Below are 57,671 nucleotides of genomic sequence, written 5' to 3'. Positions count from 1 at the left end.
CGTCGGTGACGGCCAGCATCCGGCCCGCGCCGGCGTCGCCGCCCTCCAGCAGGGTGACCAGGACGTTGCCGCGCTGGGAGGTGAGGTTCACGTTGTCCCGGTAGGCGGCCAGGATGTCCTCGTGACGGGAGAGCACCCAGAAGCCGGGCCGGCCGTCGGCGGGCGGGTTGTGGTGCAGCGGGGCGGTGTCCCGCAGGGTGCGCCAGAACCCGCCGAGGTCGTGGTCCGCGAAGGTGGCCGGGTCGCCCAGGTCCACCGTGTCCAGTGCCGGGGTGCCCATGGTCACCAGTCCGTGCGCCAGAAGCGGCGGGGCCGGAACGGATAGGCGGGCAGCGGTACGCGGTGGCTGGCCTCCCCGCGGTGCAGGGCCTCGAAGTCCACCTGCTGACCGGTCACCCAGGCGGCGGCCAGCCCGGCCAGCGCCGGTGCGTCCGGGCCCGCGGGCACGATGCCCCGCTCGGTGCGGGTGAAGGCGCCGGGGTCGGTGGCCGGGGCGGCGGCGGTCGTGGTGACGGGGCCGCCGGCCTCGTCGGCCAGCGCCGCGATCAGCTCCGCGCGGGTGCGGACCACGGCCGCCCAGCGGCGGGGCATCACCTTGCGGCCGAGGTTGAGGCTGAAGCAGACGTCGTCCAGCCGCAGCGAGGGGTCGGCCTCCAGCCGCTCCTTCAGCCGCGCGCGCTGCCGTGCCAGCGCCTCGTCGTCCAGTGCGGACAGGGTGGCCAGCCTCGGCCGGCCGGTGTCCTCGGGCGCGCGCCCGGCGGCCGCCGGTGCCTCCTCCAGCAGCAGGTGCGCGTTGTAGCCGCCGCCGCCGATCGAGGTGATGCCGGCGCGGCGGATCCCGGCCTCCGGCTCCCAGTCCGCCCCTTCGAGCTGCGGGACGAAGGGGGTGGCGGGGAAGTCGAGGTCGGGGTTGACCTCGGTCAGGTTGATGGTCGCCGGGAGCGTGCGGTGGTACAGCGACAGCGCGGCCTTGACGGCGCCGAAGCCGCCCGACACCACGCCGCCGTGGCCGACGTTGCCCTTGACCCCGCCGATCGAGGTGGTCGCGGTCTGCTTGCCGAACGCCATGCTCGCCGCGTGCACCTCCAGTTCGTCGGTCATCGGCATGCCGAGGCCGTTGGCCTCGTACATGGAGACGGTGTCCGGGGTGACGCCGCCGACCTCCATCGCGTTGGCGATGCAGGCGCTCAGCCGCTCGGGCTGGGCCAGGCCGTACGCCATCGCGCTGACCCCGTTGTTGTTGACGGCCGAGCCCTTGACCACGGCGTAGACGTGGTCGCGGTCGGCGACGGCCCGGCCGAGCGGCTTCAGCAGGACGGTGACCACCCCGCTGGACAGCGCGGTGCCGGTGCCGTGCGCGTCGAACGGGCGGCAGTGGCCGTCCTTGGACAGGATGCGGTTCTCCTCCCACAGGTGGCCGCGGGGGTGCGGCAGCCGCACCATCGCGCCGCCGGCGATCGCCAGGTCGGTCTGGCCCAGCAGGAGCGACTGGCAGGCCAGGTGCACCGCGTAGTGGAAGCCCGCGCAGACCGCGGCGACGGTGACCGCCTCGCCGGTGAGGCCCATGTAGTAGAGGGCGTTGGAGGTCATGGTGTCCGGCGACCAGGCCAGGCTGGCCTCGATCGCCTCGGGACCGACCGACACCCGGTCCGGCGGGGAGCTGTAGAGCGCGGCGGTCTGCGGGTTGTTGGCGCCGTACATGCCGATCTCGGCCTTCAGCCGGTCCGGGTCGTAGCCGCCGTCCTCCAGCGTCTCCCAGGCGCTCTCCAGGAAGAGCCGGTTCTCCGGGGTCATCGCGGCGGCCATCCGGTCGCTGATGCCGAACACCGAGGGGTCGAACTGGTCGTAGGTGTCGAGCACGCCGCAGGCGCGCACGTAGAACGGGCTGTGGATCAGGGTCTCGTCGACGTGGATGTCGTCCTTGGCCAGGAAGGTGATGGACTCCCGGCCGTGCACGAGGTTGTCCCAGAACTGCTCCTTGGTGCGGGCGCCGGGGGCCCGCAGCGACATGCCGATCACGGCCACGTCGCCCGGGTCGTACTCCTGCTCGGGACTGTCGGTCATGGGAAGACTCCTGGGGGTGTGGAGGGAGGGTGGGCGGCTCGGCGGCTCGGCGGCTCGGCGGCTCGGGCGGCTCAGCGGCCGGTGGCGCCGCCGCCCCGGCCGCGCAGCGCGGCCCGGCGGGCGTTGGCGCGCACGCGGGCCGACTGGACCACCTCGGGGGCCGCGTCGCTCTCGTCGTCGAGCCAGCGGGCGAGGGAGGCGATGTCGCGGAAGCTGAACAGGTCGGGCACCCGGACCCGCCGCCCGAAGCGCCGGGTCATCAGCCGGGCGAGACGGACCAGCAGCAGCGAGTCGCCGCCGAGGTCGTAGAAGGCGGACTGCACGTCGATGGCGGTCGGTTCGAGGTCGAGCAGCTGGCCCCAGATCTCCGACAGGGCCACCTCGGTCGGCGTGGCGGCGAGCGTCACGGGCCCGCCGGTGCCGGCGGCCGGCGGCTCGGGGAGCGCGTTGCGGTCGAGCTTCCCGCCCGGCCCCAGCGGCAGCGCGGCCAGGAAGACCACGGTCGCCGGGACCATGTACTCCGGCAGCCCGACGGCGAGCCGGCCGGTGATGGCGCTCTGCAGCGCGGCGTCCAGCCGGGGGCCGTCCTGCGGCGCGTCCTCGCCCGCCGGCACGACGTAGCCGACGAGCCGGTTGCCGCGGACGACGGCGGCGGCCTCCCGCACCTCGGGGCAGCCGGTCAGCCGGGCCTCGACCTCCTCCAGTTCGATCCGGTAGCCGCGCAGCTTGACCTGGTGGTCGGTGCGGCCGAGGAAGCGCAGCTCGCCGTCCTCGGTGAACCGGACGAGGTCGCCGGTGCGGTACATCCGCTCGCCGCTGCGGAACGGGTCCGGCACGAAGCGCTCGGCCGTGGTGCGCGGCCGGTTGACGTAGCCGTGCGCCAGGCCGGCGCCGCCCAGGTAGAGCTCGCCGGGCTCGCCGGCGGGCAGCGGCCGCAGGTTCCCGTCGAGCACGTAGATCCGGTCGGTGGTGGTCGGCGGCCCGATCGTCGGATCGTCGGTGCCGTCCTCGGGCACCGGCCCGAAGGAGCAGAGGACGGTTCCCTCGGTGGGGCCGTAGGCGTTGAACACCCGGAGGGCGGCGGTCTCCCGGTAGGCCCGGTCGACCAGCTTGCGGCGCAGCGCCTCGCCGCCGAAGACGATCGAGCGCACGTTCGGGGGCAGGGCCCCGGCGTCGAGCAGGCTGTTCATGACCGACGGGACGACGTTCAGATGGGTGATCCGGTCGGCGTACCGGCTCTCCGCCAGGTGCACCGCGCTCTCGACCAGCACGACGGCGCCGCCGTGGCAGAGCGTGTTGAAGACCTCCATCACGGACATGTCGAAGCAGACCGAGCTCGCCGCCGAGACCCCGCTCAGGTCGCAGCCCTCCAGGACCCGGTCCATCTCGGCGAGCAGCGCCACGCAACTGCCGTGCCGCACGGCCACGCCCTTGGGGCGGCCGGTGGATCCCGAGGTGTAGATGATGTACGCGGTGTCCTCGGGCACGACCGCCACCGGCCGCGCGCCGGGCTCGGTGGTCACGGTGTCCCCCAGCACGACCACGGTCGGGCCGGGCGGGCAACTGGCCCGGGACGCGGGCGTGCTGAGCAGCAGGCGGGTCCCGCTGTCCTGGACCATGAAGCCCAGCCGGTCGGCCGGGTAGTTCGGGTCCAGCGGCAGGTAGCAGGCGCCGGTGCGCAGGGCCGCCAGGATGCCGACCAGCAGGTCGGGGGTGCGCTCGACGCAGATGCCGACCGGGACGCCGGGGCCCGCGCCGTCGGCGGCCAGCCGCTCGGCCAGCACCCGGGACCGCTCGTCCAGTTCGCCGTACGTCAGGACGCCGGCGTCGGAGTAGACCGCGATCGCGTCGGGGTTCTTGACCGCTTGCGCGACGAACTCGGAGTGCAGGGTTTCGGTCACTGGTCCGTCTCCTCGGGGAGGCCGGCCGGCGCGACGGCGCCGAGGGCCAGGTCGGGGTGGGCGATCGAGTCGAAGAGCACCGTGCGGTAGAGCGCGAGCAGCGCCGTCACGGTGTGCCGCTCCAGGTAGCTCGGTTTGAACTGGACGTGGCCGGCCACCTTGCCGTCGATGTCGGCCATCGAGATCTCCAGGTCGAACTTGGCGAGGTGCCGGCGCACCTGGAGCGGTTCGAGCGGCAGCGCGCCGTCGGGGGTGAGCGTCTCGCCGACGCCGTGGAAGAGCTTGACGGAACGCGGGAAGGCGTCCGAGGACAGCCAGTTCACCACCACGTCGAACCACGGGGAGCGGCCCTCGGCACGCGGCGGCTTCAGCTGGGAGGCCAGCAGGTCGAGCGGGTAGTTCATGTGCTCCAGAAGACCGAGCGAGAAGGCGTGGACCTCGCGCAGCAGGTCGCGGAAACTCCGGTCGGCGGCCGGGTTCGCCCGGACCAGCACGGTGTTGAGGTAGTAGCCGACCGCCGACTCCCAGCCGGGTTCGGAGCGCTGGGCGATGGCGGTGGCCAGCACCGCGTCCTCGGTGCCGACCGCGCGGTTGAGGGTGGCGAAGAACCCGGCCAGCACGACGGTGCTGACCGACACGCCCTCGCGCACCGCGAACTCCCGCAGCCGCCGGGTCTCCTCGGCGCTCCAGCGGAACGCGAGGTCGCGGCCCTCGTAGGTGACGCCCGGCGGCCGCTCCTTGCCGGACAGGTCGAGGCGGGCGGGCGGGTCGGCCAGCCGCCGCGACCACCAGTCCAGCGCCGCGCCGGCCGCCGGTCCGGCCAGCCACTGCCGCTCCCAGGCGACGAACTCGGTGTACGGGGCGGCCGGTGCGCGTCCGGCGGGGTCGGCTCCCTGGTAGAACTCCTGGAGCTCACGGATCATCACGTCCGCCGAGGCCGCGTCCGAGGCGATGTGGTGGACGAGCACCAGCAGGTAGTGGTCGGCCGGTCCGCGCCGCATCAGGACGATCCGCACGAGAGGGCCGTTGTCCAGGTCGAGCGGCCGGTGGCCGTGGCGGGCCAGCTCCTCGCGGGCCTGTTCGTCGTCCAGGCCGGAGCTGTCGACGACGAGGAACTCGTACTCCGGCTCGTCCAGGACGACCTGGTAGGGGTGGCCGCCCGCCTCCACGAAGAGGGTGCGCAGCGCGGGGTGCCGGTGCAGCACGGCCCGTACGGCGCGCTCCAGGGCCTTCTCGTCGACCGTGGTGCGGATCCGGGCGGTGACCATGAAGTTGTAGGGCACGGCGTCCGGCGCGACCATCTGCATGAACCAGAGCGAGGCCTGGCCGTGCGAGGCCGGGGCGAGCCGCAGGCCGAGGCCCCCGGCGCGCAGCTGCTCCAGGGCCGGGGCGTCGGTGGCCTCCAGCAGGCCGCGGGCGTCCAGTTCGTCCAGCAGTTCCTCGGCGTCGAGCTCGGACAGCTCGGAGAGTTCGGACAGCTCGTCGGGGGAGGTGCGCGCGGGCACGGACACGGGTGCGGGCACGGGCTCAGGGGCCGGGGCCGGTGCGGCCGGGCCGCCGGTGAGCTCGGCGAAGTGGCCGACGACCTCGGCGATGCTCCGGCCGTCCAGGAACACCACCGGCGAGACCCGGTGCCCGAACAGCGCCTGCATCCGGTTGACCAGACGGATCGCCAGCATCGAGTCCAGCCCGAAGTCCCGCAGCGCGGCGCCGGCGTCGAACCGGCTCACCGGCACGCCCAGCGCGTCGGCGAGTTCGGCGAGCACGACCTCCTCCAGCGGCCGGCTCCGCACCGCCGCCACGGGAGCGGCCTGGGGGACGGGCGCCACCGCCGCCTCGACGGCCGGAGCGGGCACGGGCGAGGGCGCGGGCGCGCGGTGCGGCTCGGTGTCGATCCAGTAGCGCTCCTTCTGCCACTGGACGAGCGGGGTCTCCACGAGCTCGACGTCGTCGGCGAACAGCGCGTCGAAGGCCAGCGGCAGTCCCCGGACGTACAGCGAGGCGACGGCACCCAGCAGGCAGCGGACGTCGCTCTCGCCCCGCCGCAGCGAGTTGACCGCGTGCACCCGGGCGCCGCGGCTCAGCGCGATCTCCTCGACCGCGCCGCGCAGCGTCTCGTGCGGGCCGATCTCGACGAAGGTGCCGATGCCCCGGTCGGCCAGCGCGGCGATCGCCTCGGCGAACCGGACCTGGTTGCGAAGGTTGTGCACCCAGTAGTCGACGTCGGTGACGGGGTCCACGGTGTCGGCCAGCGCCGTGGAGTGGAAGGGGATGGCCGGGGTGAGCGGGGTGATGCCCTCGATGCTCTCGCGCAGCGGCTGGAGCAGCGGGTCCATGCCGGGGCTGTGCACCGGCCGTTCGACCCGGATCCGGCGCACCGAGATCCCGTCCCGCAGGAGGTCGGCCTCCAGCGCGTCGACGGCCTCGGGCGAGCCGGAGACCGCCGCGCTGGTGGGGCTGTTGACCACGGCGATCGCCGCGTGCGCCGCGTACGGGGCGAGCCGCGGCCGCAACTGAGCCTCCGGCAGGTCCACCGCGATCATGGCGCCCGCGGCGGCCTTGCGTTCGAGCAGGTGCGAGCGGGCGACCACGACGCGCGCGGCGTCCTCCAGCGACAGCGCGCCGGCCACGCAGGCGGCCGCGACCTCGCCCAGGCTGTGCCCGACCACGGCGGCCGGCTCGATGCCGAGGCCGAGCCAGACCTTCGCCAGCGAGACCTGGAGGGCGAACAGCACGGGCTGCTGGAAGTCCATCTCCTCGTACCGGGCCTCCTCGGCCGGGGCGGCGAGGTGGTCGAGCACCGAGCAGCCGCCGGCCGCGCGCACGGCGGCGTCGCAGGCGTTCATCCAGGTGCGGAAACCGGCGTGGCTGCGCAGGAGTTCGCGGCCCATGCCGACCCACTGGGTGCCGCCGCCGGAGAACACCAGGGCCACCCGCCGGTCGGCGGCGCCGGAGGCGGTGCCCGTGAGGACGTCCGGGTGGGACTGGCCGGCGGCGACCCGGGCGAGGCCGTCCAGGACGTCCTGCCGGCCGCGGGCCAGCAGGGCGATCCGGTGGTTGTGGTGGCTGCGCCGGGCGGTGAGCGTGTAGGCGAGGTCGGCGACCCGCAGGCCGGGGTCGCGTTCCACGTGGTTGGACAGCTCGCGGCAGGTGTCGGTCAGCGCCTCCGGCGTGCGGGCCGAGACGGTGACCAGGTGCGCCTGGCCGCCGTCGGCGGGCTCGGCGTGGCCCGGCGCGGTGTGCCGGCCCCGGTCGCCCGCGAGGAACGGGTGGGCGGCGACGGGCAGCCCGGCCGTGTACAGCGCGCCGAGCGAGCCGAGCAGGACGGCGGCCTCGTCGGCGCCGCGCCGCAGCGAGGGCAGGGTGGTCGCCGGCAGGATCTCCGACACCGACTTGAGCAGTACGGGGTGCGGGCTGATCTCGACCACCGCGTCGACGGCGTGGTCGCGCAGCGCCGTCAGGGCGTCGACCATCCGGATCTCCCGGCGCAGGTTGTCGGCCCAGTAGTCGGGCCCGAGCTCCGCGCCGTCGACGGCCTCGCCGGTGACCGTCGAGATCATCGGGATGCGGGTGGTCCGGGGCCGGATGCCGTCGAGTTCGAGCTTCAGCGGCGCGAGGACGTGGTCGACCAGCGGGGAGTGCGGGGCGTGGCCCATCCGCACCCGGTGGGTGGTGACGCCCTCGTCGGTCAGCCGCCGGACGAGGGCGTCGATCTCCTCGGGGGTGCCGGTGACCAGGGTGGAGGTGAGGCCGTTGCGGCCGGAGACGGTGAGCCGGCCGGTCAGGTACGGCCGGACGTCGTCCGCCGGCGTCATGACCACGATGCCCTCGCCGCGTCCGACGGCGAGCTGCTGGAGGAGCCGGCCGTGGTGCGCGGCGAGCAGGGAGGCGTCGTCGAAGTCGAGCGCGCCGGCGACGTGCGAGGCGGCGAACTCGCCGACGCTCTGGCCGAGGACGACGTCCGGCTCGACGCCCAGCGAGCGCCAGGCCTCGGTCAGCGCGACCTGCATCGAGAACAGCAGCGGCTGGAAGACGTCCATGTCGTCGAGGCGGCCGTCGGGGGAGAGCAGGTGCTCGACGAGCGAGAAGCCCAGCAGTTCGCGCATCCGCCGGTCGGACTTCATCATCGAGCGGCGGAACACCGGCAGGCCGGCCAGCAGTTGCCGGCCCATGCCCACCCACTGCGAGCCGTTGCCGGAGAACAGGAACGCCACCCTCGGCCGGCGTCCGGTGTTCTCCCCGGAGCTCAGTCCGGGGGCCGGCGCCCCGGCGGCGAAGGCATCGAGTCGGGTCCGCAGTTCGGCCATGTCCTGGGCGGCGGCCGCGAGCCGGAAGGCGCCGTCGCCGGGCGTGCGGCGGCAGAGCGCCCGCAGGTCGGTCTCGTCCCGCACGGCCAGCGCCCGTTCGGCCAGCGCCTGCGGGGAGTCCGCGGCCAGCAGCAGCAGCGCGCTCTCGGGGCGCGGCAGTTCCTCGACGGCGACGTGGCAGATCGCGCCGCCGAACCCGAACGAGCTGACGCCGCCCCGGCGGGCGTCGGAGCGCCGCGGCCAGGGCGCCAGCCGGTCCTGGACGGTGAGGTTGTAGGCGTCGAACATGATCTGCGGGTTCGGCGCGCTGTAGTGCAGGCTCGGCGGCAGCACGCCGTTGCGCATCGACAGCGCGAGCTTGACCAGGCCGACGATGCCGGCGGCCGCCTCCAGGTGTCCGACGTTGGACTTGACCGAGCCGAGCCGCAGCGGTTCGGTGCGCTCGCCGCCGCCGAGGACCGCGCCGATCGCGTTGGCCTCGATCGGGTCGCCGAGCGGCGTCGCGGAGCCGTGGCACTCGATGTAGTCCACCAGGTGCGGGGCGATGCCGGCGCGCTGGTAGGCGCTGCGGAGCATCTTCTCCTGCGCCTGGGGGTTCGGCGCCGTCATGCCGTTGCTCAGGCCGTCGTTGTTGGAGGAACTGCCCTTGATCAGGCAGTACACCGGCAGGTCGCGCTCCAGCGCCACGCTCAGCGGGGCGAGCGCCACCACGCCGGCGCCCTCGCCGCGCACGTAGCCGTTGGCGCGGGCGTCGAAGGACTTGCAGCGGCCGTCCGGGGCGAGCGCGCCCATCGCGTCCATGGCGGTGTAGTAGTCGGAGACGAAGCTCAGGTTGACGCCGCCGGCCAGCACCAGGTCGCTCTCGCCGAGCCAGATCGACTGGCAGCCGACGTGCACCGAGACCAGCGAGCCGGCGCAGGCGGCGTCGATGGCCATGCTCGGGCCCTGCAGGCCGAGGACGTAGGAGACGCGGTTGGCGATGATGCCGTCGTGCATGCCGGTCGCGGTGTGCGGGGTGATCTGGGCGTCCGGGCCCCGGTAGTGCGCCAGCGCGGCGTAGTCGCCCCAACAGGAGGCCATGAACACGCCGGTGTCGCTCCCGACGAGGCTGTGCGGCGCGATGCCCGCGTCCTCCAGCGCCTCCCAGCACAGCTCCAGGACCAGCCGCTGCTGCGGGTCCATCTGGACGGCCTCGCGGGGCGAGATGCCGAAGAACAGCGGGTCGAAGCGGTCGATGCCGTCGATGAACCCGCCCCAGCGCACCCGGTCGTTGAGCAGTTCGCGGCGGGCGGCCGGCACCGGTCCGACGGCGTCGCCGCCCTCGACCAGCAGCCGCCAGAAGGCGGACGGGTCCGGCCCGCCGGGGAAGCGGCAGCCGATGCCCACGATCGCGACGGGCTCCTGCGAGGGCGTGCGGCGGGTGGCGGCCGGGGCGGGCTCGGCGGCGCCCGGACCGTCGGTCAGCGCCCGGGCCAGGCCGTCGACGGTCGGATACTGCCACATCCAAGTGGCAGGTACCTGCCAACCAAGAAATTCGGACAGGGAGGCCGCCAGCGACACCGACCTCAGCGAGTCCAGTCCGTACCGGTGCATCGGCGCCCGGCGGTCCACCGAGGAGGGGGAGAGGTCCAGCAGCTCGGCGAAGCGGGAAAGCAGGAAGTCCGCCACGGCGGACAGGTCTCGCACTGCGCGTTCTTGGGGCATGGCGACTCCCTCAGCAGGGCGGATGGCAAAAGGGTGGGCGGAGTTCGACGGCGTTCAACGTGCGCATGACATGGGCAGGGATCGCGGTCAGGAGGGAAACGGGAGCTTCGGGGATTGCGGGGTCGCGCACATGGTGCGACAGCCGGGCAAGCTGGAGGAGCCGCACACGACGTGAAGACAGCCCGGCCGCACGCAGCCGGAGTCGGAGCTCAAGGCAGTTCGGGAGGGTGGCCCGGTCCAGCGGCGTCGCGCGTCCTGCCGTCGCTGCTCGGCGGACGGCAGGCGCACGCCCCCTGAAGGGCGGGCTCCGGCATCATAGGCAGGAGGGCGGGCTGGACACCAGATGATCGGCACATGCAAGCTGACCTTCATGGCAGTTGACAAATCTGATGTGACGTCAGTCGGCGTCGAAGGCGCCTTACCCGAGCGGTCCCCGGTGCGCAGGCCGGGGCTGGCACTCGGTGTCCTGGCCGGGGCGCTCGCCCTGGACGTGAGCGGTCTCGGCGTGCTCAACGCGGCCCTGCCGTCGGTCGGAGCGCGCTTCGACCTGGGCGACAGCACGCTCCAGTGGGTGATGACCGCCTACGCCGTCACCTTCGCCGGCTTCCTGCTGGTGGGCGGGCGGCTGGCCGACGTCCTCGGGCGGCGGAAGGTGTTCGAGGCCGGTGTCGCCCTGTTCACCCTCTCGGCACTGGTCGGGGCACTGGCCCCGAGCACCGCGGTGCTGCTGGGCGCCCGCGCCGTCCAGGGCATCGGCGCAGCCCTGTCGGGGCCGGCCGCGCTGGCCCTGCTCACCCAGACCTTTCCGGCCGGTCCGGCGCGCAACCGGGCCTTCAGCGTGTACGCGGCGGTCGGTGCCGCGAGCTTCAGCGGCGGGGTGCTGCTGGGCGGCGTCCTGACCCAGTTCTTCGGCTGGCGCTCGGTGCTGTGGTTCTCGGTGCTGCTCGGCCTCGCGGTGCTGGCCGCGACGCGCGCCGGCCTTCCCGGCGGAGCCGGGCACAGCGGCAGCCTCGACCTGCCCGGCGCGGTCACCGGAACCCTCGGCCTCACCCTGCTGATCGTCGGGGTGAGCGGTGACGGCGCGGCGGTGTGGGTGCTGCTCGCCGCCGCCGCGCTCTGCCTTGCGCTGTTCGTGATGCGGGAACAGCGCACCGCCGACCCGGTCCTGCCGCTCGGCCTCTTCCGGCTGGCCTCGGTCCGGGCGGCGAGCCTGGCGGCGTTCCTCCAGTACATGGGGTCGGTCGGGATGCTGTTCTTCGCGCCGCTGTACCTCCAGGGGATGCTGGACTACTCGCCCTTCGAGTCCGGCCTGGCGCTGGTGCCCATGTCCGCGGCCGTGTTCCTCACCGCCAACTTCGCCACCGGGCGGCTGCTGGCCAGGTACACCCCGCGCACCCTGATGGCGGTCGGCCTGGTGCTGATCGGGGTGGGCACCGGCCTGTGGCTGGCCACCCCGCACGACGGCGACTACCTGCTGCACGTGTTGCCCGGCCTGGTGCTCAGCGGCATCGGCCAGGGCCTGAACTTCCCCTCGATGACCTCCGCCGGGCTCACCGGCGTGCCGCCGCAGCAGCACGCCGTCGCCGGGGCGGTGAACGTGGTGACCCAGCAGATCGGTGCCAGCGCGGGCGTGGCGGTGATGGTCCTGGTCGCCGCGACCCGGGACGACCAGCTGGCCGGCTACCACCTGGCCTACGTCACCGCCGCCGTCGCGTGCGTGCTGGGCGCGGTGGTCGTCGCCGCCCGGCGGCAGACCTCCTGAGGGGGCCGGACTGGGGGTGTCCCGGTGCGCGGTCCGCCGCGCACCGGCACACCCCGGCGGAGTGACCGGACGTCAGCTGACGCTGAGCCAGGCCGAGTTCCTGGCGCGGTTGATCTCGCGGTCGACGATGTACAGCGCGAGGTCCACCCGGTCGCCCGTGGTCCACGCGGCGCCGGCGGTGGTGGCGGTCACCGGGACGGTGACGGTCCGTTCGCCGCCGGTGCAGGGGACCCCCAGCACCTTGCCCTGGCCCCCCACGGCGGACTGGGTGGCGCCCACGGTGATGTTGGCCGGGGAGAACTCCGGGTTGCACCGGTAGGTGACGGAGACGTTCAGCGTCCGGCCGGCGTCCGCGACGGCCGCGCTGTCGGCGCGGATCGTGATGCTTCCGGCGGCGTGCGCCGGAGCGGTCACGAGGGCCACGCCCGCAGCGGCGACGGCGGGGACGGCCAGGAACCGGGTGAACTTCGTACGGAGAGCCGTGCGCATGGGAAACATCCTCCGGTGAGGGAAACGGACGGGCTGAGGTGATCGCGGGGAATTCCCGCGCCTCCATGGTGCTGTCCGGGGCCGGGCGGAATGCACCCCCGGAGGGTCGGACGTCCGGAATTCCATGCCGATTTGGCCTGCTCCGATCGCCCCTGACCTGCGTGTACGCCGCGTATACGCGGCGTCGACGGGGTGCCGGTACCGTGGGCCGGAAACGGTTCCGGAATTCCTTCCGGCGGATTTCCCGTCAGCTGTCGAAACCGAGTCCGAAACGGTCCAGGGTGCGCAGCCACAGATTGCGCCGGCCGGAATCGGCGTCGGCGCGGCCGAGGGCCCACTGGGTGAGGCCGATGCCGATCGAGCGGGCCGGCTCGGGCGGGAACGGCAGCGGCTTGCGGCGGACCATCTCCAGGGCGGTGCGCTCGGTACGGGCGCCGGCAAGGAGGTCGAGCATCACCTCGGCGCCGAACCGGGTGGCGCCCACGCCCAGCCCGGTGAAGCCGGCCGCGTGGGCGACCCGGCCGTCGTGCGAGAGGTCGAAGAAGGCGCTGAACCGGGTGCAGGTGTCGATCGCCCCGCCCCAGGCGTGGCTGAACCGCAGGCCCTCCAGTTGCGGGAAGGTCGTGAAGAAGTGCCGGGCGAGGGTGGCGAAGGTCTCCGGCCGCTGGTCGCGCTCGGCCCGCACGCCGTCGCGGAAGCGGTGGACCACGTCGTAGCCGCCGAACAGGATGCGGTTGTCGGCGGAGAGCCGGACGTAGTGGAAGTGGTTGGCGCTGTCGGAGAAGCCCTGGCGGTGCTTCCAGCCGACGGAGGCGAGCTGCGCCTCGCTCAGCGGCTCGGTCATCAGCGCGTAGTCGTAGACCGGCACGGTGTACGGGCGGTGGCGGCGCAGCAGCGAGGGGAAGACGTTGGTGGCGAGCGCGACCCGGCGGGCGCCGACGCGGCCGTACGGGGTGCGGACGGTGATGCCGCGCGGCGAGGCGGTCAGGCCGGTGGCGCGGGTGTGCTCGAAGATCCGCACGCCCTCCTCCAGGCAGGCCCGCTTGAGGCCCCAGGCGAGGCGGGCGGGGTTGAGCATGGCGACGCCCTCGCGGTCCCAGAGCGCGCCGAGGAAGGTGGGGGAGTCGATCTCGGCGCGGACGGCCTCGCGGTCCAGGAAGTCGGGCCGCTCGCCGTAGCGGGCGGCGAGGCCGGCGAACTCGTGCAGGCCGTCGAGCTGGTAGGGCTCGGTGGCGACGACGAGGGAGCCGGTGCGCTCCCAGGCGCAGTCGATGCCGCGGCGCCGGACGGTCTCCTCCATCGCCCGGAGGTTGGCGGCGCCGAGCCGCTCCAGGGTGGCGAGCTCGCCGGGCCAGCGCTGGTACCCGTTGGCGAGGCCGTGGGTGAGGCTGGCCTCGCAGAAGCCGCCGTTGCGGCCGGAGGCGGCCCAGCCGGTCTCCTGCGCCTCGACCAGGACGACGTCCAGCGAGGGGTCGCGCTCCTTGGCGATCAGCGCGGTCCACAGTCCGCTGTAGCCGCCGCCCACCACGAGCAGGTCGCAGCGCACGTCGCCGACCAGGGCGGAGGCGGCCGGCGGCCGGGCGGGGTCGTCCAGCCAGAACGGCACGGGCTGGGCGTCCCGGAGTGCGCGGACGGGGTCGGCCATGGCGGTGGCTCCTTCGGGTGCGGGGAGGGTCGGGGCCTCCGCCATCAGACCGCCGGGCCGCGCTCAACGTCAATGGTGTTGTCATAAGGCTCGCTGGGCGCCGCCCCGGACCCCGCGGGCGGGACGCCCTGGTGGACCAGGTGCTGGAGGAGGGGCTGCGCTCCCTCGCCGTCCCGGTCCACGACGGCCGCCGCCGGCCTGGGCGCGGTGGCGCGCGCGGCGGGCGGCTACGCGCCCGCGAGCGGCGGCAGGCCCTCGCCGGTGGTGCTCAGGACGCGGTACGACCGGTCCAGGTAGGCGTGCAGTTCGGCGGTCATGTCGACCGCCTGCGGGGCGAGCACCCACTGCAGCTGGAGGCCGTCCATGACCGCCAGCAACTGGCGCGCCTCGCGCTCGCAGTCCGTGCCGGGGCGCAGCTCGCCGCCGTCCACGCCGCGACGCAGCGACTGGGCGGCGTCGGTGACCAGGGTGCGGTAGCGGCGGGTGAAGAAGGCGTGCGCCGGGTGCTCCGGGTCGCCGGACTCGCCGACCAGGGCGTTGAACATCCGGGTGCGGCCCGGGCGCCGGCTGTTGTAGGAGGCGAGGTCCAGCAGCCGCTGGAACCACTCGGCGACGCTCTCGCATTCCTCGGCGAAGAAGCGCTCGGTGTCGTGCTCGTCGCTGGCCTCCAGCACCGAGACCAGCAGGGCCTCCTTGGTGCGGAAGTGGTGCAGCAGGCCGCCCTGGGTGATGCCGGCGTCCTTGGCGATCCTGGCGAGCGAGGTGGCGTGGAAGCCCCACTGCGCGAAGTGCTCGACGGCCGCGTCCAGGATGCGGGCGCGCCGCTCGTCGCCCACCGCGTAGGTGCCGCGGGCCGCGCCCCTGCCTGTGCCGCGGGCCGCGGGCCCGTCCTTGACGTCCATGAAGGCCACCTTAACCACCGGCGCGCGGCGGCCGGGGGAGGGTGACCTGGGTCACAGAATGAAAACCTAGTGCCCACTCGGGTTTCGTGGTTCTCTGGTGCGCACCCCGAGACGGCGCCCCCCGCCGCCCGGCCGGCCCTTTCCCGCCCCGGCCGGAGCCGAGCCGCGCCGCCCTCCGGGCTCCCTCACTCCCCCTCTCCCGCCCACGGGACCAGCGGTCCAGGAGATCCGGCCATGACCACCCCCGACAGCGCAGTCGGCGCCCCGAGAGCCCAGGCGGCCCCGCCCCAGGCCCCCGGCGGCGGCCGCATCGGACGCCTGCTGCCGATGCTCACCCTCGGCAACGCCGTGCTCTACCTCGTCTACCTGGGCATCGGACAGGTGCTGCTGCCCGCCCAGATCGAACTCGTCGACCCGGACGGCAAGGTCGCGGCCCTCGGCTGGGTCTCCGGCGTCGCGGCCGTCTTCGCGACCCTCTTCAACCCGCTCGCTGGACTGCTCTCCGACCGCTCCCGGCGCCGCAACCCGTGGATCCTCGGCGGCGGCCTCGCGTCCTTCGCGGCCCTCGCGCTGCTCGGCCAGGTCCGCACCATCCTGCTCGTCACCATCGTCTGGTGCCTGGTCCAGGCCGCGATGAACGTCTATCAGGCCGCGCTCACCGCCGTGGTGCCCGACCGGGTGCCCGCCGAGCGGCGCGGACTGGCCTCGGCCATGGTCGGCATCGGCACTCCGATCGGCTCGGTCGTCGGCGTCACCCTCGCCACCCGATTCGTCCCGGACGGGCTCGGCACCGGCTACCTGGTGCTCGGCGCGGCCGTCGCCGTCGTGGCCGTGCTGTTCGTCGCCCTGGTGCGGGAGGAGCGCCTGCCGGCCGTCGAACCCGTTCCGCTGCGACGGCAGTTGGCCGCCTTCGCCGACACGCTGCGGGTCGCCGACTTCCGCTGGGCCTTCATCGGCCGGTTCCTGATGATGCTCGGCTTCTTCGCGGTCTCGCTGTTCCAGTACTACATCCTCCAGGACCACATCACCCTGCCCGACGGTATGGACGCGGCCGGCGCCCAGGCCGTGCTCGCCCCGGTCGACGCCGTCTGCACCCTGGCCGCCACCCTCCTCGGCGGCTGGCTCTCCGACCGGTTCGCCCGGCGCAAGCCGCTGATCGCCGTCTCCTGCGTCCTGGCCGCGGTGACCATGACGGTCCCGGTGCTGATGCCGGACTGGACCGGGATGCTGCTCTTCACCGCCCTCGCCGGCATCGCCTTCGGCTGCTACATGGCGGTGGACACCGCGCTGGTCACCCTGGTGCTGCCGAGCGCCGACGACGCGGCCCGCGACCTCGGCGTGCTGAACATCGCCAACGCCGGCCCGCAGATCATCGCCCCCTTCGTGGCCTCCCTGGTCGTCGGCGCGGCCGGCTACGACGCCCTCTACCTGGTGGGCGCGCTGATCATCCTCGTCGGGGCGCTCGCCGTGGTCCCGATCAAGGGCGTCCGCTGACCCCGGCCGCCATCCGCACCGCCCCCGCACCACACCCGCACCACCCAGGAGTCACCCCGTGCACACCGTCGCCCCCGCCGTCCACCCCTACCAGGACCCGGCCCGCCCGGTCGACGAGCGGGTCGCCGACCTGCTCGCCCGGATGACCCTGGAGGAGAAGGCCGGCCTGCTCTTCCACACCATGATCCCGATGCACCCCGACGGCCGCCCGGTCGAGGCGGCGGACGGGGAGGGGACCGACTTCCCCGCCGACACCACGGGCCTGGTCCGCGACGCGGGGCTGAACCACTTCAACCTGGTCGGCACCGCCGGCCCCCGGCAGCTGGCGGAGTGGCACAACGCCGTGCAGCGGATCGCCGCCGGGACCCGGCTCGGCATCCCGGTCACCGTCTCCACCGACCCCCGGCACTCCTTCACCCTCAACATCGGCGCCTCCATCCGGGCCGGCGCCTTCTCCGCCTGGCCCGAGGCGATCGGCCTCGCGGCCGTCCGCGACCCCGAACTCGTCCACCGCTTCGCCGACATCGCCCGCCGGGAGTACCTGGCCGTCGGCCTGCGGGTCGCCCTGCACCCGCAGATCGACCTCGCCACCGAACCCCGCTGGTCCCGCCAGCAGGGCACCTTCGGCGCCGACGCCGAGCTCACCGCCGAACTCGTCCGGGCCTACATCCGCGGCTTCCAGGGCGAGCGGCTCGGCCCGGACAGCGTGGCCACCATGGTCAAGCACTTCCCCGGCGGCGGACCGCAGAAGGACGGCGAGGACCCGCACTTCCCGCACGGCAAGGAGCAGGTCTACCCCGGCGGGATGCGCGAGCTGCACCTCGCGCCGTTCCGCGCCGCGATCGAGGCCGGCGCCGCGCAGATGATGCCGTACTACGGCCAGCCGATCGGCACCGACTGGGAGGAGGTCGGCTTCGGCTTCAACCGGGGCGTGGTCACCGGGCTGCTCCGCGAGGAACTGGGCTTCGGCGGCGTCGTCTGCACCGACTGGGGGCTGCTCACCGACGACGAGATCTTCGGCGAGCCGCACCGGGCCCGGGCCTGGGGCGTCGAGCACCTCACCGTCGCCGAGCGCGCGGCCAAGGCACTGGACGCCGGCGTCGACCAGTTCGGCGGCGAGGAGTGCCCCGAGGTGGTGGTCGAACTCGTCCGCTCCGGACGGATCTCCGAGCAGCGGATCGACGACTCGGTCCGGCGCCTGCTGCGCGAGAAGTTCGTCCTCGGGCTCTTCGACGACCGGCGCTACGTCGATCCGGACGCCGCCGAGGAGATCGTCGGCAACGCCGCGTTCCGCGCCGCCGGGGCCGCCGCCCAGCGCCGCTCGCTCACCGTCCTGGTCAACCGTGACCGCACCCTGCCGGTCACTCGCACGGCCCCCCGGCTCTACACCGAGGGCCTGGACCGCGCCCTGGTCTCCCGCTACGGGCGGCCGGTCGCCACCCCGGCCGAGGCCGACCTCGCGGTGCTGCGGCTGTTCACCCCGTACGAGTACCGCCCCAACCGCTTCGAGTCGATGTTCCACTCCGGCCGCCTGGACTTCCCGGAGGCCGAACTCGCCGCACTCCTCAGGATCCTGGACGAGGTGCCGACCGTCGTCCTGATCAACCTGGAGCGGCCCGCGGTCATCCCCGAGATCGCCGAGCGGGCCGCCGCGCTGGTCGCCGACTTCGGCGCGAGCGACGACGCACTGCTCGACGTCCTCTTCGGCCGGGCCCGCGCCGAGGGCCGGCTGCCCTTCGAACTGCCCCGCTCCATGGCGGCCGTCGAGGCCTCCCGCCCCGACGTCCCGCACGACACCGCCGACCCGGTCTTCCCGTTCGGCGCCGGCCTCACCCTCTGACCGCCCGCCCCCCCCGGAAGGAACACCGGCATGCGAGCACCAGCCCGAAGACTCCTCGCCCTCGCCGCCGCCGCTGCCGTGCTGGCCGCCCCGGCCGGCGCCTCGGCCGCCGAGCCGCGGACCCCCGAGCAGCGGACCGCCGTCCGCCCGCTGGCCGGCCTGCGGGTGCTGCTCACCAACGACGACTCCATGCGGGCCGCCAAGGCGTCGAACTCCGACGGCCTCGGCCTGTACGAGCTGCGCCGCGCGCTCTGCGCCGCCGGGGCGGACGTGGTGGTGATGGCACCCTGGCAGGTGCGCTCCGGTGCGGGCACCGCCGTCAGCAACGACGGCGTCCTCACCCTGGCCCGCCGCACCGAGCTGCCCGCGGACCACCGCGGCGACTGCGCCGGCACGCCGTCCGGCTCCCCGGTCTACGGGGTCTGCCTGACCGCCGGGCCCTGCGGCCCGGACAGCCCGAGCGCCACGCCCGCCGACACCGTGAAGCTCGCCCTGCGGGCCGCCCTCGCCGCCAAGGCCGGCTGGAGCGACGGCCCCGACCTGGTGGTGACCGGCATCAACTCCGGCCCCAACGTGAGCGCCCAGGTCAACGACTCCGGCACGGTCGGTGCCGCCCTGGCCGCCGTGGAGGAGGGCGTCCCGGCGCTCGCCTTCTCCTCGGCCGGCGACGACAGCGGCGCGTACTTCCCGCTCGCCGGCTACCGGGCCGCCGCCGACTTCGGCGCCCGCCTGATCGCCGGGCTCCGCGACCGGGACCTGCTCACCGCCCGCTTCGCGCTCAAGGTCGACTACCCCGACGTCACCGCCGGACGTCCCGCCGGGGCCGCCCGCTGGACCGGCGTCGGCCACGGACGCGAGGTCTGGCACGCCTACGAGCCCACCGGAGCCGACGGCTTCGCCATCACCCTCGGCGTCTGCGAGCACCGGCCCGCCGACGCCTGCACCGAGACGGTCCGGGACGCCGACGCCACCGCCCTCCTGCGGGACGGGCACATCTCGGTCACCCCCGTGACCGCCGACCGCACCTACGGTGTCAGGACGACCGACCCCCGGGAGCTCAACCGGCTCCGCCACTACATCGAGCACGACGCGCCGCGCCCGTGACACCCACTGGAGAGCACCGCATGACCAGCACAGCACCGCAGGACCACCCGGTCGTCCCCACCACCCGGGGCCCGGTGCGCGGGGAGCGCCGCACCGACGGCGGTGTCCGCTTCCTCGGCATCCCCTACGCCCAGCCCCCGGTCGGCGAGCTGCGGTTCGCCGCGCCGGTGGCACCGAGGCCGTGGACCGAGGTGCTCGACGCGACCGCCTACGGACCGACCGCGCAGCGCCGCCCGTTCGGTGAGGTCACCACCATCCCGGAGCCGACCGTCCCGGGCGAGTCCGTCCTCAACCTCAACGTCTTCACCCCCGTCCCCACCCCGGACGCCGGCCTGCCGGTCCTGGTCTGGATCCACGGCGGCGGCTACGTCGCGGGCAGCTCGGCCAGCCCCTGGTACGACGGCGCCGCCTTCAACCGGGACGGCGTGGTGCTCGTCTCGATCGGCTACCGGCTCGGCATCGAGGGCTTCCTGCACCTGCCGGACGCCCCGGACAACCGGGGCGTGCGGGACTGGATCGCCGCGCTGGAGTGGGTCCGCGACAACATCGCCTCCTTCGGCGGCGACCCGGCCAAGGTCACCGTCGCCGGGCAGTCCGCGGGCGGCGGCGCCGTCCAGACCCTGCTCGCCACCCCGTCGGCCCGGGGACTGTTCCGCGCCGCGATCTCCGTCTCCGGCGCGGTGATGCGCCCGCAGGACCGCGCGACCGCCGAGGCCGTCGGCCGGACCCTCACCGCCCGCACCGGCGTGCCCGCCACGGCGGAGGCCCTGCGCGGGCTGAGCGACGGGCGCCTGCTCGAACTCCAGGACGCGCTCGGCGAGGCCGACCCGGACGGGGACGCCCTGTCGGCCCTCGTCCTCGCCCCCTTCGCGGACGGCGACCTGGTGCCGCGGCCGGTGCCGGAGGCGCTGCCGGACGCGCAGGTGCCGCTGCTGCTCGGCTTCACCGCCCACGAGTTCGCCGCACCCGCGGAGGACGGCGCCGACGGGACCGAGGACGAGGACGAGCTGCGCGGCCTGCTCGGCGCGCTGGGCTTGGACGAGCACGGCGCGGCGCGCTTCCTCGCCGAGCACCCGGGCGCCGCCGGCGGCGACGCGATCACCGACTGGCTGTTCCGCGCCCCCGCCGTGGCCCTCGCCGAGGCCCGGGCGGAGCGTCAACGGCCGACCTGGCTCTACCAGTTCGACTGGTCCGGAACCGCCCCCGGCCGCGCCGGCCAGGCCTACCACTGCATCGACCTGCCCTTCGCCTTCGACCTGCTGCATGCCGAGGGCGTCGAGGCGGCCCTCGGCGCGGCGCCGCCGCAGACGCTGGCCGACGCCGTGCACGGGGCCTGGGTCGCCTTCGTCCGCGACCTCGACCCGGGCGCCGCCTGGCCCCCGTACGGGGACGGCCGCGCCACGATGCGCTGGCACGCCGACCCCCGGGTGGAGCACGACCCGCTGCGCGCCGTCCGGGAGATCTGGCTCGCCTGACGGTGTCTCGGCCGCCGTCCCCGGGCCGCGGGTCAGTGCGGGGCGGCGGCGCGGAGCCGCTCGGCGGCGGTCTCCGGGCTCACGTCGGTGACGAAGGCGTCGAGCCCGGACTCCACGCCCGCCAGGTGCTTGAGCTTGCCGGGGGCGCGCCGGACGGTGAACAGCTCCAGGTGCAGCGCGAGTTCCCCGCCGCCGTCCTCGGGGGCCTGGTGCCAGGCGGCGATGTACGGGGTGCGGTTCGGCGCCTGGCCCTCGGGGGCGGGGAAGAGCCGGTCGAAGCGGCGCAGCAGGTCGAGGTAGAGGCCGGGGAACTCGGCGCGCTCGGCCTCGTTCAGCGCGGTGAGGTCGCGGACCCGGCGGTTGGGGTAGAGGTGCACCTCGTACGGCCAGCGGGCGGCGAACGGGACGAAGGCCGTCCAGTGCTCGCCCTGGAGCACCAGCCGCTCGGGGGTGGCCCGTTCGGCGGCGAGCAGGTCCTCGAAGAGGTTCCGCCCGGTGCTCGCCCGGTGCGCCGCGGCCCGGGAGATCATCCGGGCGGTGCGTGAGGGGACGAACGGGAAGGCGTAGATCTGCCCGTGCGGGTGGGCCAGCGTGACGCCGATCTCGGCGCCGCGGTTCTCGAAGCAGTACACCTGCCGGACGTCGGGCAGGGCGGACAGCGCGGCCGTGCGGTCGGTCCAGGCGTCCAGGACCAGGCGGGCTCCGGCCTCGTCCAGGTCGGCGAAGGAGGCGTGGTGGTCGGGGGCGAAGCAGACCACCTCGCAGCGGCCGGTACCGGGCCGCACGGTGCGCAGGGGGTCGTCGTCGTGGGTCGCGACGTGCGCGGCCGAGTCGGGGGAGAGCGAGGGGAAGCGGTTCTCGAACACCACCACCTCGTAGTCGGCGGCCGGGACCTCGCTGGGCCGCCCCTCCCGGGAGGGGCAGAGCGGGCACGCGTCGGCGGGCGGCTGGTAGGTCCGCTGCTGGCGGTGGGCGGCGACCGTCACCCATTCGCCGAGCACCGGGTCCAGCCGGACCTCGGAGAGGCTCGCGGGGCGTTCCAGGGGGCGCTCGTCCCGGGCGTCGCGCACCTGGCCGGGCGTCCGGTCGTAGTAGAAGAGTTCACGGCCGTCGGCCAGCGTGGTCGCGGTCTTGTGCACCGCCGTGCTCCTTGCAAGAAGGGGATTGTCGACAGATTCAAACATAAGCGATCGTTTATCAACAAGTGCCGGTTCTGTCGGGTGTGCGCCGAGGGCAGTCGCACCCGACCCTTCGGCCTGGTGCGGCCGCCGGTATTGACCGCGGCCTCCAATCATGTTTGATTATGTCGGATTAGCGCGCGATGCACAGGAGCTGAAGCAGATGATCGACCAGGCCGCCACCGACTTCGAGGCCGTGCACGGGGCCCGGCCGAGTGGCGTGTGGGCCGCGCCCGGCCGGGTGAACCTGATCGGTGAGCACACCGACTACAACGACGGCTTCGTACTGCCGATCGCCCTCCCGCACGCTACCCGGGTCACCGCCCGCCGCCGAGAGGACCGCCGGATCCGCCTCTACAGCGCCCAGGGCGACGGCACCATCACCGACCTCGCGCTCGACGGGCTGGCGCCCGGCGTGGTGGCGAGCTGGGCCGCCTACCCGGCCGGTGTGTTCTGGGCCCTCGCCGAGGCCGGGCACGCGATCGGCGGTGCCGACCTCCTCGTCGACAGCGACGTGCCGACCGGGGCCGGCCTCTCCTCCTCCGCCGCCCTGGAGTGCGCGACCGCCGCCGCCCTGAACGACCTGTACGAACTCGGCCTCTCGGCGCCGGAGATCGCCCTGCTCGCGCAGCGGGCCGAGAACGCCTTCGTCGGCGTGCCCTGCGGGGTGATGGACCAGATGGCCTCCGCCTGCTGCACCGACGGCGCCGCGCTGTTCCTGGACACCCGGACCCTGGAGCAGCGGCACGTCCCGCTCGACCTGGAGGCGGCCGGGTTCCGGCTGCTGGTGATCGACACCCGGGTCAAGCACGACCTCGGCGACGGCGCCTACGCCTCCCTGCGGGCCGGCTGCGAGCGCGCCGCCGAACTCCTCGGCCTGGCCGCGCTGCGCGACCTGCCGGCCGGGGGCCTCGCCGCGGCGCTGGAGCGCCTCCCCGCCGAACTCGCCCCGCTGGTGCGGCACGTGGTCACCGAGAACCAGCGGGTGGCCGAGACGATCAAGCACCTGGACGGCGGCCGGATCGCCGAGCTGGGCCCGGTCCTGACGGCCGGACACGCCTCGCTGCGCGACGACTACCGGGTCTCCTGCCCCGAGACGGACCTCGCGGTCGAGGCCGCCGTCGCCGCCGGCGCGCTGGGCGCCCGGATGACCGGCGGCGGCTTCGGCGGTTCCGTCATCGCCCTGGTCGCGGCCGGGGACGTCGCACCGGTCTCCGACGCGGTGCGCGCGGCCTTCCGCTCAGCGGGCTACGCGGAGCCGGTGCTCTTCACCGCCGTCCCCTCGCCCGGGGCCCGCCGCCTGGCCTGACCGGCCCGCGCGCACGACGCGAAGGGCGGTGGCCCGGGAGGATCGTCCTCCCGGGCCACCGCCCTTCAATCCCTCAGGGCCGGATCAGAACCAGTCGGCCGGTCGGCCGATCCCCTCGACGGGGACGGGCATGAGCCAGTCGAAGTCGGGCAGCGAGGAGCCGGTGAAGCCCCCTCCCGGTTCCCAGCCCTGGTTCCAGTCGTGGTTCCAGTCGTGGTCCCAGGGATCGCCGTGGCCGTACTCATGGCCGTGACCGTGACCGTGGCCGGGGCCGGGGCCGTTCCCGTGGCACGTCTGCTTCTCGCACGGCGGCTTGCACCGGGCGAGCGCGGAGGACGGTGCGGTGGTCACCGGCGCGGTCCCCGGCGGGGAGTTCGGCGGCACGTAGGAGGCGGTGACCGTGTTGACGGTGTCCGCGGCGATCAGGCTGGTGCAGTAGTACGTCGTCGTCTGCCCCGCCGCCAGGTCGAACGTCCCGGCCGCCACCTCGCAGGAGACCTCCTGGGCGTCGGTCAGCGTGATGCCGGTCAGGTCGACCGTGCCGGTGTTGGTCACCGTGATCCGCCAGAACGCGTGGCACTCGTCCGGGAAGCACGGGTCGGCACCCTTGTGCAGGGTCGTCTCCTTGCCCCACGGCCCGGCTCCGCCCGGACCGCAGTTGTCGGGGTTGTCGGACTGGCAGACCTCCTTGTCGACCGTCAGCGACGGGACGGGGGTCCCGGTCACCTGGACGCTCGCCTCGGAGGGCGGCGTGGTGATCGGGGTCCCGCCGGGCCCGGGGAAGGCGGCGGTGACGGTGTTCGTCGTCGACTGCGTGACCCCCGGCAGGTTGCAGTAGATCTGCGTGGAGGCACCGGTGGCGAGGTTGAACGTTCCCGCTGCCGTCGCGCAGGAGGGGGTGATGGCGTCGGTGAGGGTGATGCCGGTGATGTCGACGGGTCCGTTGTTGGTGACGGTGATCCGCCAGTAGGCGGTGGCGCCGGGGGCGACGGTGGTGGTCTTGGCCCAGGGGCCCGGCCCGCCGCTACCGCAGTCGGCGGCGTTGGTGGAGGTGCAGACCTCCTTGTTGATGGCCAGCGACGGGACGTCGACGGTGGCCTCGGACGGCGGCGTGGTGATCGGGGTCCCGCCGGGCCCTGGGAAGGAGGCGGTGACGGTGTTCGTCGTCGACTGCGTGACCCCCGGCAGGTTGCAGTAGATCTGCGTGGAGGCACCGGTGGCGAGGTTGAACGTTCCCGCTGCCGTCGCGCAGGAGGGGGTGATGGCGTCGGTGAGGGTGATGCCGGTGATGTCGACGGGTCCGTTGTTGGTGACGGTGATCCGCCAGTAGGCGGTGGCGCCGGGGGCGACGGTGGTGGTCTTGGCCCAGGGGCCCGGCCCGCCGCTACCGCAGTCGGCGGCGTTCGCCGAGGTGCAGACCTCCTTGTTGATCGCCAGCATCGGCGCGCACGACGCGCCCGGGGTCACCTGCAGGGTCACGGTGTTGGAGGTGACGGCCGGCATGCCGTTGGTGACGGCGGAGGCCTGGTCGGAGACGGAGGTGACGGAGCAGTCGGCCGACACCGTGGTCTCGAAGCAGATCTGCGGCGCGTCGCCGACGAAGGTCACCTGCATCGCCGGGTGGTTGTCGGGGGTGAAGGACGACCCGTTGATCAGGGTGATGTTGGCGACCACCTGGATCGGCGATGCACTGATCGGGACGGACGAGATGTCCGCCGTCTCGGTGGCCGGGTCGAACGGGAAGGTGCCGATGGTGGTGCCGCCGGAGTTCAGCACGGTCACCGAGGACTGGGTGAAGTCGACGGTCGTCGGGTCGATGCCGAGGAGGCTGACCGTTCCGTAGGCCTGCACGTGCCCGGTGGCCCCGTCGCAGTAGTACGCGGAGGGGTTGATGGTGCCCTGGGCCCTGGTCTTCAGGCAGGGCGAGGCGCCGGTGACCGGGTCGAGCGAGAACAGGACGCCGACGTCGCCGAGGCTGTACTTGCACTGGCCGTCGTAGGCGAAGCCGTACGGGCTGGTGTAGCCGCCGTTGACGTTGGGCGGGCCGTTGACGACGCCGTTGGTGCCGTACTGGGCGCAGGGGGCCTGGGTGTTCCAGTCGTAGCAGAACTCGGAGCTGTTGAGGGTCGGCGTGGTGCCCTGGTAGATCCAGAACGGGAACTCGGTCTCCAGGTGCCCGTTGGGGGCGGTGATGGTCAGCGGCACCTGGTAGTTGGCCTCGCCGGCGGCGACGTTGGTGCTGACCAGGGTCTGCAGGCCCGGGGGCGCGGCGATCGGGGTGCCGGCCAGGCTGAAGCAGACGACGGTGCCGACGGGCGGGACGGTCGCCAGGTAGACGCCGCCGACCACCGTGCAGACGCCGGTGACGGTGCCGGCCGCGTCGTACATCTCGAAGACGTTGTCGACCCGGGCGGGGGCGGTGCCGATCGGGGTGACCACGACCTTGGGGAGGAGCCAGCCGGTGCACGGGGCGTTCGTCGCCGGGTCGAAGCAGGACATCAGCGAAGGCAGCGGGGCCAGCTGGTTGTTGGTGACGTAGATCTTGCCCTCGATGACCCGCATGGTGCCGACGTAGTCGCCGCCGAAGCCGCCCTGTCCCTCGTTGGTGGGCAGGCCGCTGGGGAAGGTCCCGCACGAGAGGTTGCCGTCGGGGTCGTAGCAGAGGATCTCACCGGTGCCGGAGACGGCGTAGATCAGCCCGTTCGGCGCCTCGACGACGCCGCCGATGACCGAACCGGTGCCGGTCTGGAGCGGGGTGAAGCCGCAGCTGGCCTGGGCCTGGAGGTCGATGCAGCCGACGCCGATCACCGCGTAGGTGACCCGGCTGACGGCGGCGTAGTACAGCTTGGAGCCGTCCTGCACGTAGGTCGGGGTGCGGGTGCTGCCGAGGTCGCCGGTGGTGCCGCCGGGCGTCGAGGAGTTCAGCGGCTGGGGCCAGCTGGTGGGGGCACCGCTCGGTGTCGGGCAGGGGCTGTTGGTGAGCAGGTCGGTGCAGAACACGCTGGCCGTGTTGGAGAACCCGTGGTGGTAGATGTTCCAGATCTCGGGCGTGGGGACGCCGTTGATGGTGGCGGTGTAGAGGATCGGCGTGAAGCCGTCGCCGCCGGTGGCCGTGTTGACCGGGGTGAACGGCGGCGGGATCTGGACCACCGCGCCGGTCGCCGGGGCCGCCAGCATCGGGTTGGTCGCCTGGACGACGTTGGTGGAGGCACCCTGGTCGGTGGAGGCGAAGGTCGCGCCGCCGTCGGTGGACCACTGCTTGCTGAAGCCGGGCGGCACCTGGAGCGAGCCGGGGACGTAGGTCTGGGTCTGCGGGGAGCTGCCCGGTCCGCCCTGGATCGCGTCGGTGACGGTGGTGCTGACGGGCACGGTGTCGGGGTTGGTCGCGGAGACCACCCAGCGGACGGTGTCGCCGTGGGTGGTCTGGGTCGTGCTGCCGGTCGCGACGTCGGTACCGGTCTTCGTCAGGGTCACCGGCAGCTGGCGGCCGTGCTGGCGGCCGCTGCCGCCGTCGGCGGGGGCGGCCCGGTCCGCGGAGTGCGCCACCGGGGCGGCGGCGAAGGAGCCGGCCGCCGTGGTGGCCGCGAGGAGGAGGGGCAGCACGGCCCGGGCGAGGCGGCCGCGGACCGCGCGTGGTCGGTGGTGTTCCGGTTCGCGTCCGCTGGTGGGTGGACAGCGCCTCATGACGATTCCCTTCGATCGACGGTCCGGAATCCCGCGGCGCGCGGGAAACCGTGGACCGGGCGCACGCAGTCGAGCAATCGCTCCCCAGCGTGTCGATCTGAAAATCCGACAATTAGCGCTCATGCACCCGAACGGGACCGCATTCACCCTGTCGCCTCCGGCGCGGCGGCTCGTCGGCGCGGGGTTGCCGCCCGGGCGGTGGGGCGGTGAGGTGATGTCCGGTCAGCCGTCGTGACCGGGGTGCCGGTCGCGGCCGCTCCACACCGGTTCCCAGCGGGCCCAGGACCGCGTCCAGGCGCGGTCGGCCCGGCGGTCGAGGACGCTCAGCCTCGCGAGCAGCCCGGTGAAGAGGAGGGCGCCGAGCAGGCCGAACAGGGACAGGCCCACGCACACCGCGTCGGCCACCAGGTCGGCGGTGCCCGGCGGGGCGGCGGTCGGGCGGCCGTCCTCGTCGACCAGGATCACGACGGTGGCGCCGGGCCCGGTGTTCCGGGGGACGTCGATGCTGCCGGTGTGGTGCCGGCCGTCGGACCGGGTCCAGGCCGCGTCGGCGTGGTAGGCGGGCCTTCCTCCGACGACCGCGGCCTCCACCGTGCGGACCGGGCCCTGCAGCACGGCGTCGACCTTCTGCAGGCGGGCGGCCGCGGCCGCGGCCGCCCGCTGCTCGGCGGTGTAGCGGGGGACGGCGGCCCCGGCCCCGAGCAGCGCCGCGAGCGCGATCCCGAGGACGGTGAGCACCACCGCCCGGCTGCGCGCCCGGTCGACGGCGCGGCCGAGCGGGTTGTGCTCCCGGCCGAGCGCCCGGCGCAGGTGGCCGCAGGGCTGCGCCGGCGGACCGTCGGGCCGGGCGGGGCGGTGGGTGCTGGACACGACGGCGCTCCTGGTCGCTGCTCGGGGGCTGGTGTCGGGGGACGGCCGGCTCAGGCGTGGGGGACCACGGCGACCGGGGCGCCGCAGTGGTGCAGGACGGCGTGGGCCACCGGGCCGAGACGCGGACCCACCGGGTGACGGCGCTCGCGCCGGCCGATGACGACGAGGTCGGCGTGGGTGGAGGCGTCCAGCAGGGCCTGGGCCCCGCCGCCGAGGCGGAGGTCCTCGACGATGTCGAGGCCGGGGTGCTTCGCCCTCAGGGCGGTGAGCACCGGGGAGATCAGGGCCGCTTCGGCGGCCTGCTGCTCGGCCGGGTTCAGCAGGGGCGGCGTCAGGCCTCCGAAGGGCATGATCGGCACCGGGTCCCACCCGTGCACGACGCGCAGTCGGCAGCCGCGCAGCTCCGCCTCGGCGGCGGCGAACCCGACGACGGCCTCTGCGGGTTCACGGCCGTCGAGACCGACCAGCACCTCCCGGGCCGCCCCGGCGGAGGCGGGCAGCTCGGCGGGGGCCTGTCCGGAGCGGACCAGCACCGTCGGGATCGGCGCGGACGCGGCCAGCGCGAGCCCCACGGACCCGACCAGCAGGCCGGCGAAGCCGCCGAGCCCGCGGGAGCCGAGCACCAGCAGCTCCCGCCCCTTCGCGGCGCAGAGCAGCCCGTCGACGGGATCGTCCGAGATCACCTCGGCCTCCACCGGCAGGTCCGGGTGGTCGTGCCGGATCCGGTCGGCGATCGCGCGCAGCGCGTCCAGCGCCCTCGGCCGCAGGTCACCGGGCTGTGCGCGGTTCTCGTCCCCGGCGTCCAGCCACGGCCAGGCGTGCAGCAGCCGGAGCGCGCAGCCCCGGCGGTGGGCCTCCGCGGCCGCCCACAGCGCCGCGGCCTCGCTCTGCGGCGATCCGTCGATTCCGGTCAGGACATGGCGCGTCATGGTGGTTCCCCTCGTGGGTCACGGCGTCGAGCCGGCCGTTCGGCGTCCGGCACACCACGAATCTCCCGTGCGCAGGCGGGACGGCAGAAGGGCCCGAAGGGACCGGCCGCTGGGCCGGTGGTCCCGGTGCGGGAGCGGACCGGGGGCGAGGCGGCTGCCCCTGGCGGGGCTCTCCTCGCTAAATGTCCGAACATTTAGGCCGATGCCTCTTGCATATCCATGCAGGTCGGGCCTAGCTTAATGTACGTACATTTAGCCAGGAGGGCCCTTGAGGACCAAGCAGCATCACCGGATCGTGATCATCGGCGGCGGAACGGCGGGCATCTCGGTCGCGGCCCGCCTCCGCCGGGCCGGGCAGCAGGACATCGCCGTGCTGGACCCGAACGAGCGCCACTACTACCAGCCGCTGTGGACGCTGGTCGGCGGCGGACGGGCGCCGCTGCGGGAGAGCATCCGTCCGCAGGCGTCCGTCATGCCGAAGGGCGTGCAGTGGATACGCCGCGCCGCCGTCGCCGTCGACCCCGAGGCCCAGGAGGTGACGCTGGACGACGGCGCCACCGTCTCCTACGACCACCTCGTGGTCTGCCCCGGCATCCAGCTGGACTGGGACCGGGTGCCGGGCCTGGCGGCCGGGCTCGGCGAGAACGGCCTGTCCAGCAACTACCTGCCGCACACCGCCCCCAGGACCTGGCGCTTCATCCGCGAGACCCGCTCGGGCAGCGCGGTGTTCAGCATGCCCACCGGCGCCGTCAAGTGCGGTGGCGCCCCGCAGAAGATCGCCTACCTCGCCGCCGACCACTGGCGCAGGGAAGGCGTGCTCGACCGGATCGACGTCCACCTGGTGATCCCCGGGGCCGCCATCTTCGGCGTCCCGGAGTTCGCCCGCGTCCTCGACGACGTGGTCCGCCGCTACGGCATCAAGGTCCACTACGGCAGCGAGGTCACCGAGGTGCGCCCCGACGCCCGCGAGGTGGTCGTCACCGACCTGGCCACCGGCGAGGGGACGACCCTGCCGTACGACGTCGCGCACCTGGTGCCGCCGCAGAGCGCCCCGGACTGGATCAAGCGCAGCCCGCTGGCCGGCGCCGACGACCCGGCCGGCTACGTCGAGATCGACAAGCACACCATGCGGCACGTCCGCTACCCGAACATCTGGTCCCTCGGCGACGCCGGGTCCTCCCCGAACTCCAAGACCGGCGCCGCCGTGCGCAAGCAGGCGCCCGTGCTCGTCGAGAACCTCCTCGCGAGCCTCGCCGGCCGCGAGCCCGGGGCCGCCTACCACGGCTACTCGTCCTGCCCGCTGGTCACCGCCCGCAACAAGATGCTGCTCGCCGAGTTCGACTACAGCGGGCGGCCCACGCCCTCGATCCCGGTGATCGACACCATCCGCGAGCGCACCGACATGTGGCACCTCAAGCGGCGCGGACTGCCGTTCCTCTACTGGAACCTCATGCTCCGCGGGCTCGCCTGACGCCGCCGCCGCACCCCTCCCGCCCCCTTCCCCCGCCCACCCGGCGCCCTCAGCCCTGCCCACCCCCAGGAGCCCGTCATGACCGAGCACACCGGACCACTGGTCTTCGTGCAGTTCTACCTCGACTGCCTCTCCCACGCCTCGTACCTCGTCGGCGACCGCACCACCGGCCGGGCCGTCGTGGTCGACCCCCAGCGCGACGTGGACGAGTACCTCGCCACCGCCGAGGGCCACGGCCTGACCATCGAACGGGTCATCGAGACCCACATCCACGCGGACTTCCTCTCCGGTCACCTGGAGCTGGCCGAGCGCACCGGCGCCCGGATCTCCTTCGGCTCCGCCGCCGCGCTCGACTTCGACACCGACCCCCTGGCGGACGGCGCGCACCTGAGCCTCGGCGAGGTCGACCTGGAGATCCGGCACACCCCGGGCCACACCCCCGAGTCGATCTGCGTCGTCGTGCGCGAACACGCCGAGGACGCCGTCCCGTTCGGCGTCCTCACCGGGGACACGCTGTTCATCGGCGACGTCGGCCGGCCCGACCTGCTCAGCTCCCGGGGCCGGTCCGCCGAGGAGATGGCCCGCGCCCTCTACCACTCCACCCGCGCGCTGCTCACCCTCCCCGACGAGACCCGCGTCTACCCGGCGCACGGCGCCGGTTCCTCCTGCGGCAAGAACCTCTCCACCGAGCTGAGCTGCACCATCGGCAACCAGCGCCGGGGCAACTACGCCCTGGCCGAGATGACCGAGGACGAGTTCGTCGCGGTGGTGACCGAGGGCCAGCCCACCGCGCCCGCCTACTTCGCGTTCACCTCGGTGCGCAACCGCCAGGACCGCCCGGTGCTGCACGAGGACCCCGTCGCCCCGCTCACCCCGGAGGACTTCCTCGGGGCCAGGGCGGCCGGCGCCACCGTGCTGGACACCCGGGACCCGGAGGCGTTCGCCGCTGCCCACCTGCACGGCGCGGTCAACATCCCGCTGGGCGGCCGGTTCGCCGAACTCGCCGGCCAGGTGCTTGAGGCCGAGGGCGCCATCGTCCTGTGCGGCGACCCGGACGCCGCGCCGGAGGCCCGCACCCGGCTGGCCCGGATCGGCTTCGACCGCGTCCAGGGCGCCCTGGCGACGCCGGTGGAGGCGATCGGCGCCGCGTACCTGACCGCGACCGCGCGGGTGGAGGCCGACGCCCTGGCGGAGCGGCTCGCCGACGCGGTGGAGGGCTTCGAGGTGCTGGACGTGCGCGGTCCCGGCGAGGTGCGGGACAACGGGACCGTCCCCGGAGCCCGCCTTCTCCCGCTGCCCGAACTGCTCGCCCGGCTCGGCGAACTGCCGACCGAGCGGCCGTTGACGGTGATCTGCGCGAGCGGCAACCGCTCCTCGGTGGCCGCCTCCGTGCTGCGGGCCCGCGGCTTCGAGGCCACCGACCTGCGCGGCGGCTTCGCCGCGTGGCACGGCGAGGTCGTCCACCCGGCCGACGGGACGGCGGACGACCGGACCCCGGACGGCGTCACGGCGTGAGCGTCCTGATCCTCGCCCTGCTCTGCGGAGCCGTGGTCGGCGTGGCGCTCGGCGCGCTGGGCGGCGGCGGGGGAGTGCTGGCGGTCCCGGCCCTGGTGTACCTCCTGGGCGTCTCGCCCGCCGAGGCCGGGACCACCAGCCTGGTCATCGTCACCGCGACCTCCGTCACCGCCCTCGCCCGCCACAGCGGCACCGGGACCATCGCCTGGCGCACCGGCCTTCTGTTCGCCGCCGCCGGCGTGCTGCCCGCCGCCGGGATGTCCGCGCTCGCCCACCGCATCCCCCAGCCGGTGCTGACCTGCGCGTTCGCCGCCCTCGCCGCCCTGGCGGCCGCGGCGATGCTGCGCGGCACCCGGGCGGCGCGGGGTGTGCCCGGCGAGGGCGCCGCCGGTGCCGCCGACGGTCCGTCCGGGCGCCCGGCCGCCCGGGGCGGGCCGCTGGGCACGGTGGCGGCCGGCGCCGGCCTGGGCGCGGTGACCGGACTGCTGGGCGTCGGCGGCGGCTTCCTCGCGGTGCCCGCCCTGGTCTCCGTGCTCCGCCTGCCGATGCGCAGGGCCGTCGGCACCAGCCTGGTGGTCGTCCTCATCAACTCGCTGGTCTCCCTCGCCACCCGCCTGACGGTCACCGGCGTCTCCCTCGACCCGGCGGTCTTCGGACCGTTCGTGGGCGCCGCCGTCCTCGGCGCCTGGGACGGCCGGCGGCTGGCGGCCAGGCTCTCCGGAGCCGCCCTGCAGCGGGCCTTCGCCGTCCTGCTGCTCGCGGTGGCCGCCTTCATGCTGGTCGACCTGCTGGTCTGACACCCCTGGCGCCCGCGGGCCCGGGTTTGTGCTGTCCCCCCGAAGGGACCACCATTCACTCCGTGGCCCGCACCGACCAACCGACCCCTGACCCCCGGGAAGACGCCGTGACCTCCCAGCCCGGCCCCCGTCCGCTCGTCCGCACCCCGGGCAAGCCGCTCTGGGCGCAGCTGCGCGCCGACCTGCTGCGCCGGCTCGACGGGGGCGAGTTCCGCGACGTCTTCCCCGGCGAGCACGACCTCGTCGCCGAGTACGCGGTCAGCCGGCACACGGTCCGCGAGGCCCTCCGCACGCTCCGCGAGGAGGGCCTCGTCACGGCCCAGCGCGGCAAGGTGTCGCGCTTCACCACCAGCCGCCCGCTGGAACAGGACATCGGCGAGGCGTACAGCCTCTTCCGCGCCGTCGAGGAGGTCGGCGCCGTCCAGCGCAGCGTCGTCCGCGCCCTCGACCAGCGCGCCGACGGCGTCATCGCCGCCCGCCTGGGCCTGGAGGAGTCCACCCCGCTGGTCTACCTCGAACGCGTCCGCCTCGCCGACGAGGAACCGCTCGCCGTCGACCGGGTCTGGCTCCCCGCCGACGTGGCCCGCCCGCTGCTGGACGTCGACTTCACCCGCACCGGACTCTACGACGAACTCGAACGCCACTGCGGCAGCCGGATCTGCGGCGGCTGGGAGCGCATCCGCGCCGTCGTCCCCGGCCGGGGGGAGCGCATCCTGCTGGAGTGCCCCGAGACCACCGCGCTGCTCGCGATCGACCGCCTCGGCCACGACACCGCCGGGCGCCTGGTCGAATGGCGGCAGACCCTCGTGCGCGGCGACCGCTTCGCCGTCGGCGCCGCCTTCTCCGCCCACGACTACCGCATGGGCGCCTCAGTCCACATCCCCTGACCTGCCCGGACCCGCGGTCTCCCGCGGTCTCCCGCGGGGTCAGCGGAGGGTGGTGCCGGCGGGGGCGTCGAGCAGGTGCAGGTCGCGGCGGGTCGGGAGGCCCTCCCAGTCGCCGGGGGTGGCGACGGCGAAGGCCGCCGTGGTGGCGGCGCGGTGCAGGCGCGCCGGTGGGGCGAGGCCGTCGAGCAGGCCGGAGAGGTAGCCGGCGACGAAGGCGTCACCGGCGCCGACGACGTCCACCACCGGTACCCGGCGGGCGGGTTGGTCGACGGTGCCGTCGGCGGTGGTGAGCGTGGCGCCGGCGGCACCCCGGGTGACGACGACCTCGCCCGGTCCCCGGGTGAGCAGCTCGGCGACCGCCTCCGGCTCGTCCAGGGCGGGGGCACCGGCCACCAGGGGGAGTTCGTCGGCGGAGGCGACCAGCACGTCGGCCCGGCGGACGAGCGGACGCAGGCGGGCGCGGGCCTCGGCGACCGACCAGAGCCGGGTGCGGTAGTTGACGTCGAGGCAGACGGTGATGCCCAGGTCCCCGGCGCGGACGGCCGCGGCGAGGACGGCGTCGGCGGCCTCCTCGCTCAGGGCGGGGGTGATGCCGGTCAGGTGCAGGACGCGCACACCCGGGGTCAGGGCCGGCAGGACGTCCTGGGCGGTGAGCGCCGATCCCGCCGAACCGGACCGGTAGTAGCCGACCTTGACCAGATCGCGGGCGCCGGTCTCGGAGGCGAGCAGACCGGTGGGCCTGCCGTCCCGGTCGACGCGGGCGAAGCCGACGTTCACCTGCTCGGCCCGCAGCGTCCGCAGCACGAGGGCGCCGAACTCGTCGTCGCCGACCCGTCCGACCCAGCCGACCGGGTGGCCCAGGCGGGCCAGGCCGATCGCGACGTTGCTCTCCGCGCCGGCCACCGACAGCCGCATCGTTCCGCCCAGCCGGATTGGGCCGTCGGCCCGCAGCGCGGCCATCGTCTCGCCGACGGTGACGACCTGGGGTACCGCGCCGCTCATGCCGCGGTCTCCTCGGTGTGTTCGGTCTCCTCGGTGCGTGCGGTCTCTTCGGCGAGGGCGGTCTCTTCGGTGAGGGCGGTGCGCCACCGGGCGATCCGGGCGCGCAGGGCGTCCAGGTCCCCGCCGCGGGCGGCGTCGCCGACCAGGGGCGAGCCGACGCCGACGGTGACGGCCCCGGCGGCCAGGTAGGCCCTGGCCTCGTCGAGGCCGACGCCGCCGACCGGGACGAAGGGGACGCCGGGGAGCGGGTCGCGCAGGGCGCGCAGGTAGGCGGGGCCGCCGAGCGAGGCGGGGAAGAGCTTGACGGCGAGGGCCCCTCGCGCCATCGCCGTGGTGATCTCGCTGGGCGTCAGGGCGCCCATCAGCACGGGCAGTTCGCGTGCCGAAGGGTCCCATTGCCCGGTGGCGACGACGGCCGGGGTGACGAGGAAGCGGGCGCCGGCGCCGGCCGCCCGGGCGGCGTCGGCGGCGGTGAGCACGGTGCCGGCGCCGAGCAGGGCGGTGTCGCCGAGTGCGCGGCGGGCCCGTTCGATCACCCGCAGGGCGTCGGGGGTGGTCAGCGAGACCTCGATGCCGGAGATGCCTCCTTCGGCGAGGGCGAGCACGCAGTCGAGCGCGGCGTCGGGGTCGGTGCCGCGGACGACGGCGAGCACCGAGGCGGACAGGTCGGCGAGGTTCATGGCGTGGCCTTGTCGGGTCGGGTCGGGTGGTGGCGGTGGTCCCGGCGGCCTCAGGGGGCCCTGGGGTCCCGGCCGGTCACCATTCCGCGAACGAGCCGTCCTGGTGGCGCCAGACGGGGTTGCGCCACCGGTGGCCGAGCTCGGCGGCCCGGCGGACGGCGGCCTCGTCGATCTCGATGCCCAGGCCGGGCCCGGTGGGGCGGGCGGCGTGGCCGTCGGTGAAGCGGAAGGGCGTCGGGTCGAGCAGGTGGTCGAGCAGCTCGCCTCCACGGTTGTAGTGGATGCCCAGGCTCTGTTCCTGGATGAGGAAGTTCGGTACCGCGAAGGCGAGTTGGAGGCTGGCGGCGAGGGCGATCGGGCCGAGCGGGCAGTGCGGGGCCAGCGCGACGTCATGGAGTTCGGCGAGCGCGGCGATGCGGCGGACCTCGGAGATGCCGCCGGCGTGCGAGACGTCGGGCTGGGCGACGGCGATGCCGGAGGTGAGCACGTCCCGGAAGTCCCAGCGGGAGTAGAGGCGTTCGCCCACGGCCAGCGGGACGCCGGTCGACCCGGCCAGCCGCTCCAGGTGACGGGAGTGCTCGGGCAGGACGGGCTCCTCGACGAAGAGCGGGTGCAGCGGTTCCAGCAGCGGCAGCAGGCGCCGGGACATCGCGGTGGACATCCGCCCGTGGAAGTCGATCACCAGGTCGCGCTCGGGGCCGAGGGCCTCCCGTACGGCGGCGGCGCGGTCGACCACCTCGCGGGTCCGGCCCTGGGTCTCCAGCGGTCCCATCGGGCCCGAGCCGTTCATCTTGACGGCGGTGAACCCGGCCTCGGCCTGGGCGCGGGCCAGTTCGGCGACCTCCGCCGGGCTGTCCCCGCCGATCCAGGCGTACATCCGGACCCGGTCGCGGACCGGCCCGCCCAGTAACCGGTGGACCGGGACGCCGTACGCCTTCCCGGCGATGTCCCACAGCGCCTGGTCGATGCCGGCGACCGCACTGGAGAGCACCGGTCCGCCGCGGTAGAAGCCGCCCTTGGTGAGGACCTGCCAGTGGTCCTCGATGCGCAGCGGGTCCCGGCCGACGAGGTGGTCGGCGAGCTCGGCGACGGCCGTGCGGACCGTCTCGGCGCGGCCCTCGACGACCGGCTCCCCCCAGCCGGTGATCCCCTCGTCGGTGGCGACGCGCAGGAACAGCCATCTCGGCGCGACGAGGAACGTCTCCAGTGAGGTGATCCTCATCCGTTCCCGCCCTCCCCGAGGCCGGGCCCGTCCGCCAGTTCCGCGAGGTCCTCGGAGGCCTGGGCGAGCAGCGCCTCGACCGCGCGTTCGGCGGCCTCGGGGTCCCGGTTCCGCACCGCCCGCAGCACGGCCGCGTGGGCGGGGACCGGGTCGGCCCAGTGCCCGGCGCCGTGCACGATCCGGTCACGGACGCGCAGGCCGGCCTCGATGACCACCTCCATACGGGTCAGCAGTTCGTTGTGGGCGGCGGCGAGCAGGGCCCGGTGGAAGGCCAGGTCGGCCTCGACGACCGCCTGCGGGTCGCGGCCCGCCGCGCCCATCCGGTCGAGCGCGGCGGCGAGCGCGGCCAGGTCGGCCTCGTCGCGGCGTACGGCGGCCAGCCGGGCGCCCGCGGGCTCCACGATGCCGCGGACCTCGGCGAGGTCGTCCAGGAAGGGACGGTGCCGGACGCCGCACCGGTCCTGGGCGCCGGGCCCCGCCTGGGCCTCGATCCGGCCCTGGGCACCGGTCCGGCCGGGGGCGCCGAGGGTCTGCCAGCGCAGCAGGTCGCCGTCGAGCAGGTTCCAGTCCGCGCGGGGCCGCACGAAGGTGCCGCGCTTCTGGCGCGAGTCGATCAGGCCCTTCGCCGCCAGCACCCGGAGCGCCTCGCGGACGACCGTCTTGCTCACGTCCAGCTCCTGCTCGATCGCACCCGGGTGCAGCGACGAGCCGGGCGGGTAGGCGCCCGCGACGATCCGCGCGCCGATGACCTCGACGGCCTGTCCGTGCAGCCCCCGGCCGGGGTAGTTCATGTCGGCCCGCCTTCCGCGTCCCGCCGCGCCCCGGTCACGACGAGGCCTTGACGACGGACCATCCGCCGTCCACCACCAGGCTCGCGCCGGTGATGTAGGACGCCTCGCCGGAGGCCAGGAACGCCACGGCGGCGGCCACCTCCTCGGGGCGCCCGAACCGCTTGGCCACCGTCTCGGCCGCGCTCGCGCCGCGCCCGGCCGCGTCCACCCGGTCCCAGGCCGAGGTCATGATCGGCCCGGGGAGGACGGTGTTGACCCGCACCCGCGGCCCGTACTCCACGGCGAGCTGCCGCCCGAGCGCACCCAGCGCGCCCTTGGCCGCGGCGTAGGCCGGATGGCCGGGCAGGCCCACCAGGGCGTGCACCGAGGAGGTGAGCACGACCGAGCCCAGGGACTCGCGCAGCGCCGGGGCGAAGGCGCGCACCGCCAGCCAGGAGGCCTTGAGCGTGACGTCCAGCTGGCTGTCCCACTCCTGTTCGCTGAGCGCGTGGGCGGGCTTGACCACGACGGCGTAGGCGTTGCTGTGCAGCACGTCGAGCCGCCCGTGGGTGTGCCGGACGGCGGCGGCCAGCTCGTCCCACATCGCGGCGGAGGCCACGTCGCCGTGCCGGTACTCGGCCCTGCCGCCCCGCTCCCTGATCGCCGCGGCGGTGGCCCGGCCGGGGGCGTCCGCGATGTCGACCAGGACCACCGAGGCGCCCTCGGACGCCAGCCGGTGCGCGGTGGCCGCGCCGATGCCCTGGGCGGCACCGGTGATCACGGCGACCTTTCCCTCGAACCTTCGACCCGTCAGTTCTGCCACGAGCCGCACCCTAGTGCTTGTCATTAATTATGGAAATATCCCGGCCGCATCGGCCTGGGCCCGTGCGGTTCCCCGTGCCAGGAACGCCCCCGCCCCCGCCCCGGGGCCGGTCCGTCGGCGAAGCCCGTCGGCGGACCCCCGCCCGTCGGCGGAACCGCCGCGGCCTCACTCCACCAGGGCGGCGGCGATCCGGCGGACCACCTCGCGGCGCCGCGCGCGGTCCTCCAGGTCCACCACCGCCAGGACCTCCGGATTGGCCGCCGGCCAGAGCATCGCGACGTGCACCAGCAGGGCGATCAGGACCTCGGGCTCGAACCGGGTCGAGACCAGGCCCCTGGCCTGCGCCTCGGCGATGGCGGCACTCCTGCTGCGCACGTCCGCGACCCCGAGCTCGTTGACCGAGCTGCCGTGCTCCAGCCGCTGCCAGGTGATGATCCGGGGCATGGCCGGGTCCTCGGCGTAGAGGTCGCTCAGCGCGGCCGCGAACCCCGGCAGGTCGTCCGCGTCGAGCGGCACGCTCACCACGATCTGTTCGACCAGCTCGTTCCAGACCGCGTCGAACAGCCCGGCCTTGTTCCCGAAGTAGTGGTAGATCTGCGCCTTGTTGCTGCGCGCGGCGGCGGCGATGCGGTCGACGCGGGCGCCGTTCAGTCCGTGCGCGGCGAACTCCGCCCGGCCGGCCGCGATGAGTCTGCGCTTCGTGGCTTCCGCGTCGCGCTCCATGCACCCAGCTCCTAACTAACCATTTACTTGACAGTTGTACCAAGGCACAGTCTAATCAACTAACCGTCCAGTTGAGTACGGCGGGTGGTGACGCGCCTTCGGGGGCGGCCGGGGGCAGGGGAGGGAACGGAGCGTGGAACCGGGCATGGTGATGGTCGGCCGGGAGCCCGAACGGGATCGGCTGACCGCGTTCGTGCGGGCCGCCGACGGACAGGCGCTGCTGCTCAGGGGAGAGGCGGGGGTCGGCAAGAGCGCCCTGCTCGACCTGGCGGCGCAGCACGCGGCCCGGGCCGGCCACCTGGTGATCCGCGCCACCGGGGTCGAGGCGGAGACCGAACTGCCCTACGCCGGGCTGCACCAGCTCCTCTACCCGCTGCTCCCGGACGGCGGCCGGGCCGACGGCGGCGAACTGAAGGCCGACGTGCGCGCGGCGTTCGACGCGGTGTTCAGCCGCACCGACGGCCCGCCACCGTCGGTCATGGCCCTCGGCATCGCCGTGCTCACCCTGCTCTCCTCGACGGCCGCGCGGCGGCCGCTGCTGCTCGTCCTCGACGACGGCCAGTGGCTGGACGACGCCAGCGCCGAGGTCTGCGGCTTCGTCGGCCGCCGGCTGGCCGGCAGCCCCGGGGCCAGACTCCTGGTCGCCGTCCGCGGCGACATCGCCTCGCGGTTCGACACCGCGGCCCTGCCGGAGATGCCGGTCGGCGCGCTCGCGGACGCGGACGCCACCCGGCTGCTGGACCGTCACCACCCCGAGCTGGGCAAGCGGCTGCGCGCGCAGGTGCTGGACGAGGCCCGCGGCAACCCGCTGGCCCTGCTGGAACTGCCCGCCCACATCGCCGCCCGCCCCGGTGGCCCGGCGCCGGAGGAACCGCCCGGCCGGCACGGCGTGCCGCTGCCCCGGCGGATCCAGGAGATCTACGCCGCCCGCCTCGCGCGCCTCGGCGACGCCGTCCGCGCGGAACTGCTGACCGGAGCCCTCGACGGCGCGGCGGCCAGGTCGGGCGACGGCGCGGCCCCGACGGCCGCGCGCTACCGCATGAGCGGTGTCGACGAGGCGGTGGCCTGCGGTCTGCTGGTCGTCGAGCCCGCCACCGGCGACCTCGCCTTCCGGCACCCGCTGGTGCGGTCGAGCGTCGTCCGGCTGGCCACGACCGACCAGCGCCGCGCCGCCCACCGGGTGCTGGCGCACGTCCACCGGGAGGACCCGGAACGGCGCGCCACCCACCTGGCGGCCGCCACCGTCGAACCCGACGAGGAGGTGGCCGCCGCCCTGGAGGCCGCGGCCCGCTCGGCCACCCGGCGCGGCGGCGCGCTGATGGCGGTGTCCTGGCTGACCCGCGCCGCCGAGCTGAGCGAGAACCGGGCCGACCGGTCCCGGCGGGTCGGTGACGCCGCCTTCGTCGCGGCGCAGGCGGACCGGCTCGGCCAGGCGCGCAGCCTCGCGCGGGCCGCGTCCGCGCACGGCTCGGAGGACGATCCGGCCGCGGTCCTCGCCAACGCCTACCTGGCGCTGTACCAGGACGGCGACGTGCGGGCCACCCACCGCCGGGTCACCGCGGCGGTCGAGCGGCTGCGCGACGGCGGAGCGGACGGGGGCGACGGCGCGCAGGTGCTCGACCGGCTGGTGAGCCTGCTGCTGGCCGTCAGCCAGTACGCCGGCAGCCGCAACGCCTGGAAGCGCACGCACGAGGTGCTCGCCTCCCTCGGCGACCGCGCCACCGCGCGGGCGTCGATGTACGGCAGCACCTGGAGCGACGTGGTCCGGCACGGCGCCGGCTGGTCCGAGCCGGTGGACCGGGCCGCGGTGGACCTGGAGGACCAGGACCCGTGGGACGTCACGCGCCTGGCCGTGTCCGCCTACCACCTCGACGTCCTCAGCCCGCTGCGCCCGCACCTGGAGCGCGTGGTGGACCGTGAACTGGACACCGGCGCGGTCTCCAGCGGCATCGTCATGCTGCACCTGATCATGCTCGACCAGCTGGCGCTCGGTCAGTGGGAGGCCGCCGAGCGCACCGGACGGCGCGCCCTGGCCCTGGCCGGCGAACACGGCCACGGGCTGTTCGCCCACCAGACGCGGGCCTACCTGGCCCAGCTGGCCGCCCTGCGCGGCCGGGCGCAGGAGGCACGCGACCTGCAGGCCGCGGTCGACGCCTGGGCCCGCCCGCGCGCCGTCGGTTTCCTGACCCAGATCGCGGACGCCGTCGGCGCGACCATCGCGCTGAGCGCCGGCGACTACGAGACCGCGTTCCTCTACTCCATCGGCATCACCGCGCCGGGCGCGTTCCGGCCTTACGCCTACCAGGCGTCGCGGACCCTGCTCGACCTGGTGGAGGCCGCCCTGCACACCGGCCGCGCCGAGCAGGCCCGCGCCCACGCGCTGGCGGCCCGGGACGCCGGCCTGCCGGACATCTCCCCGCGCCTGGCCCTGGTCACCTACGGAGCCCTGGCGCTGACGGCCGACGACGAGGGGGAGGCGGCGGACATGTACGCGCGCGCCCAGTCACACCCGGCCGCCGAGCGCTTCCCGTTCGAGCTGGCCCGGATCCGGCTCGCGCACGGCACCCGGGTGCGCCGCACCCAGGGCGGCGCGGCGGCCCGCGCGTTCCTCGCCCCGGCGGCCGAGACGCTCGACCGGCTCGGCGCCACCGCCTGGGCGGAGCGCGCCCAGGCCGAACTGCGGGCCGCCGGCGTCGCGTCCCGCACCCCGGCGCCCACCGCGGTGCCGCTGACCTGGCAGGAACGCCGGGTGTCCGAGCTCGCCGCCGGCGGCCTGACGAACAAGGAGATCGGTGAGCAGATGCGGCTGTCCCCCCGCACCGTCAGCGCCCACCTCTACCGCGCCTTCCCCAAGCTGGGCATCACCACCCGCGCCGCCCTGCGCGACGCCCTGACCCGGCTGGGCGGCCAGCACCCCGCCGCGCCCTGACCGTCCTCGTCCGGACGGCGGCCGGTCACGCCCGGCACACCGAATGCTCACCAACCGACGGGCCTTTAAACAGTAGGACAACAAGGCTTGTTCGGCTGTGAAATGGCAAGCGGTGGTCACATTTGGGTGTAGAATCATAGGTGGAAGGCGGCCTTGGGGGTCGATGGTGAAGCCATCGGCGGGCCACCTGCCAGAGGGAGACGACTGTCATGAACTACCACCTTGACACCGCGCGCGCCATCATCGACGAGCGGATGCGCGAGGCCGAGCAGCACCGCCTCGCCCACGCGCTGTACCTGAAGAACCGCGCCGAGGCCAAGACCCGGCGGGCGCGCCTGCTGCTCGCCCGCCTCGGCGGCTGAGCGGCGCCGCCTGGCAGGCCGCTGCCCGGGAGCACTGACCCGGGGGGCGGCGAACCGGGCAGGCCTCCGTCCCGCCGGAGCGGCCGAGGCCGAGGCCGAGGCGGCACGGCCGGCGAAGTCCCGTTCCCCGGGGTTCAGCCCCGCAGGGCGGCGATCGCCTTCTCGATCCGCCGCAAGCGGGTTTCGGGCTTCTTCGCGCTCTCGACGGCGCGCACGTGCTCACGCCTGCGGCTGTGGGCGAGCTTGTCGTACGCGGCGCGGGCGGCGGGATCGCCGTCCAGGGCCCGGGTGAAGTCCGCGGGCTCCACGACGACGCGCGGCCCGGTGCCGAGTCGCACCTCGACCTCGACCTCGTCGCCGATCGCGACACCCGCGGCCCGTCGGTTGGCGTTGCTGAGGCCGATCAGGTGACGGCCGCGCAGGAGGGCGACCCGGCTCGTCCAGGAATGCCCGTTGACCGTGATCGTCACCGGCGGCCGCGCGCCCCCGCCGAGCGCCGCCACCACCGCGGGCGGAACCTCCAGCCCCCGCATGGGCTCGGGTGGTTCGACCTGGGCCGTGAACCTCACGATCCTTCTCCTGGTCGTTCTGTCGGCTCACCGCGGCTCCGGCCGCCGTGACCGTTCCCGTTCCCGTTTCCCGCGCCGGGGCCATCGCCGTGTCCGGGACGGCCGCGGCACGCGCCGCGCCGTCCCGAACGGCTGTGGGGCAGGAGGGCGCGGCTACTCGGCGTAGGGCTGGTCGGTTCCCTGGGCGCTGTAGCCGAGGCTCCAGACGTAGCCGTCCGGGTCGGCGAAGGTGCCGCCGTACCCGCCCCACGGCAGGGCGCCGGCGGGCTTGAGGACCGTGGCGCCGGCCTTCCGGGCCTCCGCGATGATCTCGTCGACCCGCGCCTCACTGCGGACGACGTAGGTCAGGACCAGCCCGCTGAAGCCGCTGCCTTCCGGGTCCGTGCCCACCTGGCCGGCCAGGCCCCCGCGCTCGTAGAAGCCGACCGGCGAGGCGCCGTCCGACTCGAAGAACACCGAGATGCCGTAGTCGTTCTGGATCTTCCAGCCGAGTCCCTCGGTGTAGAACTGCTTGGCCCGGTCCATGTCCCGGACGCCGAGGAGGATCGAGCTGACGTGCGCCTTCATGTCGTACTCCGTGTGCTGGTGTTGCGGATGGATGGGGATGTGCGGGCTGTGGCGGGAGGGGCGGAAGTGCCGCTCGCCATGGACATCACGTTAGGGGCCGCGCGGCGGGCGGGGCTTCTCGATTCCTGACCGGTCTCGCGACCTGCTTCGCCACGCACGCGGGCATCCCCTCCACGGTGACCGCCGGTCCCGCGTCGCGGGCCGCACCCGAGGTGTCGGACCGGCCGGCCGCCGCATCCGCCGCCTGGCGCCGGAAGGCCCCGGGCGGCATGCCGACCAGCTCGGTGAAGCGGGTGGTGAACGTGCCCAGCGACGCGCAGCCGACCGCGAAACAGACCTCGGTGACGCTGAGGTCGCCCCGCCGCAGCAGCGCCGTCGCCCGTTCGATGCGACGCGTCATCAGGTACGCGTACGGCGACTCGCCGTAGGCGGCCCGGAACTGCCGGCTCAGATGCCCGGCGGACATGTTCACATCGTGGGCGAGCGCCTCCACGTTCAGCGGCTGCGCGTACTCCCGGTCGATCCGGTCGCGGACACGGCGCAGCCGCGCGAGATCGGCCAGGCGCTGCGCCTGGACGCGTGCGCGCCGCCATTCCTCCTTGCACATGGGAGCCCCCCTCTGTCCCTCGTCTTCCCTGTCCATCGGCGTCCTCGCGCGTCAGCGCAGTTCCTGGATGCGGATCAGGTTGCCCGCGGGGTCGCGGAACGCGCAGTCGCGGACGCCGTACGGCTGCTCGGTCGGCTCCTGGACGACCTCGGCGTCACCGGCCTGCACCTTCTCGAACACGGCGTCGAGGTCCGGGGTGGCCAGCAGGATCCAGCCGTAGGTGCCCTTGGCCATCATCTCGGTGATCGTGCGGCGCTCGTCCTCGGTGATGCCGGGATCGGAGGCGGGCGGCGCCAGCAGGATCGACGTGCCCGGCTGACCGGGCGGGCCGACCGTGATCCAGCGCATCCGGCCCTGCCCGACGTCGCTGCGGACCTCGAAGCCGAGGGCGTCGCGGTAGAAGGCGAGCGACGCGTCCGGGTCGTCGTGCGGAAGGGCGGTCGTGTGAATGGTGATGTCCATGGCGAGCAGGCTATGGGCAACTCCGTGAACAGCGCTTCTCGATTCCTGATCGATCCGGACACGCATGGTTCCGGACGCGCATCGCTCCGGGCACGCATGGCTCCGGGCACGCCCGGACTCCGCCGCCGTCCGCTCGGGCCGCCCCGGCCGGTGTTCCCGGCGGCGGTGCTCAGGGGCGGCCGGCGCTCTCCCGGTGCGCCTCGACGGTGACGGCGACCCGGACGACCGCGTCCGACCAGGTCCGGGCGGCGGCCTCCGGGTCGCCCGCGCGCATGGCGTGGGCGAAGGCGCGCAGGAGCCCGGCGGTGGTGGCCAGGCCGCCTCGGTCCAGCCGGGCGGCGGTGCGGTCCAGACGGGTCAGGGTGGGGCCGTCCGGGTGGCGCAGGCCCCGGTGGGCGGTGTCGGCGAGAGCGGCGAGGGCCTCGGCGAGGTCGGCCGCGGCGGGGTCGGCCGGCGGCGGCGCGGCGGGGGAGAGGGCGGTGGACCCGGTGCCGGGAGCGAGGTCGGGGACGATGACGGTGTCACCCGCGAGGAGTGCGGCGGGCTCCAGGACCGTACGGCCCGCCGCCCGTCGGACGACGGCGCTGACATGGGTGACGGCGCCGGACCCGAGCGCCGCGGCGAGCGCGTCGAGGGAGCCGGGGCAGACCGGGTCGTGGGTGGCGGCCAGGGTGGCCGGGTTGCCCACGGCGTCCCGGACCGGGGCCTCCAGACGCTGCTCGCCGGCGTCGTACCGGATCCCCTCCACGGCCGAGAGCCGGACCACGTGCAGGGACTCGGCGGCGATGCGCGGCCGGATCAGCCATGGCGGCCGGCCTTCGAGGGTGCGCAGGTGGGCGTCGAGGTCGGTGAGCAGCAGCGGCGCGGGCAGGTCGGTCCAGGAGCCGCCGACCGGGGTGACGGTGCCGGCGGCGGCCCGGCCTCGGCCGAGGCGCAGTTCACGGGCGGCGCTGCGGACCGCGCTCTCGCTGACCACGTTGCCGCGGGCGAGGGCGTCGAGGCGGTGGCCGGCGATCCGGCGGGCGCCCAGCGCGTGCCCGGTGGGTGGAGAGCCGTCGGCGGGGACGTCCCAGCCGCGGCGGAGCACCAGGACGGTCCCGGCGGCGGGGTGGGCGAGGTAGATCTCGGCGGACCGGGTCGTCGCGGTGCCGCGGATCCGGCAGCCCAGCGCGGTCAGGCGGACCCGGCGCAGCGGGGTCTCGGCGGTCTCCCGGACGCCGAGGATCTCGGACCGGGACGCGCCGGGGCGGGCGGCGGCGCGGTGACGGGCGTGGAGCTCGGCCAGCAGCAGCGCGGTCTCCCCGGGCCGGTGGTCGGCGGACCGGGAGGCGTACGCGTCGAGCTGGCCGATCAGGTCGGCGACCAGGTCGGCCGGCCAGTGCAGGGAACGGTCGGCGAGCTCGCCGCGCACCCGGTGGAGAGAAGCCGTGAGGACCGGCCCGGCGTGCACGGCGCCGTCGAGGAGCAGGTCGCGGGCGAGATCGAGGGCGGTGTCCAGGACCGCCGGGATGCCCGGATCCGGCGCGGAAGGATCGCCGAGCGTGACGGTCGGTCGGCCGTCGGCGGCTCGGAAGGCCCAGACCGCGAGGGCGATCATCTCGCCGCGGCGGTCCTGCGCGGCGTCGGTCACCGCGAAGCCCAGCTCACCGGGGACGGGGAACCGGACCGTGCAGGCGGCCAGTTCGGCGACCGGCTGCGGATCGTCCGGGCGCGCGTGGTGCAGCCGCGCGGTGCAGCCGCGCGCCAGCGTCCGGCGGGCGGCGGCCACGGCACGGGCTCCGACGGCGGCGGTCAGCGCCTCGTCGTCCAGCGCGCCGGGGGACCACATGGGGGCGGGCGCCGGGGCGCCGGACGTCGCGGGGCCGCCGCCGGGGGCGGGACCCGGCGGGGTGGGGCCGTCGGCGGCGGCATGCTGGTGGGCGAGGACCAGGGCGATCCGGTGCCGGCACACGCCGGGGGCGCCGCAGGTGCAGCTGCCGCCGTCCAGCCCGGTGCCGGGCGGCAGGACGACGGTGTTGCCGTCCGGGCAGGTGCCGCGCAGCGTGCCGTTCGGGTCGAGTTCGGGAAGGGGCCCGTCGCCCGCGGCGACCTCGCGGGCGGCGCGCTTCACCAGGCCTCGGTTGGCGAGGGCGGCGAGCGTGTCGGTGTCCAGGGCGAGCAGATCGGTCCGCGTCGCGGCGGTCATCGGCCGATCCTCTCGGCGACGAACTCGGCGAGCATCCCCGGCGTCATCGCGCCCACCCGCGCTCCGGCGTCCGCGAGCCGGCCGGCCAGCTCCCGGTCGTACGCCGGGGCGGCCTCCTCGTCCAGCGCGGCGAGGCCGAGCACGGTGGCGCCCTGCTCGGTCAGCGAGCGGACGGTGCGCAGCAGCCGGTACCGGTCGCCGCCCTCGTAGAAGTCGCTGATCACCGCGAGGACGGTGCGCCGAGGGTTCTCCACCAGACCGGCCGCGTAGTCGACGGCACGGGCGATGTCGGTGCCGCCGCCGAGCTGGACCCGCAGCAGCAGCTCCACCGGGTCGGTGACGTCGGAGGTGAGGTCCACCACCTCGGTGTCGAAGGCGACCAGATGGGTCTTCAGGCCCGGAAGGCCCCACAGGCAGGCCGCGGTGACCGCGGAGTGGATCACCGAACCGACCATGGAACCGGACTGGTCGACGAGCAGGATCAGCTGCCACTGCTCCAGGTGCCGGCGGGTGCGGGAGTGGAAGTGCGGGCGTTCGATCAGTATCCGCCGCTCGGCGGGACGGTAGCGGCCGAGATTGGCCCGGACGGTGCGGCGGAAGTCGAAGTCGCGGGCGAGCGGGCGGCGGCTCGGGCGGGCGGACCGGGCGCCGGTGAACGCCTGGCGCAGCTCCGGGGTGAGGCGTTCCATCAGCTGCCGGACCACCGTGGCCACGATGCGGCGGGCCTGGCCGAGCAGCTGCTCGTTCATCAGGTGCCTGGTGCGGAGCACGGCGCGCAGCAGGGCGGCGCTCGGCTCGACCCGCTCCAGGACGGTCGGGTCGGTGACGATCTCGTCGATGCCGTAGTGCTCGACGGCGTCGCGCTCCAGGCGCTCGATCGTCTCGCGGGGGAAGAGCCGGTGGATGGCGTCCAGCCAGTCGACCGCGGTGACCCGGGACGGGTCCAGGCCGGCACCGCGGATGCCGCGCCGGTCGAGGTCCTCGTCGCGGCCGTACAGCCACTCCAGGGCGGCGTCGCGGGCGGCGCCGTCGGCGCCCGGGCTGCCGGTCCAGCGCTCGGCGGGGGAACCGAGGACCAGGCGCCAGCGCTCCAGGGCGGGGTCGGGCGCCGTTCCGGGGGCCGGCTCGGGCGAGGTCACCGGGCGCTCCGCAGGCCGTGGCGGTCGAGCAGGGCGGTCACGTTCTCCTCCAGGGCGCGGGCGGCGGCCAGGTGCACGGGGTCGGCGGTGGTGCGGAGCAGGGCGCGGGCGGAGCCGCGCAGACCGCGACGCTCGATCAGACGGCGGGCGATCCGCTCGCGCTCGCGCGGCGGGAACCAGGCGAAGGCCTGGCGCAGGGCGGGCAGGGCGATGAGGAACTCGGCGTCGGTGAGATCGGCGAGCACGGAGTCCACGGCGGCCAGCAGGGAGCCGTCACCCGCGTCGGCGGTGACCTCCTCCCGGGCGAGGGCGAACAGGCCGGCCAGCCAGTCGCCGAGCGCGCCGGGGTCGCCCGCGGCGTGCAGGGCGGCGGAGGCGAGGCCGGGATCGGCCGAGGGGGTGAGGACGAGGTGGAGGCCGTGGGCGGCGCCGCGCAGGTCGGCGGGGGCGTGCGGGTCGCGGGCGATGCGCAGGGCGAGGGCGGCGGCGTCCTCGGGGGTGACCGTGAGCGGGCCGGGGGCGTGGCGCAGCGCGTCGCGGACGGCGGCGAGGGCCGCGAGGCGCGCCGGGTCGGCGCCGGAGCGGCCGTGCGCGCCCTCGACCAGCCACAGGATGCGGGCGACCGCACCGTCCAGGACGGCGGCCAGCAGCGGACTGCGGGCGGTGCCGTACACCCGGTCGTGCCGCCACAGGCCGAGCGCGGTGGCGAGGACGGCGCCGAGGGCACCCGGGTCGGGGTGGCGGGCGAGGACGGCGGTGAGCGTGGTCAGCAGGCGGTCGGTGAGGGCGGTGGCGCCGCACAGCACGGTGTCGAAGAGCAGGACGGCGAGTCCGCCGTCCGTGGGGCCGGTGGTACGGGCGCGCTCGGCGAGGACGCCGGCGGCGGCCTCGTCGAGCGTGGCGCCGTACGCGCCCGCCTCGATCAGGGCGGCGTCGCGGCCGGCCTCCGGTCCGGTCTCCCAGCGTTCGGTGGTGACCGGGTCGGCGCCGTGGGCGGGCCCGGCGGTGCGGTGACGGCCGGGCACGCCGAGGACGCGCAGCCGGTGCAGGGTCCGGCTGGCCGTCAGACCGTGCTCGGTGGTGAGCTCGCAGGTCACCGGGCGGGTGCCGGTGGCGCCGATCGCGGCGAGCCGGGCGGCGACGTCGTGGACCAGCGGCGGGGCCGGGGTGTCGGGGTGCAGCCGCCCGGTGCGCTCGCCGCTGCACGCGGCGACCGTCTCGACCACCACCGGGTGGCTGCCCGGGGCCAGCGGGGCGCGCCGGGACCAGGGCAGGGGCTGGGTCAGGTCGTCCTTGACCAGTGCGCCGACCAGGCCGTCGAGCACGTCGGCACGGGCCGGCACCGGGTGTCCGCGCAGCGCGGCCAGGCCGCCGGTGAGCGCGGCGGCGGCCACCAGGTCGGCCGTGGAGACGGGGAGGCCCCGCCCGCGCAGCCGCGACACCACGGACTGCCGCAGCCGGTCGGCCGCGGGGCCGGGGCCGTCCTCCCACAGCCGCTGGTAGTAGGCGGGCGAGGGCATGCCCGACTGGTAGCCGGCGAAGGCGTCCAGCTGCCGGAACGAGTAGGGCACCAGGTAGCTTCCGGACACCGCGCCGGGGCGCGGCTCCGGAAGCGCGGGCCGGCCGGGCGCCTCCGCGGGCCGCGCGCAGAGGGTGCGGAGCGCGGGGGTGTGGAAGCCGCCGGTGACCACCAGCACGGTCGCCGTCCCCGCCTCGGCCAGGACGGCGCGGATCCAGGCCGCCATGTACGCCTCGCGGGCCCGGTCGCCCTCGTCCGCCTCGGCGTCGCCGCGGACCAGGTCGAAGTAGGCGTCCAGGCGCTCGGCGAGCCCGTCCGCCGGTGCCACCTCGAACAGGCCGTCCCACAGGGCGTCCACCGAGCCGGTGCCGAAGCGCTCGCACAGCCGGGCGGTCGCCTCGGCGTACCGGGCCTCCGCGTCGGCGTACCGGTTGGCGCGCAGGTCGAACGCCGGGTGCCAGGACGGCAGGTCGACGAAGAGCACCTCCGCGCCGGCCGCCCGGCCCTCCCGCAGCGCCACCCACTCGGGCGAGTAGTCGCACAGCGGCGCCCAGGTGGTGGCGGTCCGCTCGGCGTCGCGGTAGTGGCTGAACACGGCGATCGGCAGCTCGTGGTCGAGGGCCAGCTCGTCCAGCCGGCCGTTGAGGTCGGCCGGTCCCTCGACGAGCACGTACGCGGGCCGCAGCCGTCGGATGGTGTCCGCCACCAGCCGGGCGCAGGCGGGGGAGTGGTGGCGGACCCCGAGGAAGACCGCGGGCATCAGCCGGCCAGCAGGTGACGGGCGTCGTGCACGGCCTTCCAGTGCGGGCCGGGCCGCCGAGGGACCCGCTGCTCCAGGTAGCGGCGCAGCCGGGCCAGGTCCTCCGGACTGTCCTTGGCGGCGGCGCCGGCCAGGCCGGCGACCAGGTCGGCCGCGTTGCCGGCCTCGCCGCGCAGGTACCAGCCGCGCAGCCCGATGGCATGGGCGACCGAGACCGCCTCCGCGGTGCTCATCACCGCGGCCGGACGGTCACCGCCCTCACCGGCCCGCAGCTCGCGGAACGTGGTCACGAGGACCTCCAGCAGGTCCCGGTCGGGTGCGGCGGCCACCCCGGAGCGGCGCAGCAGATGCCCGGACTCCGCCTCCACCAGGGCGAGTTCGGTCGCCAGGTCGGGGATCGGGAAGACCGTCTCGAAGTTGAACCGGCGCTTGAGCGCCGCGCTCATCTCGTTCACCCCTCGGTCGCGGGTGTTGGCGGTGGCGATCACGTTGAAGCCCTGCCTGGCGAAGACCATGCCCTCCGGCCCGTCCAGTTCGGGGATCGCCACCACCCGCTCGGAGAGCAGGGACAGCAGCGAGTCCTGCACCTCCAGCGGGCAGCGGGTGATCTCCTCGAACCGGACCACCCGGCCCTCGGCCATGCCGCGCAGCATCGGCGCGGGCACCAGCGACCGGGTGGAGGGGCCCTCGGAGACCAGCAGGGCGTAGTTCCACGAGTACTTGATCTGGTCCTCGGTGGTCGCCGCGCCGCCCTGCACGGTCAGCCGGGACGTCCCGCTGACCGCCGCCGCGATCAGCTCCGACAGCAGCGACTTCGCGGTGCCCGGCTCACCGACCAGCAGCAGGCCGCGGTTGGTGGCCAGGGTCACCAGGGCGCGCTCGACCAGCGCCGGATCGCCGACGAACTTGCGGGCGATGCCGGCCGCCTCGTCGCCGACGATGAACCGGCGGGCCGCGCGCAGGCTCAGCTCCCAGCCCGGCGGGCGCGGGTCGCGGTCCCCGGCGCGCAGCGCCGCCAGCTCCTCGGTGTACCGGACCTCGGCGGGCGGCCGCTGGAGCTGCTCCTCGGCGGTGGTGGTCATGGCGGCCTTCCCGGAGTGGTTCGCGTGGCTGTCGGTGAGGTGGTGCGCCGTCACGGCGTGGTCAGCTCGATCAGGTCGGCGATCACCTCGGAGGCGGTGACCGGGTCGAGCTCGGCGAAGGTCGGAAACGTCCGGTTGTGCGTCCAGTAGTCGCCCGGACGGGTGTCGAGCCACACCGTCTCCACCCGCTGCTCGGGGTACACGTCGTGCATGCCGACCGCGATGCCGTGCTCCGGTGCGAGCACCACGTAGCGGTCGGGCCCGACCCGGCGGGACAGCCAGCGCTCCACGCCCGCGTCCTGCGGCTCGCCGCGCTGCCAGCCGCGCCGCTCCATGCCGACCAGCCGGGCGGTGGGCAGCACCGGACCGTTCTCGAAGCGGGCCAGGCGGTGGCCCGCCCGCTCCCCGTCGGTCAGCGCGTGCACCGCGCGGCCGAGCTGACGGAACGGCTGCAGGATCTCGTAGTCGGCGAACAGCTCCGACCACGCCGCGAGCTCCGCGCCGAGCAGCAGCGGGTGGGCCAGCCGGACGGTGGCCCCGGCGGGCAGCACGAACACCTCGTCCGCGACGTTCGCCAGGGTGCGGTCCTCGGCGACCCGGAACGCCGTCGTGGTGCCGTCCGCCTCGGCCAGCCACACCAGCCGGCGCACCAGGTGCCACAGCAGCGGATGCCCGACGAACAGCTGGTCGAACTCCTCCGCCGTCCACGACCGCCGGGTGACCATCGCGTCCTCCAGACGGCGGATCTGGTCCCCCGCCACCGTGCGGACGTCCTTCTTCAGCGCGGCGAAACGCTTGCGCTCGGCAGGCGCCAGCTCGGCGTCGTCCCTCGCCCCCGGGACCGGCAGATCCTTGCGGCGGGCGCCGGCCGCGTCCAGCACGTACGGCCTGAGCTGCTCGTCGAAGCCGACCGTGAACGTCCGGGTGCCGTAGTCGACGACCGTCGTCCCGTCGGCGTCCAGCCCGAAGTCCGGCACCAGGCGGTCCGACAGCTGCTCCCCGGACAGGCCGAGACCGGCCGCGACCTCGGCGATCTTCTCCTGTGCCCGCGCCTTGAGCGCCTTGAACTTCACCCGCTGCGCGATGCCGTGCAGATGCAGCAGGGCGACGTCGCTGCCGATCCCGGCCAGAACCTCCAGGCCGTCCACGGCCCGGTGGTGCGCCCCCTCGCCCGGCCACGCCCGGAGCACCGGCGTCAGCCGGCGGACCGTCTCGTCGTCACCCAGCCGGCCGAGCGCGTGCAGCGCCCACCCGTCCTGGGACGGCATGCCGGCCAGCCGCCACTGCTCGAACACGGCCCAGCCGAACTCCGTCAACGACCGGGGTTCGCACACCTCCACCACCTGGTCGAGGCCGGGGTAGAACTCCCCGGACTTGGACAGCGCGAGGATGGTGAGCACGTGCCGCACCGCCGCGGTGGGCAGGGCGCCCTCGCCGCCGCGCACCAGGAGCTGCGGCAGCATCACCGGCTCCGCCCAGTCGCCGGGCTGGGGCAGCTTCGCCGGCAGCGCGTTCACCAGGGGGTCGGCCGACAGCAGCGTGCCCACCGCCTCCTCCGCCTTCGGCCCGTACTCGCCGGCCACCGCGCGCACCGCCGGGGCGCCGTGCGCGGCGGCGATCAGCCGCAGGGCGTGCTCGGCATCGCGCCGGGCCGCTCCGGCCTTCCCGACCGAGGCCGGAACCAGCAGCCGGGCCGCGTCCGAGCCGTGCCGGGTGAACCAGGAACGGGCGGTGTCCCCGGCCGACTTGAGGCGCCCCAGCCAGTCCGCCATCGTCTCGGCCACCCGGACGTCCAGGTACGGCAGCAGCAGGGACGCGTACGCGGCCGGGTTCTGCAGCGCGGCGGCCCGGATCGGTTCGAGCGCGTCCGGCCCGAAACGGGCGGCGACCCGGCGCAGCGCGCCCTGGGCGTCCCAGATGTGCTCGTCGGTCCGCCACCGCGCGATCAGCGGCCGGGCCAGCTCCTCGTCGCCGTACGCGAACAGCGCCAGCTCCTCGTGCCGGTTGGAGCGGTACCGGGCTTCGGCGGACCACTCGCCCGCGGCCCGGATCGTGCCCGCGATCCGCTGCCAGTCGCCGTCCGACCAGCGGGCGTACCAGGATTCGGCGCTCGCCCAGGCCTCCCGCTCACCCGGCAGCCACCGCACCTGCGGCTCCTGCGGCGGGGTGAGGCCGGTCAGCACGCGGGGCTTGCCGGTGGAGCGCGGCCGCTCCCACGGCGGGCTGGTGAACAGCTCCGGCAGCGAGTCGGAACGGACCTCCGGTACCAGGTGGCCGAGGTCGGTGAGCGGTTCGACCACGGCGGCCTGCTCCGGCGGCAGCTGCGGCAACAGCTCCAGCGCGATCGCGCGGTGGGCGGCGACGTGGCCGGTCAGGAGCTGCCGGGACAGCCGCTGCGCGGCCGGGCCGGCCGGGGCCGCCGCGGCCTCCGCGAGGAGGCGCACGGCACGCCGGGGGAAGCGGCGGGCGGCGGCGAGCAGGGCTCCGCGGGCGGCCTTGTTGTCGCCCTGAAGGGCCAGCAGCCCCCGGAAGCCCTCGTCGGAGGGGAGCTCGGCGAGCGCGCCCAGCAGCCGCTTCCTCCCGTCGTTGTCGTGGTGGCTGGTGGTCAGGTCGTGCAGCATCAGCGGCGCGGCGGCGCCCCCGAGGCCCTCCGCCACGGTCGCGATGATCTCGGCGGACCATCCGTTCCAGCCCAGGCTCGGCAGCGGGGGAAGCTTCTCCAGGGGCTCGGCCGAGGAGAGCGAGCACAGCAGCATCGACCACTCGGCGGAGCCCAGCCGGGCCCCCGACTCGGCGCACTCCTCGGCCCAGGCGGACTCGGACGGCACCAGGTAGGCCGCCACCAGCAGGCGGGTCAGGCTGTTCCGGCATCCGGCCAGCGCCTCGACCGCCGCGCGGTGGGTCTCCTCGTCGCACGCCGCGAGCAGTGACCGGACCCGGTCCGCGGCGGGGCGGTACACGCCGCTCCTCGGGTCGGGTCCGCGCCGGACGCGGGGGTTGACGGAGCGGGAGTTGTGCCAGTCGGTCTCGACGGCCGTCGTGAACAGCTCGACGGTGGCCCTGGCCGCGAACGGCAGACCGAACTCCGCCACCCAGGCGTCCACGGCCTTCCGCACGCTGGTCTCGGCGAAGCGCGAGAACAACGCGGCGACCACCGCCGCACCGAGCGGGTCCTGCCGGCCGGAGTGGTGGGCGCGGGCGGCCGCCACCAGGTCCGCGTCGCTGCGGTCCGAGGTGAGCGCCTGCTCCATCCGGTCGTCCAGCTGCCTCAGCGAGGCGCGGTACTCCGACACCGCGTTCCTCGCCGCGGCGGCCGGAGGGCGGGAGACCCCGCCCCGGCGGGGGATCAGCGCCCTCCGCCAGGCCTCCGGCAGGACGAAGGCGTCCTCGTCGACCGGGGCCTCCGGAAGCCCGGGGGCGGCGGCCGGCGGGGTCACCGCGACGGACGGCGGGACGGGTGCCGCGCCGGCCGTGCTCTCGCGATAGCCCTTGCGCTCCTTCTCGGCGACCGTCCTGGCGAAGTGCGCCTGCGCGGCCTCCGCGGTCGGGAACTCCTTGCTCTGCTCCCGCCCGGCGGTGCCGGACCGGCCGTAGCGCACGGTCACCACCGCATCGTCGACCGAGGCCTCCCAGAACTTGTCCGAGCCGCCCTCGACGAACTCCCAGCGCCGCACAGCTCCGCCCCTCTCCTCGAACGTTCGATCAGGTGAGGAACAGTACCGACGCCCTCCGACAGCCAGATCGCCGGACCGCCCGTCACGGCCGCCCGGACCGCCCCCGCGCGGTCGGGCGCAGTCGTGCGACCGGCACCGGGGGAACCTGTCCGCGCGGCCGACCGTCGTCGGCCCTCGTCGCGGCCGGAGCTGTCTCCGGTCGCCACGAGGGCCTCGGTCCCAGCCCGGGCTGATCACCCGCCGCCCGGCGTACCGTTACTCAGCTCCGGCCCCTGGACCGGCGGCGGCGTCGGGAGGCGCCGACCGGTCCCGGTGCGGGCCGGGCAGGGGACGGAGCTGGGGGCAGGGGACGGTGACGTAGAGGCCGGTGGGAGTGACGGCACGGCAGCGGTCGCCGGTCCGGATCAGGAGGGCGACGGGGGTTCCGGCCGGGACCGTTCCGTCGGGCGGTCCGCCGGGGCTGCTGTGGTCGTACCAGTAGGGCTGGTCGGTGATCAGGGTGTGGGTGAACTGGTTGGGCGGGGGGCGTACGACGTTGTCCCGGGGGACGACGGCTCGGCTGTCGAGAACGGATGCCTCGGGACGCCGGACGGCGTAGGGCTCGTTCTTCCGGTGGGGTGGGTCGTTGTCCGCCATGGCGGATGCCGCCTCAGGCGGCCTGGAGGCTGCCGGCGGGCAGGATCTCGGGCGAGGTGGGGCGCATGACACCGACGTCGATGGGAGCGATGCGGGCCCGCAGCACGCCGCTCTCGGCGAGTTCCAGGTGGTTGGGCAGGGTGTAGGGGTCGGCGGCGTCCAGGTCGACCTGGTAGCCCAGGTCCGCGAGGCTCGCCACGGTCAGCCGGCTCAGCGGATTGCCGGCCCGGCCGACGAAGCCGGTCATGAGTTCGTTGGCGAAGACGGACTCGCGCCAGTGGGCGTCGCGGGTTCCCGGATCGCCGGTGTTCTCGACGGGGACGCGCCTGGGGGCGGACGTGCCCACGAGGCGGGCGTACTCGGCCATGGCCGCCCGGCCGATGAAGGTCGGGTTGGAGGTTCCGGCGCCGCGCAGGAGGTGCTTGAGGTCCCAGATGGTGCCGATGCCGAGGACGTGACCCATCTCGTGGGTGATGACGTCGACGAGCGTGCCGTTGGCCTCCATGCTGGCGAGGTCGGCGGTGTCGAAGGACATCAGACCGGTCGCGGGGATGAACTCCGTGGGGCCGGGGTTGGGTCGCAGGCCTGTGGGGCCTGCCTGGCCCAGGACGATCCCGACGCCGTCGATGGGCTTTCCCTCGGCCTGGATGAGGAGGTCGTCGACGATTCGGCCGTCGTCCAGCGCGATGTCGGGCAGGTCGCCGACGATGACCTTGACCCAGCGGTCGGCGGCTTGCTTGAACGCGTTCTTCTGGGGGTCGGTCAGCCCGTCGAGGAACTCGACCTCGATGGTGAACGGGGATTCGGTGTTGGCGAGGCGCTTGGCGGCCTCGTGGTCGGCGCGCGCGAAGTGGCGCTCGTTCTCGCTCATGAGGTTCCCACTCCTTCGTGGGAGTCGTGTCACGGTGCCGATGGTGGAAGGGAGCGTCGGGTGCCCGGCACGCACCGCGCCGGGGTCCTTCGGCTGCGGGAGGGGTGGTCGGCGCGCGGGGAACGCGACGCTGCGGGTTCGCCCCTCTGTCGCTATTGATTGTCTCTCGGTTCTGGTGCTGTGGACCCGTGGATCTCGCCCAAACTCGTTGTGTGGCAAGGGCGTTGCATGCGGTAGCGACCGCGGGCCGGCCGGCCCGGTGACCGTGCGGAGCTGAGTTGCCGGGGTGTCGGGTGACTGCGGGTCACGGATCGAGCCGTGCTCTTTCCGGCGAACCCTGGCCACTGTGAGCCATCGGAACGGTCGGTGACCGACCTCGTACGCCCCGTTGGTCGCAGGGGGCCGAGGGTGGGACTCCGACCAGGGCGTTCGGCTGCCGTGGTGACGCTCCGGAGCGACCGTTCGGGCCGAGCCGGTCACAACCGGTAGCGGTGGCGCGGCACTGCCCGCCGCCTCGTCCCCGACCGTGGTCGTCCAGCTCCTCTCGGTTGCCGCCCGGTTGCCGCTCGGTTTCCTCCCGGCGGCCCACCCCTGAAGCCGGTGGCGGCCACCTCACCTCCTGGCGGTGGCCCCGGCCGGACAGCCCGGGACCGACCGTCACGTCAGCCGACCGGATGCGCGACTGGCTGCGCGACTACGAGAAATGAGAGAGAGCGCCGCACACGGGTCGGCGCAGGGGAAGGCCGACTTCGGTCGCCCCTGTGGGGCCTCCGGCCGCTCCGGCGGCGGGTCGGCCCCGCTCCTGTGCTCGGTCCGTGACGGTCGAACGTCTGGGCAGGGCTCCCGGCCTTCGTCCGAACACGTGGCTTGCTGCTCAACCCTCTGCCCCGGATGCGCCACGCAGCCGGGTGCTCGGGCACAGGTAGAAGAGTTCGGGATCGCCTTCGTCCAGGCCGTGGAGCAGGCCGACCGGGCTCCAGCCGGCGAACTGCAGCAGGCGCTGCATGGGGTGGTTGGAGACGTTGGTCGAGGTGAACAGCTTCGGGGTGGTGCACGCGGCTTCGGTGGCTTTGAGGAGGCGTGCGGCCACGCCTTGTCCACGGGCGGTGGGCGCGACCATCAGCATGGTGACGAAGCCCTGCTCGAAGAAGGTGTACTCCAGCACGCTGTAGCCCAAGGGCCCGGAGGCGTCCTCGGCGAGCAGGACCAGTCCCTGCTCGCACCAGCGTCGGATGCTCACGCCCCGCGCGTGGTCGCCCGCGGCGGCGATGGAGTCGATCCTGGCCAGTCCGGTCCAGTCCGAGGCGTTCGCGCGACGTGTCATCAGCCCGCCGGCGTTCTCAAGATCCATGGAGTGCATCCTGGCACCTCTGCGGGGGAGGGGTGGGGTGCTCACCTGTCGATCGTCCCCGGCGAGGACCACACAACACCCCTCCACCCGGGTCGAGGTCGAGACCGGCCAGACCTGGCCGACGCCTGGACCCGAGCGGACCAGGAACACCGCTGCCAACGGTGTCCGCCCGCCGATGCGTACGCGAAGACCTCGTCGGCGGACGCGGCTCGGACAGCTCTCCAGGCTCCTGCAGTCCGACCGAGCCTGCCCGGTTCGCCCTGCGGCCAGAACTCACGGTGCGGCTCCTGATCAATCCGTGCAATGCCGCGCCGGAGCGACCGCGCACCCGTCACCGTTGTGTCCGGCATCGATGACAACCGGCCTACGAACAGCGGCGGTTGGCAGGCCCGGCCGGGCCTGCCAACCGCC

At 74.7% G+C, this 57,671-nt stretch carries 41 protein-coding genes (1 of these 41 running past the window's edge); 12 read left to right on the top strand and 29 right to left on the bottom strand.

Features of this window, described 5'->3' with window-relative positions:
- The 4 genes from ABT238_RS17860 to ABT238_RS17845 all read right to left on the bottom strand — a co-directional run.
- Nucleotides 1–286, bottom strand: the 5' end (the start) of a protein-coding gene (locus ABT238_RS17860) for a cytochrome P450 (protein ID WP_350568844.1). Its footprint begins 956 nt before the window's first position; only the first 286 of its 1,242 coding nucleotides appear in the window; it begins with the start codon at nucleotides 284–286; its stop codon lies off the left edge, out of view.
- Complete coding sequence (locus ABT238_RS17855; protein WP_350763705.1) at nucleotides 283–2,064, bottom strand: beta-ketoacyl synthase N-terminal-like domain-containing protein; 1,782 nt, start codon at nucleotides 2,062–2,064, stop codon at nucleotides 283–285. The genes ABT238_RS17860 and ABT238_RS17855 overlap by 4 nt, the downstream gene beginning before the upstream one ends.
- A 71-nt stretch (nucleotides 2,065–2,135) precedes the next feature.
- A complete protein-coding gene (locus tag ABT238_RS17850) occupies nucleotides 2,136–3,965 on the bottom strand; it encodes a non-ribosomal peptide synthetase (protein WP_350763700.1) in 1,830 nt (609 codons plus the stop codon).
- Nucleotides 3,962–9,976: an acyltransferase domain-containing protein gene (locus ABT238_RS17845; protein ID WP_350763694.1), complete on the bottom strand. Its 6,015-nt coding sequence runs from the start codon at nucleotides 9,974–9,976 to the stop codon at nucleotides 3,962–3,964. The genes ABT238_RS17850 and ABT238_RS17845 overlap by 4 nt, the downstream gene beginning before the upstream one ends.
- A 391-nt stretch (nucleotides 9,977–10,367) precedes the next feature.
- On the opposite strand from ABT238_RS17845, the gene ABT238_RS17840 reads away from it, so the two are divergent.
- On the top strand, nucleotides 10,368–11,738 hold the full coding sequence (locus ABT238_RS17840; protein ID WP_350763684.1) for an MFS transporter: 1,371 nt from the start codon (nucleotides 10,368–10,370) through the stop codon (nucleotides 11,736–11,738).
- 72 nt (nucleotides 11,739–11,810) lie between these two features.
- Here the strand turns inward: ABT238_RS17840 and ABT238_RS17835 are convergent, their stop codons facing one another.
- From ABT238_RS17835 to ABT238_RS17825, 3 genes are all read right to left on the bottom strand, one after another.
- The gene (locus ABT238_RS17835) at nucleotides 11,811–12,227 is read right to left on the bottom strand and encodes a hypothetical protein (RefSeq protein ID WP_350568836.1); all 417 of its coding nucleotides are present in this window, start codon (nucleotides 12,225–12,227) and stop codon (nucleotides 11,811–11,813) included.
- A gap of 247 nt (nucleotides 12,228–12,474) precedes the next feature.
- Nucleotides 12,475–13,872: an NAD(P)/FAD-dependent oxidoreductase gene (locus ABT238_RS17830; protein ID WP_350763675.1), complete on the bottom strand. Its 1,398-nt coding sequence runs from the start codon at nucleotides 13,870–13,872 to the stop codon at nucleotides 12,475–12,477.
- 227 nt (nucleotides 13,873–14,099) lie between these two features.
- Nucleotides 14,100–14,774, bottom strand: a complete 675-nt coding sequence (locus ABT238_RS17825; RefSeq protein WP_350568833.1) for a TetR/AcrR family transcriptional regulator — start codon at nucleotides 14,772–14,774, stop codon at nucleotides 14,100–14,102.
- A gap of 234 nt (nucleotides 14,775–15,008) precedes the next feature.
- Here ABT238_RS17825 and ABT238_RS17820 point away from each other — a divergent pair, with 234 nt between their 5' ends.
- The 4 genes from ABT238_RS17820 to ABT238_RS17805 are packed head-to-tail and all read left to right on the top strand — an operon-like array spanning nucleotide 15,009 to nucleotide 20,687.
- Nucleotides 15,009–16,268, top strand: coding sequence for an MFS transporter (locus ABT238_RS17820; protein ID WP_350568831.1), 1,260 nt, complete (start codon nucleotides 15,009–15,011; stop codon nucleotides 16,266–16,268).
- Nucleotides 16,269–16,326: 58 nt separating this feature from the next.
- Nucleotides 16,327–18,108 carry a glycoside hydrolase family 3 protein gene (locus ABT238_RS17815; RefSeq protein WP_350568829.1) on the top strand — a complete coding sequence of 594 codons (1,782 nt, stop codon included), beginning with the start codon at nucleotides 16,327–16,329 and terminating at the stop codon, nucleotides 18,106–18,108.
- A 30-nt stretch (nucleotides 18,109–18,138) separates the two neighbouring features.
- Entirely contained in the window at nucleotides 18,139–19,212 is a 1,074-nt protein-coding gene (surE, locus tag ABT238_RS17810; protein WP_350763643.1) for a 5'/3'-nucleotidase SurE, read from the top strand.
- Between the two features lie 20 nt (nucleotides 19,213–19,232).
- The gene (locus ABT238_RS17805) at nucleotides 19,233–20,687 is read left to right on the top strand and encodes a carboxylesterase/lipase family protein (protein ID WP_350763635.1); all 1,455 of its coding nucleotides are present in this window, start codon (nucleotides 19,233–19,235) and stop codon (nucleotides 20,685–20,687) included.
- Nucleotides 20,688–20,719: 32 nt separating this feature from the next.
- On the opposite strand, the gene galT is transcribed toward ABT238_RS17805, so the two are convergent.
- Nucleotides 20,720–21,826: a galactose-1-phosphate uridylyltransferase gene (gene galT / locus ABT238_RS17800; protein ID WP_350568825.1), complete on the bottom strand. Its 1,107-nt coding sequence runs from the start codon at nucleotides 21,824–21,826 to the stop codon at nucleotides 20,720–20,722.
- Nucleotides 21,827–22,028: 202 nt separating this feature from the next.
- Between galT and galK the strand changes: the two genes are divergently transcribed.
- Nucleotides 22,029–23,174: a galactokinase gene (gene galK / locus ABT238_RS17795; RefSeq protein ID WP_350763622.1), complete on the top strand. Its 1,146-nt coding sequence runs from the start codon at nucleotides 22,029–22,031 to the stop codon at nucleotides 23,172–23,174.
- Nucleotides 23,175–23,258: 84 nt separating this feature from the next.
- On the opposite strand, the gene ABT238_RS17790 is transcribed toward galK, so the two are convergent.
- The 3 genes from ABT238_RS17790 to ABT238_RS17780 form a co-directional block, all read right to left on the bottom strand.
- Nucleotides 23,259–26,858 carry a DUF7617 domain-containing protein gene (locus ABT238_RS17790; RefSeq protein WP_350763615.1) on the bottom strand — a complete coding sequence of 1,200 codons (3,600 nt, stop codon included), beginning with the start codon at nucleotides 26,856–26,858 and terminating at the stop codon, nucleotides 23,259–23,261.
- A 222-nt stretch (nucleotides 26,859–27,080) separates the two neighbouring features.
- Nucleotides 27,081–27,728, bottom strand: a complete 648-nt coding sequence (locus ABT238_RS17785) for an Rv1733c family protein (RefSeq protein WP_350763608.1) — start codon at nucleotides 27,726–27,728, stop codon at nucleotides 27,081–27,083.
- 50 nt (nucleotides 27,729–27,778) lie between these two features.
- Complete coding sequence (locus ABT238_RS17780) at nucleotides 27,779–28,657, bottom strand: universal stress protein (RefSeq protein WP_350763600.1); 879 nt, start codon at nucleotides 28,655–28,657, stop codon at nucleotides 27,779–27,781.
- Nucleotides 28,658–28,925: 268 nt separating this feature from the next.
- Here ABT238_RS17780 and ABT238_RS17775 point away from each other — a divergent pair, with 268 nt between their 5' ends.
- The 4 genes from ABT238_RS17775 (at nucleotide 28,926) to ABT238_RS17760 (ending at nucleotide 33,327) form a co-directional block, all read left to right on the top strand.
- Nucleotides 28,926–30,128: an NAD(P)/FAD-dependent oxidoreductase gene (locus ABT238_RS17775; RefSeq protein ID WP_350568819.1), complete on the top strand. Its 1,203-nt coding sequence runs from the start codon at nucleotides 28,926–28,928 to the stop codon at nucleotides 30,126–30,128.
- A 78-nt stretch (nucleotides 30,129–30,206) separates the two neighbouring features.
- Nucleotides 30,207–31,643, top strand: coding sequence for an MBL fold metallo-hydrolase (locus ABT238_RS17770; protein ID WP_350568818.1), 1,437 nt, complete (start codon nucleotides 30,207–30,209; stop codon nucleotides 31,641–31,643).
- A complete protein-coding gene (locus ABT238_RS17765) occupies nucleotides 31,640–32,440 on the top strand; it encodes a sulfite exporter TauE/SafE family protein (protein WP_350763572.1) in 801 nt (266 codons plus the stop codon). Before ABT238_RS17770 ends, ABT238_RS17765 begins: the two co-directional genes overlap by 4 nt.
- Before the next feature lie 107 nt (nucleotides 32,441–32,547).
- Complete coding sequence (locus ABT238_RS17760; RefSeq protein WP_350763564.1) at nucleotides 32,548–33,327, top strand: GntR family transcriptional regulator; 780 nt, start codon at nucleotides 32,548–32,550, stop codon at nucleotides 33,325–33,327.
- Nucleotides 33,328–33,366: 39 nt separating this feature from the next.
- Here the strand turns inward: ABT238_RS17760 and ABT238_RS17755 are convergent, their stop codons facing one another.
- The 6 genes from ABT238_RS17755 to ABT238_RS17730 all read right to left on the bottom strand — a co-directional run bounded on the left by ABT238_RS17755 (nucleotide 33,367) and on the right by ABT238_RS17730 (nucleotide 38,547).
- Nucleotides 33,367–34,329: a sugar kinase gene (locus ABT238_RS17755; RefSeq protein WP_350763552.1), complete on the bottom strand. Its 963-nt coding sequence runs from the start codon at nucleotides 34,327–34,329 to the stop codon at nucleotides 33,367–33,369.
- Nucleotides 34,326–35,009, bottom strand: coding sequence for a bifunctional 4-hydroxy-2-oxoglutarate aldolase/2-dehydro-3-deoxy-phosphogluconate aldolase (locus tag ABT238_RS17750; protein ID WP_350763545.1), 684 nt, complete (start codon nucleotides 35,007–35,009; stop codon nucleotides 34,326–34,328). Before ABT238_RS17750 ends, ABT238_RS17755 begins: the two co-directional genes overlap by 4 nt.
- 76 nt (nucleotides 35,010–35,085) lie before the next feature.
- Nucleotides 35,086–36,231 (bottom strand): galactonate dehydratase, encoded by a 1,146-nt coding sequence (gene dgoD / locus ABT238_RS17745; protein WP_350568813.1) that lies wholly within the window; start codon nucleotides 36,229–36,231, stop codon nucleotides 35,086–35,088.
- Nucleotides 36,228–37,022, bottom strand: a complete 795-nt coding sequence (locus ABT238_RS17740; protein WP_350568812.1) for a FadR/GntR family transcriptional regulator — start codon at nucleotides 37,020–37,022, stop codon at nucleotides 36,228–36,230. The genes dgoD and ABT238_RS17740 overlap by 4 nt, the downstream gene beginning before the upstream one ends.
- Nucleotides 37,023–37,056: 34 nt before the next feature.
- Entirely contained in the window at nucleotides 37,057–37,824 is a 768-nt protein-coding gene (locus tag ABT238_RS17735) for an SDR family NAD(P)-dependent oxidoreductase (protein ID WP_350568810.1), read from the bottom strand.
- Nucleotides 37,825–37,989: 165 nt separating this feature from the next.
- Nucleotides 37,990–38,547, bottom strand: a complete 558-nt coding sequence (locus ABT238_RS17730; protein ID WP_350568809.1) for a TetR/AcrR family transcriptional regulator — start codon at nucleotides 38,545–38,547, stop codon at nucleotides 37,990–37,992.
- Nucleotides 38,548–38,698: 151 nt separating this feature from the next.
- Here ABT238_RS17730 and ABT238_RS17725 point away from each other — a divergent pair, with 151 nt between their 5' ends.
- Nucleotides 38,699–41,476, top strand: coding sequence for an AAA family ATPase (locus ABT238_RS17725; protein ID WP_350763970.1), 2,778 nt, complete (start codon nucleotides 38,699–38,701; stop codon nucleotides 41,474–41,476).
- Nucleotides 41,477–41,685: 209 nt separating this feature from the next.
- Nucleotides 41,686–41,838 carry a hypothetical protein gene (locus tag ABT238_RS17720; protein WP_209413824.1) on the top strand — a complete coding sequence of 51 codons (153 nt, stop codon included), beginning with the start codon at nucleotides 41,686–41,688 and terminating at the stop codon, nucleotides 41,836–41,838.
- A 134-nt stretch (nucleotides 41,839–41,972) separates the two neighbouring features.
- Here the strand turns inward: ABT238_RS17720 and ABT238_RS17715 are convergent, their stop codons facing one another.
- The 12 genes from ABT238_RS17715 to ABT238_RS17660 all read right to left on the bottom strand — a co-directional run bounded on the left by ABT238_RS17715 (nucleotide 41,973) and on the right by ABT238_RS17660 (nucleotide 57,260).
- Nucleotides 41,973–42,407, bottom strand: a complete 435-nt coding sequence (locus tag ABT238_RS17715; RefSeq protein WP_350568808.1) for a YdeI/OmpD-associated family protein — start codon at nucleotides 42,405–42,407, stop codon at nucleotides 41,973–41,975.
- Nucleotides 42,408–42,560: 153 nt separating this feature from the next.
- Nucleotides 42,561–42,974: a VOC family protein gene (locus ABT238_RS17710; RefSeq protein ID WP_350763507.1), complete on the bottom strand. Its 414-nt coding sequence runs from the start codon at nucleotides 42,972–42,974 to the stop codon at nucleotides 42,561–42,563.
- 85 nt (nucleotides 42,975–43,059) lie between these two features.
- Nucleotides 43,060–43,581: a helix-turn-helix transcriptional regulator gene (locus tag ABT238_RS17705; protein ID WP_350568804.1), complete on the bottom strand. Its 522-nt coding sequence runs from the start codon at nucleotides 43,579–43,581 to the stop codon at nucleotides 43,060–43,062.
- Nucleotides 43,582–43,632: 51 nt separating this feature from the next.
- Nucleotides 43,633–44,043, bottom strand: a complete 411-nt coding sequence (locus ABT238_RS17700) for a VOC family protein (RefSeq protein ID WP_350568802.1) — start codon at nucleotides 44,041–44,043, stop codon at nucleotides 43,633–43,635.
- A 169-nt stretch (nucleotides 44,044–44,212) separates the two neighbouring features.
- The gene (locus ABT238_RS17695; RefSeq protein ID WP_350763483.1) at nucleotides 44,213–46,228 is read right to left on the bottom strand and encodes a YehQ family protein; all 2,016 of its coding nucleotides are present in this window, start codon (nucleotides 46,226–46,228) and stop codon (nucleotides 44,213–44,215) included.
- Nucleotides 46,225–47,367: a VWA domain-containing protein gene (locus ABT238_RS17690; protein ID WP_350568799.1), complete on the bottom strand. Its 1,143-nt coding sequence runs from the start codon at nucleotides 47,365–47,367 to the stop codon at nucleotides 46,225–46,227. Before ABT238_RS17690 ends, ABT238_RS17695 begins: the two co-directional genes overlap by 4 nt.
- Complete coding sequence (locus ABT238_RS17685; protein WP_350763468.1) at nucleotides 47,364–49,646, bottom strand: DUF5682 family protein; 2,283 nt, start codon at nucleotides 49,644–49,646, stop codon at nucleotides 47,364–47,366. Before ABT238_RS17685 ends, ABT238_RS17690 begins: the two co-directional genes overlap by 4 nt.
- Complete coding sequence (locus tag ABT238_RS17680) at nucleotides 49,646–50,728, bottom strand: ATP-binding protein (RefSeq protein WP_350763458.1); 1,083 nt, start codon at nucleotides 50,726–50,728, stop codon at nucleotides 49,646–49,648. Before ABT238_RS17680 ends, ABT238_RS17685 begins: the two co-directional genes overlap by 1 nt.
- A gap of 50 nt (nucleotides 50,729–50,778) precedes the next feature.
- Nucleotides 50,779–54,402 (bottom strand): DUF4132 domain-containing protein, encoded by a 3,624-nt coding sequence (locus tag ABT238_RS17675; protein ID WP_350763447.1) that lies wholly within the window; start codon nucleotides 54,400–54,402, stop codon nucleotides 50,779–50,781.
- 255 nt (nucleotides 54,403–54,657) lie between these two features.
- Entirely contained in the window at nucleotides 54,658–55,038 is a 381-nt protein-coding gene (locus ABT238_RS17670; protein WP_350568791.1) for a hypothetical protein, read from the bottom strand.
- Nucleotides 55,039–55,051: 13 nt separating this feature from the next.
- Nucleotides 55,052–55,909 (bottom strand): leishmanolysin-related zinc metalloendopeptidase, encoded by an 858-nt coding sequence (locus ABT238_RS17665; RefSeq protein WP_350763435.1) that lies wholly within the window; start codon nucleotides 55,907–55,909, stop codon nucleotides 55,052–55,054.
- 874 nt (nucleotides 55,910–56,783) lie between these two features.
- A complete protein-coding gene (locus tag ABT238_RS17660; RefSeq protein WP_350568787.1) occupies nucleotides 56,784–57,260 on the bottom strand; it encodes a GNAT family N-acetyltransferase in 477 nt (158 codons plus the stop codon).
- Between the last annotated feature and the right edge of the window lie 411 nt (nucleotides 57,261–57,671).

Origin of the sequence: Kitasatospora sp. NPDC001527 (genome assembly GCF_040298605.1) — a bacterium.
Classification (GTDB): Bacteria; Actinomycetota; Actinomycetes; order Streptomycetales; family Streptomycetaceae; genus Kitasatospora.
Note: the sequence above shows the minus strand (reverse complement) of the source record. Positions and strands in the feature narration are given on the sequence as shown.

What these genes read in the sequence shown, in the direction of transcription:
- ABT238_RS17855 (WP_350763705.1), bottom strand. Translation starts at nt 2,064, where the DNA reads ATGACCGACAGTCCCGAGCAGGAGTACGACCCGGGCGACGTGGCCGTG.
- ABT238_RS17845 (WP_350763694.1), bottom strand. Translation starts at nt 9,976, where the DNA reads ATGCCCCAAGAACGCGCAGTGCGAGACCTGTCCGCCGTGGCGGACTTC.
- ABT238_RS17835 (WP_350568836.1), bottom strand. Translation starts at nt 12,227, where the DNA reads ATGCGCACGGCTCTCCGTACGAAGTTCACCCGGTTCCTGGCCGTCCCC.
- ABT238_RS17830 (WP_350763675.1), bottom strand. Translation starts at nt 13,872, where the DNA reads ATGGCCGACCCCGTCCGCGCACTCCGGGACGCCCAGCCCGTGCCGTTC.
- ABT238_RS17825 (WP_350568833.1), bottom strand. Translation starts at nt 14,774, where the DNA reads ATGGACGTCAAGGACGGGCCCGCGGCCCGCGGCACAGGCAGGGGCGCG.
- ABT238_RS17820 (WP_350568831.1), top strand. Translation starts at nt 15,009, where the DNA reads ATGACCACCCCCGACAGCGCAGTCGGCGCCCCGAGAGCCCAGGCGGCC.
- surE (WP_350763643.1), top strand. Translation starts at nt 18,139, where the DNA reads ATGCGAGCACCAGCCCGAAGACTCCTCGCCCTCGCCGCCGCCGCTGCC.
- ABT238_RS17805 (WP_350763635.1), top strand. Translation starts at nt 19,233, where the DNA reads ATGACCAGCACAGCACCGCAGGACCACCCGGTCGTCCCCACCACCCGG.
- galK (WP_350763622.1), top strand. Translation starts at nt 22,029, where the DNA reads ATGATCGACCAGGCCGCCACCGACTTCGAGGCCGTGCACGGGGCCCGG.
- ABT238_RS17790 (WP_350763615.1), bottom strand. Translation starts at nt 26,858, where the DNA reads ATGAGGCGCTGTCCACCCACCAGCGGACGCGAACCGGAACACCACCGA.
- ABT238_RS17780 (WP_350763600.1), bottom strand. Translation starts at nt 28,657, where the DNA reads ATGACGCGCCATGTCCTGACCGGAATCGACGGATCGCCGCAGAGCGAG.
- ABT238_RS17770 (WP_350568818.1), top strand. Translation starts at nt 30,207, where the DNA reads ATGACCGAGCACACCGGACCACTGGTCTTCGTGCAGTTCTACCTCGAC.
- ABT238_RS17755 (WP_350763552.1), bottom strand. Translation starts at nt 34,329, where the DNA reads ATGAGCGGCGCGGTACCCCAGGTCGTCACCGTCGGCGAGACGATGGCC.
- ABT238_RS17750 (WP_350763545.1), bottom strand. Translation starts at nt 35,009, where the DNA reads ATGAACCTCGCCGACCTGTCCGCCTCGGTGCTCGCCGTCGTCCGCGGC.
- dgoD (WP_350568813.1), bottom strand. Translation starts at nt 36,231, where the DNA reads ATGAGGATCACCTCACTGGAGACGTTCCTCGTCGCGCCGAGATGGCTG.
- ABT238_RS17740 (WP_350568812.1), bottom strand. Translation starts at nt 37,022, where the DNA reads ATGAACTACCCCGGCCGGGGGCTGCACGGACAGGCCGTCGAGGTCATC.
- ABT238_RS17730 (WP_350568809.1), bottom strand. Translation starts at nt 38,547, where the DNA reads ATGGAGCGCGACGCGGAAGCCACGAAGCGCAGACTCATCGCGGCCGGC.
- ABT238_RS17725 (WP_350763970.1), top strand. Translation starts at nt 38,699, where the DNA reads ATGGTCGGCCGGGAGCCCGAACGGGATCGGCTGACCGCGTTCGTGCGG.
- ABT238_RS17720 (WP_209413824.1), top strand. Translation starts at nt 41,686, where the DNA reads ATGAACTACCACCTTGACACCGCGCGCGCCATCATCGACGAGCGGATG.
- ABT238_RS17710 (WP_350763507.1), bottom strand. Translation starts at nt 42,974, where the DNA reads ATGAAGGCGCACGTCAGCTCGATCCTCCTCGGCGTCCGGGACATGGAC.
- ABT238_RS17705 (WP_350568804.1), bottom strand. Translation starts at nt 43,581, where the DNA reads ATGTGCAAGGAGGAATGGCGGCGCGCACGCGTCCAGGCGCAGCGCCTG.
- ABT238_RS17700 (WP_350568802.1), bottom strand. Translation starts at nt 44,043, where the DNA reads ATGGACATCACCATTCACACGACCGCCCTTCCGCACGACGACCCGGAC.
- ABT238_RS17695 (WP_350763483.1), bottom strand. Translation starts at nt 46,228, where the DNA reads ATGACCGCCGCGACGCGGACCGATCTGCTCGCCCTGGACACCGACACG.
- ABT238_RS17685 (WP_350763468.1), bottom strand. Translation starts at nt 49,646, where the DNA reads ATGCCCGCGGTCTTCCTCGGGGTCCGCCACCACTCCCCCGCCTGCGCC.
- ABT238_RS17680 (WP_350763458.1), bottom strand. Translation starts at nt 50,728, where the DNA reads ATGACCACCACCGCCGAGGAGCAGCTCCAGCGGCCGCCCGCCGAGGTC.
- ABT238_RS17670 (WP_350568791.1), bottom strand. Translation starts at nt 55,038, where the DNA reads ATGGCGGACAACGACCCACCCCACCGGAAGAACGAGCCCTACGCCGTC.
- ABT238_RS17665 (WP_350763435.1), bottom strand. Translation starts at nt 55,909, where the DNA reads ATGAGCGAGAACGAGCGCCACTTCGCGCGCGCCGACCACGAGGCCGCC.
- ABT238_RS17660 (WP_350568787.1), bottom strand. Translation starts at nt 57,260, where the DNA reads ATGGATCTTGAGAACGCCGGCGGGCTGATGACACGTCGCGCGAACGCC.